Origin of the sequence: Nocardia sp. NPDC005825 (assembly GCF_040630175.1) — a bacterium.
GTDB lineage: Bacteria > Actinomycetota > Actinomycetes > Mycobacteriales > Mycobacteriaceae > Nocardia.
The window spans coordinates 397,772-455,442 of sequence record NZ_JBEXXC010000006.1; the positions used below are offsets into that span (position 1 = coordinate 397,772).

Below are 57,671 nucleotides of genomic sequence, written 5' to 3' on the forward strand. Positions count from 1 at the left end.
ATGCTCGCCGCCGGCGCGGCGGGTGCGGCGGGGGTGGCCGGACTGCCGGAGGGCATGGCGGAGGCGCTGGCGGAACCGGGCCGCTCGGGCAGCCTCGACCAGGTGCAGCACGTGGTGATCCTGATGCAGGAGAACCGGTCCTTCGACCACTACTTCGGAACCATGAGCGGCGTCCGGGGTTTCGGCGACAAACGCGCCGTGCGCCTGCCCGCGGGCGGCTACAACCCGGTGTTGCAGGCCGCCATGGACGCGGCGCTGGCCGGTGGGCTCGGCACCGACCTGGGCAGTGGGTCGGCCGGCACCGGCAGTGCGAGCGGCTCGGCCAGCGGGAGCGGCAGCGGATCCGGCACCGGGAGCAGCAGCGGGTCGGGCGGCGGCGCGGAACGCAACGCCTTCCAGCAGCCGGATGCGTTCAGCAGCACCGGATTCCTGCTGCCCTGGCATGTGGACACCACCCGCGTGGACGGCCAGGACATGGGCGATCTCGCGCACGACTGGAACACCACCCACGTGGCGTGGGCCGACGGCGCGTACCACTCGTGGATCGCGGCCAAGTCCAAGATGACGATGGGCTACTTCACCGAGGCCGACATCCCGTTCCATCGCGCGCTGGCGTCCGCGTTCACCATCTGCGACCACTACTTCTGTTCGATCCAGGGTCCGACCACCCCGAACCGGCTCTACCACTGGACCGGCACCATCGACCCGGCCGGGCGCGCGGGCGGGCCCGCGGTGTCCAATCCGCCGGACTACCGGCCCGTCTTCAACTGGACCACCTACCCGGAACGCCTTCAGCAGGCGGGGATTTCGTGGCAGGTGTACGCCGACTCGCACAGCGGCGGCCCGTTCCTCGCGGACTATGGCGACAACCCGCTGTGGCTGTTCCAGAACTACCACAATGCCGCGAAATCCTCCGATCCCGCCGTCCGGCAGCTGGCCGACCGCGCCATGGTGACCGCGGGCGGCATGACGCCCCCGCCGTCCGGCGTCGACGGCAGCAATATCGATTACGTTCTGCAGCAGTTCATCTCGGACTGCGCCAGCGGAAATCTGCCCCAGGTGTCCTGGGTCGTCGCGCCCGCCGGCTACTCCGAGCACCCCGCGTACCGTCCGGCGGACGGCGCGGCCTACATCCAGCGCGTCCTGAAAGCGTTGTGGGACAACCCGAAACTGTGGGAGTCCACCGTCCTGCTCGTCAACTACGACGAGAACGATGGCTTCTTCGACCACATGGTCCCCCCGACCGCGCCGCCCGGCACCCCCGACGAGATCCTGCCCGCGGCGGGCGATATCGGCGGCGACCTGAGTTCCGGGTCGGCGACGCTGGGGTCGAGCTCGGGCTCGGCGAGCATCGGCAATCTGATCACCAAGGCGGCCTCGGGGCTGAGCGGCAACGCCCCCATCGGCCTCGGCCCGCGCGTCCCCATGCTGGTCATCTCCCCGTGGAGCCGGGGCGGCTACGTGAATTCCCAAGTGTTCGACCACACGTCGGTGCTGCGTTTCCTCGAAGCCTGGACCGGTGTCGCCGAACCCAATATCTCCGCCTGGCGGCGCGCCGTCTGCGGCGACCTCACCAGCTGTTTCGATTTCAGCCGCCGCGACACCAGCATCCCCACGCTGCCCGACGCCAATGCCGAGCGCGCCCGCGCCGCCGGGCAGAAGAACCTGCCCAAGCCGGTGCCGCCGTCGCCGGGCGGTCAGCAGATGCCCGCCCAGGAGCCCGGCCGCGCCAAGGCCCGGCCCCTCCCCTATCAGCCGCTGGCCTGGATCGAGGTCTCCGGCTCCTCCGCGACCGTCCGATTCGGCAATCAGGGCTCGGTTCCCATGCCCTTCCAAACCTATGCCTACCAAGGCAATTCGATCCGGCAGACGGTCGTCGCCCCCGACGCGACCGCCGAGGAGCGTTTCCCGGTGAGCGGCGCCTACGATTTCGCCGTGCACGCGCCCAACGGCTTCCTCGCCGAGGCCTCGGGCGACGGCGACGCCGCGCTGACCGCCACTGCGGCCATCGGCGGCACGGCAGCGAGCCCCACTTTCGTTGTCACCGTGCGTAATTCAGGTTCCAGTGCGGCGACGATCGACGCCGGCGGCTCACGCACCACTGTCGACGCGGGAGCCACCCGCGACATCACCGCCCCGCTCGATCAAGGCTGGTACGACCTGACCCTGACCGCCTCCGGAAACGGCAACTGGCGCAGGCACTTCGCCGGTCACCTGGAGAACGGCAGCGCGGGCGCCACCGCCTGACCCGGCCCCGCCGACCCGGATCAGCACCGGAAATTCGCTTGATCCGGGTTCGGGGTTGTGGCGTCATGGACCCGATGAAGCAGCAGCGCACGGGTACCGCCCGATCCGTCACCGACGGCCTCAAACTGCACCGGCACCTGGTGCGGTCGCCCGGTCGTGCCCACACGGTGATCACCTTGCGGCCCGGGACGCAGGCGCGGTTCAGCACCAACCGTTTCCACGAGACCTGGCACGTGCTGTCGGACGATCACGGTTCCCGGCTGCTGGGGCGGTTGCTGTGGGGGCTGTCGTATCAGGCGCGTCCGGGGACCGTCGTGCTCATCGATCGGGCCTTCCTCACCCCGAACCCGTTCGACGCCGAACCGCCCGATCCGATCCTGCTGGTGCCCGGCTGGTGCACGCCGTTCGATGACCGGATCGCGGGACTGCTGAAGCGGCGGTTGCCATTGTCGAAACCGGAGGGCACCGTGCGCTGGCAGACCTTCGGGCTGGACCGGGCCGTGGAACCGACCGCCCTGGAGGACTGGTGGAGCCGGTATCGCCACCGGGAGCATCGCGGCCGGGTGACCCGCAGCCACGGACTGGTCGTGCTCACCCCGTCCAGCCCCGACGAAGCCCGGGCCTGGGCATTGAGCGCCACGGGCCTGGACGCGTCCGGCCCCTACGGCACCGACTACACCTACCTCGACCCGTACGACCGGGGTTACGACGGCGAGATCCAGATCTTCCGCCGCTTCGGGCCGATGGTGAGCGTGGCCGGTCGGGCTCGCGCGCAGGTGCTTTCGCGCCCGGACGCCCCGGCCGACCCCGACCTCCTGCGCCCGGCGATCTGGCGGGAGGCCGAAATCGTCCGCGACCGCCGCGGCGTCACAACGGCGGCACGTACGAGCCGACCACGTCGCGGACCCACCAGGCCCGGGTTTCGAGCAGTTCCCGTGGGCCGGTGAAGCGGTACTCGTAGAGCAGCGCCCGGACGTGCCGGGGCGGGTCGTCCGGGAACGGGTTGCGGCGCACCAGGCGCAGGGTGTCGCGGTCGTTGCGCAGCAGGCGGCGCAGGAAGCCCTCGAACCAGGGTCGCGCGTAGGCGGAGGAATGGGCGGCGAACCACAGCAGCCAGTCCAGCCGCAGGTGGTACGGGGCGAACTGGCGGGGCATGCGGCGCGGATCGCCGGGCTGGCCCTTGAATTCGTATTCGCGCCATCGGGTATGGCGGGTGAGGACCGCCTCGTCGGTGCCCTCGATGACCACCTCGTAGCGGATGCGGTCGATGACGCCGAACGCGCCGAAGGTGTTGATCAGGTGGAAGGGGTTGTAGGACTCGTTCATTCGCTGCCGATGCGACAGCATATTGCGGACCGGCAGGTAGCTGAGCGTCAGCGTGAAAGCCGTGAACGCGAACACCAGCACCGTGAACCAGATCGGAGCCTCGGGTAGTTCGTGCCGCTCCGATACCGGAAACACCAGTGCGGCAGCAGAATTCGAGATCGCCGACCATGCCAGGAAGATGGTCAGCCAGTTGAGCCACGCGAAGTTCCCGGACAGCACCAGCCACGACTGGGTGACGATGATGATCGTCGCGGCGATGCTCGCCACCGGTTGCGGCGCGAAGAGCCCGAACGGCACCACCAATTGCGCCACATGATTTGCCGCCACCTCGACCCGGTGCAGCGGCCGGGGCAGATTGTGGAAGAACCAGCTCAGCGGACCGGGCATGGGCTGGGTCTCGTGGTGGTAGTACAGGCACGTCAGATCACGCCAGCACCGATCGCCGCGCATCTTGATCAGCCCGGCCCCGAATTCCACCCGGAACACCAGCCAGCGCGCCAGCCACAGCACGAGCAGCGGCGGCGCGACCTTGTCGTTGCCGAGGAAGACGGCCAGGAATCCGGCCTCCAGCAGCAGGGACTCCCAGCCGAACGAGTACCAGACCTGCCCCACGTTCACGATCGACAGGTAGAGAACCCACAGCAGCAGCCACACCGCCATGGCCGCCCACAGCGGCAGCAGATCCGCGGCCCCGCACACCAGCGCCGCGGCCACCACCGCGCCACCCCAGGCCACGGCCGCGTAGAACCGGTCCGAGTAATAGAAATGGAAGATGCTCGGCGTCGCCCGGAACGACCGCCGCGCGACCCAGCGCGGGATCGGCAGCATGCCGTGTTCCCCGAGCAGCGCCCGGAACTGCCGGGCCGCCGACACGAAGGCGATCACATAGACGAAGGCCACCCCGCGCGTCAGCACCTGTCGCGCGAGCCAGTATTCCGGTGCGCTGAACCACTCCATCCCGCGCCTCCTGCGCCGGTGTGTCGCCTCAGCTCGGCTAGTCCGCTCCTACTGTGAAGCGTAGTCATCCCGCGCGCGCACCCGCCGGGGTGACCCGGCGGCCGTTGACTCCCCGCCCGCCAACGGCCGCGGCCGCGGCAGTGGTACGGACCCTCGCACCCCTTGCCGCGCCCTCCACGATTCCGTAGTCGGACGGGTCTGTCTGTCGGGTGTTCGACGGACACCCGTGCCCCCGGAAGGGATGGGATGCTGGGCCGAATCCGGTTCGGTACCGTGACCGGGTGCTGCGCGAAGCCGACCCGACCCACGCCGCGGTCGCGCAGGAGGCGACGTGGCTGGCCATCCGGTTCCGGCACGCCGCGTGCCTGCTGCTGACGGTGGTGCATCTGGCGAGTGGGGCGGTCGAGCCGGGGCTGGGGCAGGCGGTCACGCTGGGGCTGGCGGTGTGGTCCGCGAGCCGGCTGTGGGGTCGCCGGCTCGGGCCCGGGTGGACCGCGGCCGATGTCGCGGTGGTGGCCATCTACCTTCTGGGGACGACCAGTGTGGCCGCGTCCGGAATCGGGACCGGAGACCTCATCGACGTGAAGGTCGTGGCGGCAACGGTGATCTCGGTCGGAATCGCGGAGCGCGTGCGGGTGTCGGCGGCGGTGACCGGTCTGGTCCTGCTGCTGCTCTACTACGCCAATCGCGCCACGCCGGGGCTCACCCCGTGGAACTTCCTGTCCGATCTGACCGTCGCCTACCTGCTGGTGGAGTGGCTGCTGGCGGTGGGTGTGCGCCGGGTGGTGCTGGGCGCGGCCACCGTGCACGACCAGACCGTGACCGCCGCCGCCGACGCCCGGATCGCGAGTGAGGTGGCGGCCGCGCGCCGTCGCTACGAACGCGAGCAATGGGCCGTCATGCACGACACCGCCGCGGCCACCCTGCTGATGGTCGGGCAGGGCGCGGCCGGGGATCGGGACCGCATCGCCCGGCAGGCCGGTCGCGATCTGGCCGTACTGGATTCGGGGATTCCGCTGCCCGGCGACGAAACCCGGGCCGACCTCTCGGTGCTGCTGCGGGAGGTGAGCAACGGCTGTGCGACGCCGCTCACCCTGCGCACCCCGGGCCCGCTGCCCGTGCGCGGCACCCTCGCGTGGACGGTGACGGCCGCCGTACGGGAGGCGCTGACCAATGTCGATCGCCACGCCCGCGCCTCGACCGTCGACATCAGCGCCGGACCGGGCGCGCTGGTGATCACCGATGACGGCGTCGGCTTCGACGGCGTCCCCGGCGAGGACCGATACGGCATCCGCCATTCGATCGTCGAGCGCATGCGGGCAGTCGGCGGCGACGCCGAGGTCACCAGCCGGCCCGGCCACGGGACGCGGGTGCGGCTGAGCTGGCCGACCACCGAACCCGGTGCCGCCGAGGAAAACTCGTTCGACGCCCCGGCCGCGGGCATCGGCCGGCTGGGCCGCAGTTTCGGGTACGGCATCGTCGGCGTCGCGGTCGCCGACACCCTGTTGCAGTCCGCCCTCACCGATGCGGCGGCGACACCCCCGGCGGCGGTCAACGCTGCCCTGGTGGCGGTGAACGTGGGATGCGCGCTGGCCGCGCTGATCCCGCGCCGCCGGGAATCGGTGACGCTCGCGCTCATGGCGCTCGCGATCGCCGCCTCGCTGTCCCTGATCGCGCTGCTGCCCGCGGATGCCGTGCTGGCGGGAGCGAACTGGTCGATCGGCGCGTCCGGCTGGGCGGTGGTGGCGCTCGGCTTCCGGCTGTCGCCGCGACTGTCCCTGACCGCGCTGACCGCCTGGTGGGTGCTGGTGTGCGCGCTCGTCCTGGTCCGGGCGCCGGGCCTGGACAGCCTGCGGGTGCTGGGCTATCACACCGCGGCCATCTTCTTCCTGCAGTTCCTCACCTCCCGCTTCGCCGCGACCCTCGACCGCGTGGCCCGCGACGCCGCCGCCCTGCACCGGGAACGGCTGCGCCACCGCACCGCCGACGCGGTCGGCCACATGACCGAACAGGAATGCCTGCGCCGCTATCGCGAGCTGCTGAGCGAATTCACGCCGCTGCTGCGGGGTTTGGCCGACGGCACCCTCGATCCCGCCGAGCCCGCGGTGCAGGTCGCCGCGCGCACCGAGTACGCGCGCCTGCGCCGCCTGTTCACCCAGCAGGACGGTCTGGGCCATCCGCTGCTGGCCGATCTGCGCGGCGGCATCGACGCGGCGGAACGGCGCGGGGTCGCGGTCACCGTCGAAGCCGAGGCCGATGCCCGTCCCGAACCGGGCCGCGAACTCCCGGACCGGGTGCGCGGGCACCTGGTGGCCGCGGCCCGGATCATGCTGGACGCCAGTCGTTCCCGGGCCCGGGTGGTGGTGACCACCGACGCGACCGGCTGCACGGTCAGCGCGCTCGGCGACTGCCCCGCCGACACCGTCGACCGCCTGTCCGCCCTGTCCACCACGGCCGCCGACCCCACCGGCGCCGTGCACACGGAGGTCGTCACCGCGGGCGAATTACTGTGGGCGCGACTGCATCACCGCTTCGAGCTGGAGAACGCCCGATGATCCGCATCGCCATCGTCGACGACCACCCGCTGATCCGCGACGGCGTGCGCGGCTGGTGCGCCGCCGCCGAACCCCGGCTCGAGGTGACCGCGGACCACGCCGACCCGGCGGCCTTCCTGGCCGCCACCGGCCCCGATCGCGGCGACCTGGACGCCATCGTCCTGGATCTCCAATTCGACCAGCGCGCACCGGATCTGAACGCGCTGGCCACCATCTGCGCGCGCGGCCACCGCGTGGTCGTCTACTCCCAGCACACCGAACCCCATCTGGTCCGCGACTGCCTGGACCTGGGCGCGGTCACCTACCTGTCGAAGACCGAAGGCCGCGAACACCTGATCGCGGCCCTGCACGCCGCCGCCGAGGTGCGCCCCTATCTCAGCCCGACCATGGCCCGGGCCATGAGCACCGACGGCGACGACCGCCCGAAACTGTCCCAGCGCGAACGCGAGGTCCTGCTCGCCTGGTTCCAGACCGAATCCAAAGCCCTGGTGGCGCAACAGCTCTACATCACGCCGGGCACGGTCAACACCCACCTGGAACGCATCCGCGCCAAATACGCCGCGGTGGGCCGCTCCGCCCCGACCAAGGCCGCCCTGGTCGCCCGCGCCATCCGCGACGGGCTGATCAGCACCGACGAGCTCTAGTCGCCGGCGTCCTCGTCGAGGTCGACGTCGATCTTGTCGCGGTCGGCCCACTCCAGCAGGGGCGCGAGGTCGAAGACCGCCTCGTCGATGCCGGCGTGCAGGTCGCCGAGGTCGGCGTAGCGGGCGGGGACGGTCTTCATGGTGAAGTCGCCGGGGTGGATGTCGGGAATCTCGTTCCAGCGCACCGGGGTCGAGACCGTCGCCTCGGGGACGCCGCGCACCGAGTAGGCGGCGGCGATGGTGTGGTCGCGGGCGTTCTGGTTGTAGTCGACGAACAGGTGCGCGGGATCGCGGTCCTTGCGCCACCACGCGGTGGTGACGTCGGCGGGCGCGCGGCGCTCCACCTCGCGGGCGAAGGCCAGTGCGGCGCGGCGCACGTCCTGGAAGCCGTACTCCGGCGCGATCCGGACGTAGACGTGTAATCCCTTGCCGCCGGAGGTCTTCGGCCAGCCGACCGCGCCCAGCTCGTCGAGCACCTCGTGCACCACCCCGGCCACCCGCCGCACCCGCGACCACGGGCAGTCGGGCATGGGGTCCAGGTCGATGCGCCATTCGTCGGGGAGTTCGGTGTCGAAGCGCCGGGAGTTCCAGGGGTGGAACTCGACGGTCGACATCTGCACCGCCCAGATCACGTCGGCGAGTTTCTCCACGCAGAGTTCGCCGGCGGTGCGTCCGTAGCGCGGAAAATAGAGTTGAACGGTGGGGATCCAGTCGGGCGCGCCGCCGGGCAGCCGCTTCTGGTGGACCTTGCCGCCGGGCAGGCCCTTGGGGAAGCGGTGCAGCATGCAGGGCCGGTCGCGCAGCGCGTTGACGATGCCGTCGCCGACGCTGAGGTAGTACCGGACCAGATCGAGTTTGGTGGCTCCGGTCTCGGGGAAGTAGACCCGATCCGGATTGGACACGCGCACCGTGTGTTCGCCGACCGGCAGCTCGATCGCCGGGGCGGCTGACTTGCCGGCCATCTGTCCGACGGTAACCGGCATTTCGGTCAGCCGCGACCGGCTCGCCGCGAACCACCCGCCCAACTAGAACAAGTTATAGTTCTCGGAGCTGGGTATTTCTTCGCTCGGGAAGGTGGTCGCAACGGTGCGGACCTGGGACTCTTCGGCCGATGTGGTGGTCGTCGGATACGGCGGCGCGGGTGTCGCGGCGGCACTGGCCGCGCGCGAGTCCGGGGCGGAGGTGCTCGCGCTGGACCGCTACCTCGGCGGCGGCGCGACCGCGCTGTCGGGCGGCATCGTGTACGCGGGCGGCGGGACCTGGGTGCAGAAAGCCGCGGGCGTCGAGGACGATGTCGAGAACATGCTCGCCTACCTGCGGGCCGAGGTCGGCGACACGGTGAGCGAGCAGACGCTGCGGCGGTTCTGCGAGGAATCGCCCGCGCTCATCGATTGGCTGACCGGACACGGGGTTCCGTTCGAGGCGTCGCTGTGCCCGTTCAAGACCTCCTACCCCACCGACGACTACTACCTGTACTACTCGGGTAGCGAGAACTCGGGCGGCTTCCGGGAATTGGCGAAGCCGCGGCAGCGCGGGCATCGCGCGCACGGGCGCGGGGTGTCGGGCAAGAAGCTGTTCGGGCCGCTCGCCGAATCGGCCGCCCAGCACGGGGTCCGGGTCCAGACCGGCACCAGGGCAACGAGTCTCGTGATCGAGGACGGCCGGGTGGTCGGCATCGAGGCCACCACGATCGCCGGCGCCCCGCCGGCCGTGCGACGCCGGTTCGCGGCGCTGGCCAAGATCTCGGCGAAACCCGGTGTGTACCACCAGGGTCTGCGCAAGGCGGTGCAGGCGCTGCTGGCCCGGATCGAGCGGCGTTACGGTGCGCCCGTGCGCATTCAGGCGCGCTCGGGTGTCATTCTGACCACCGGCGGCTTCATCGCCAATGGCGAGATGGTCGAGCAGCACGCCCCCGACTACCCCTGGGCCGAGGGCCTGCCGCTGGGCACCGCGGGTGACGACGGCAGCGGTATCGCCATGGCCCAGGCCGCGGGCGCGGCCACCGACCGCATGGACGTGCTGTCGACCTGGCGCTTCATCGCCCCGCCGAGCGCCTTCTTCGGCGCCATCGCCGTGGATGCCAACGGACAGCGCATGATCGACGAATCCCGCTACGGCGCGGCACTGGGCGCGGCCATCGCGACCAGCCCCGGCAATCGAGCCTGGCTGCTGGCCGATGCCCGGCTGCTCACCGAGGCGCGCCGCCAGCTGCCCGAGCAGTCGGTGTGGTTCCAGCGCATGCAGGCCGAGCGGCTGCTGCGGGTCGGCAGCGTGAACGGCCGGACCGTGGAGGAGGTCGCCGCCCGGGCCGGGATCGAACCGGCGGCACTGCGCAAGACCGTGGACGCGCACAATCGCGCCATCGAGCAGTCGCTGCCCGATCCGATGGGCAAGCCCGACGATCTGCGCCGCCCGCTGCACTCGGGACCCTTCACGCTGCTGGACATCTCGTTCAAGGCGCGACTCACCTATCCGATGCCGATGCTGACCCTCGGCGGCCTGGTGGTGGACGAGGAGACGGGTGCGGTCCGCACCGAATCCGGCGCGGCGATCCCGGGTCTGTTCGCGGCGGGTCGGGCGGCCGTGGGCGTGTGCTCGAACTCGTACGTGAGCGGTCTGTCGCTGGCCGACTGTGTCTTCTCCGGCCGTCGCGCGGGCACCCACAGCGTGGAGCTCGCCGCCACTCACTGACGGGTGCGGGCGACCGCCGGTGATCGTCTCCGGGGTCAGTCGGCCGTGTCGGATTCGAAGGCGCGCAACAGATCCGCTGCCACGCTGACGGCGATGACGGCGGGCTCCTTGCCGGTGATGTCGGCGAGCCCGATCGGGGTCTTGATGCGCGCCAGCGCTTCCGGCGGGTGAGCGCCCTCGGTGGTGAGCCGCTTGGTGAAGCGCGCCCATTTGGCCGGGGAACCGATCAGCCCGATGGTGCCCAGCCCGTCGGTGCGCAGGGCGGCGTCGCAGAGTGCGACGTCCTCGGCGTGATCGTGGGTCATGATCAGGACGTGGGTGCCGGGCGGCAGGTGGCCCAGCACCTCCTCGGGCAGTAGCGCGACGCGGTGGGTGTGGATCACGGCGATGGCGTCGTCCAGAGCCGCGAGCCGCCCGGCGGCGAGCATGTCCGGCCGGGTGTCGATCAGGTGCAGGTCCAGTTCGTGGCGGGCCAGGATGCGGGCCAGTTCCAGCCCCACGTGGCCGACCCCGAAGATCGCGACGGCCGGGGGTACCGGCAGTGGTTCCAGCAGGACGGTGACCGTGCCGCCGCAGCACTGCACGCCGTGCTGGTTGACGACCTTGTCGTTGAGGGCGAAATCCATCAGCTCGGGTTCCGCGGGCAGGTGGGCGATCAGTTCACGAGCGCGTTCGACGGCGACGGCCTCGACATTGCCGCCGCCGATCGAACCCCAGGTATCGCTCTGTCCCACCACCATTTTCGCGCCCGCGCGGCGGGGCGCGTGGCCGCGCACCGTCGCCACGGTGACCAGCACACCGGGCTCCCGGCGTTCGCGCAGTCGCGCGACGGCCGTCACCCAGGTCAGGTCAGGCACCGGCGGGCACGCTTTCCCCGGCGGCGAATTCGCCTGTCTCCATCTCGGATTCGCCGGTGCGTCGGGCGGCGTCGAGCGCCCAGTACACGGCCTCGGGGGTGGCGGGCGCGGCGAGTTCCACGCTCACGCCCTCCGGTCCGAAGGCGGCGGCCGCCTGCCGCAGCGCCTCGCGCACCGAGAACGCCAGCATGAGCGGCGGCTCCCCCACCGCCTTGGACCCGTACACCACGCCCTCCTCGTGCGCGTGCGCCAGCAGGCTGACATTGAACTCCTCGGGCATCTCCGAGAAGCTCGGCAGCTTGTAGGTGCTGGCGGCCTGGGTGAGCAGCCGGCCGCGCCCGGGTCCATCGCCGGTGTCCCAGCGGATGTCCTCGAGGGTCAGCCAGCCCGCGCCCTGCACGAAACCGCCCTCGATCTGGCCGATGTCGACGAGCGGGGACAGGCTGTCGCCGACGTCGTGGACGATGTCGACCCGGCGGATCCGGTACGCGCCGGTGAACCCGTCCACCTCCACCTCGGTGGCCGCGGCCCCGTAGGCGAAGTACTTGAACGGCGACCCGTGCATGGTCTCGGCGTCCCAGTGCAGGCCCTCGGTGCGGTAGAAACCGGCCGCCGACAACTGGACCCGCTGCAGGTAGGCGGCGCGCACCAGGTCGTCCCACGCGACCCCGTCGGTACCGGATCCGAGGGCGCGGGCGACGCCGTCGGCGATGCGGATATCGGAAGCGTTGACGCCCAGCCGCGTCGCCGCCACCCGGGTCAGCCGGTCCAGCAGCTGCTCGCAGGCGTTCTTCACCGCCGCGCCGTTGAGGTCGGCCCCGGAACTCGCGGCCGTCGCGGAGGTGTTGGGCACCTTGTCCGTTCGCGTCGGCGCCAGCCGCACCTTGTGCAGCGGGATGCCCAGCGTGGTGGCGGCCACCTGCAGCATCTTGGTGTGCAGGCCCTGCCCCATCTCGGTGCCGCCGTGGTTGATCAGCACCGACCCGTCCTTGTAGATCAGCACCAGCGCCCCGGCCTGGTTGAAGGCCGTCATATTGAACGAGATGCCGAATTTGACGCCGGTGACCGCGAGCCCGCGCTTCACGTGCCGATGCGACGCGTTGAAGGCGGCGATCTCCCTTGTGCGGGAGTCGATCTCGCCGTTGGCCAGCACCTGATCCCAGGTCTCGGCGATGCGCTCGGCGTGGCGCACTTCCTGCCCGTAGGGCGTGAACTGCCCGGGGCGATAGAAGTTGCGGCGGCGCAGTTCTCGCGGATCCAGGCCGAGCAGCGGCGCGCACCGCCCGAGCAGATCCTCCATCACGAGCATGCCCTGCGGCCCACCGAATCCGCGGAAGGCCGTATTGGACGGCTTGTTGGTCTTGGCGATGCGACCGCGGAAGCGCGCGTTGGGAATCGAATACAGATTGTCGACGTGGCACAGCGCGCGGGCCAGGACCGGCTGTGACAGGTCCAGACTCCAGCCGCCGTCCGAGGTCAGCGTGACGTCGAGGGCCAGCACGTGCCCGTCGGCGTCGAACCCGGCCCGCCACCGCGCGTGGAAACCGTGCCGCTTGCCGGACATGGTCAGATCCTGGGTTCGGTTGAGCCGCAGCCGGACCGGGCGTCCGGTGAGGGTCGCGCCGAGCGCGGCGATGGCCGCGAAGCCGTGCGGCTGCATCTCCTTGCCGCCGAATCCGCCGCCCATGCGCAGGCATTGGACGGTGACCTCGTGATTGTGCAGCCCGAGCACGTGGGCCACGATCTCCTGGGTCTCGGAGGGATGCTGGGTGCTCGACTGCACGAACACCTGCCCGGCCTCGTCGACCTGCGCCAGGGCGGCGTGGGTTTCGAGATAGAAGTGTTCCTGGTCGGAGAACAGGAGTTCCCCGGAGAAGATGTGCGCCGAGGCGGCGAAACCGGATTCCAGGTCGCCACAGCGCACCTCGGGTTGCACCCCCTGGAAGCTCCCGGCGGCCTCCGCCTCCTCGATGGCGATGATCGACGGCAGCGGTTCGACCTCCACCTCCACCGCGGCCGCCCCCAGCCGCGCGGCTTCCAGGGACTCGCCCAGCACCCAGCACACGGCGTGGCCGTGGAAGCAGACCTCGTCGGGGAACAGCGGTTCGTCGTGTTTGACGCCCGCGTCGTTGACGCCGGGCACGTCGGCGGCGGTGAGTACCCGCACCACGCCGGGCACCCGCAGCGCGGGCTCGGTGCGCAGCGCGGTGATCCGGGCGTGCGCGTGCGGGACCTGCACCGGGTAGGCGTGCAGCACGTCCTTGGTGCGGTACACCAGGTCGTCGGTGTAGAGGGCGGTCCCGGTGACGTGCAGGGCGGCGCTCTCGTGCGGGAGCGCGATCCCCACGACCGGATCGTCGGGTCGTTGCGACAGGTGACTCATGACAGCACCCCCTCGGTCTCGGTGGTGTCGGAGAACAGTTTTCGCAGGCTCTCGCCCAGCATGGCGCTGCGATATCGCGCGCTGGCGCGGTGGTCGTCGAGCGGTGTGCCCTCGCCGCGCAGGATGTCCGCGGCCGCGGCGACGGCGGCTTCCGTCCAGGGCAGCCCTTCGAGGACCGCTTCGGTCGCGTAGGCGCGCACGGGTGTCGCGGCCACGCCGCCCAGCCCGATGCGGGCCCGGCGCACCACACCGTCATCGATATCCAGCGCGAAAGCCACTGCCACACTGGAGATATCGTCGAAGCGGCGCTTGGCGATCTTGTGGAAGGCGGACACAGGCGCGAGCGGCAGCGGGACGCGCACCGAACGGATCAGCTCCCCGGGCCGCCGCACCGAACTCCGATAGCCGGTGAAGTAGTCGGCGAGCGCGACCTCCCGCTCCCCCTCGGCATCCGCGAGCACCACCGAGGATTCCAGGGCCAGCAGTACCGGCGGCGCGTCGCCGATGGGCGATCCGGTGCCGAGGTTGCCGCCCAGCGTGGCGGTATTGCGGATGAGCCGAGACGCGAACTGCGGGAACAACTCCGACAGCAGCGGGATCCGTCCGGCGAGCCCACGTTCCAGCTCGGTGAGGGTCAGCGCCGCGCCGAGCTCGATCCGGTCCGCGCCGATCACCAGCTCCCGCAATTCGGGGAGCCGGTCGACGGCCAGCGTGTACTCCGCCCGCCGCCCGCGGATATTCGCCTCGACACCCAGGTCGGTATTGCCGGCGAGCACGGTGGCGTCCGGATGGTCGCGCAGCAGCCGCAGCGCCTCGGCCAGCGAGGCGGGCCGGACGAATCGCCGTCCATCGGAACTGAAGTCGGTCGCCGCCGGTTCCGGCGCGCCGACCTCGCGCCGCCGGGCCAGCGCGTCATCCTCGGCCGGTGCGCCGACCGCGTAGGCGGCGTCGCGGATCGGCCGGTAGCCCGTGCAGCGGCACAGGTTCCCGCTCAGCGCGTGCAGATCGAAGCCATTGGGCCCGGTCTCGCCGTGCGCGCACACCTCGTCCGTGGCCGTCCGATCCGGCCGGTAGTACTCGGCGGCCATGCTGCACACGAATCCCGGTGTGCAGTAACCGCATTGCGAGCCCCCGCGCACCGCCAGCTCCCGCTGCACCGGATGCGGCGCGGCCACGGTGCCCAGCCCCTCCGCGGTGACGACCTCCTGCCCCTCCAGCGCGACGGCCGAAGTCAGGCAGGCATTGACCGCCACCCATTCGGTCGGCTCGATCCGGCCCGGCCGGGCCACCAGGACCGAACACGCGCCGCATTCACCCTCCGCACAGCCTTCCTTACATCCGGTGAGCCCGTGCTCCCGGAGAAAGTCCAGCAGCGTGGTGTGCGTCGCCGCGGGAGAAATCGGTGTCGATTTTCCGTTCACCGTCATGAAAATTGCCATTGCCGGCCGCTTTCGTCGTGGAGTGCACTATCCAGTGTCGGCGGATCAATTCCGCTCGTCGAGAAAGCCGGCTCAGCAGCCGTGGGCGACGCGCCCGGGCACCCACACCGTGCGATGAGCCAGGCGACGCAGATCGGAGTTGGTGGACATCCGCTCGCCTCCTGTCTGTGACCACGGGTTATGTGGCCTGAACCTACGTCCGGCGGGATATTCGGTCAACACGGGACGCCGCTGACCGTGTGATTCTGTAGGAAAATACGAAGGCGGCCGGGAGCCACGCCGAACCGGCTGGACAATCGAACAATCCGCTGCGGACCCGGCATTTCCTGCGCCATCATTCGGTTCGTGGTCACGGCCTCCCCCGGCCGGTGATCCACGTGTTCCAGGAGGCTTGTCATGCAAATGCGCTTTCTCGCAAAAGTGCGCCCCTCCCGTAAATCCGAAATCGATGCCGCCACCGGACTCGTCAAGGCCCGTCACCCGGTCGACGAGATACCACCGCCACCGAAACTCTTCCTGCTGGGCCTGCAACATCTGGCGATCATGTACGCGGGCGCGGTCGCGGTGCCGCTGCTCGTCGGCGGGGCGCTGAAGCTTCCCGCCCACACCATCGCCCTGCTGGTCAATGCCGATCTGCTCGTCTCGGGCATCGTCACCATCATTCAGGCGGTCGGCATCGGCCGCATCATGGGCGTGCGGCTGCCGGTGGTCGCCGGCGCGACCTTCACCGTGGTCTCGCCCATGATCCTGATCGCGCAGGAGTTCGGCGGCGGCGCGGCCGGGCTGCCGACCGTGTACGGCGCGATCCTGGTGTCGGGCGTGTTCGGTTTGATCATCGCCCGCTTCTTCGCCATGGTGGTGCGCTTCTTCCCGCCGCTGGTGTCGGGCTGCGTGATCTGCGTGATCGGTTTGTCGCTGATCGGCGCGGACGCCGGGCTGATCGCCGGCGACGACCCGAAAGCCGCCGACTACGGCCAGATCTCGCACATCGCGCTGGCCGGTCTGGTGATCGCGCTGATCGTGGTGATCCACCGGTTCGGCCGCGGCCTGGTCAGCCAGCTGGCCGTCCTGCTCAGCGTCGCGATCGGCACGCTGGTCGCGGTGCCCATGCATCTGGTGGACATGTCCGGGGTGGGGTCGGCGGGCTGGTTCGCCGTGTCCCGGCCGTTCGTCTTCGGCGCGCCCGAGTTCCATCTGGGCGCGGTCATCTCCATGTGCGTGGTCATGCTGGTGACCTTCACCGAGTCCACCGCCGATATGGTCGCCGTCGCCGAAATGGTCGACAAGCAGCTCGAACCGCCCGATCTGGCGCGCGGCCTGGCCGCCGACGGCTTCTCCGCGGTGCTGGCCGGCTTCATGAACTCCTTTCCCGACACCGCCTTCGCCGAGAATGTCGGCCTGGTCGGCCTGACCGGGGTGCGCAGCCGCTGGGTGGTCGCGGCCTGCGGCGGCATGCTGGTCGCGCTGGGCCTGGTGCCGAAGGTGGGCAGCGTGGTCGCGGCGCTGCCGGGTCCGGTGGTGGGCGGCGCGGCCACCGTCATGTTCGCCATGGTCACCGCGGTCGGTCTGCGCATTCTGCACAAGGTCCAGTTCGAGGGGACCAGCAATATGCTCATCATCGCGGTCACCCTGTCGGTGGCGCTGCTGCCCGCGGTCGCCCCGAACATCTACAAGCAGTTCCCGACCGACTTCCAGATGATCGCGGGCAGCCCGATCACCTCGGCGGTGATCGTGGTCTTCGTGCTGAACCTGGTCTTCAACCACTGGGGTGCGGGGAAACGACAGGTTCCGCCGGGCGGGACCGCGGTGTGACGAAACCATCAAACCCTGCCGGTAGGGTTCAGCACATCCGGGAGGGGGTATCGCACATCTGAGGTGGGTTGGGTGTTGATCGGTGCAAAGACAATTGACGGTCCGGTCGGATCGAAAGACCAAGCGGTGGCGAGCGATTCCGGTGCGCCACCGCGACCGTGCAATCGGACGACGGCGTGGGTGCTGGCCTGCGGCGCGGCGCTGTCCCTGGCACTGATCTTCACTACCGTCGACCCCTGGCTGGACCAGGTGGGCTTCCTGGCGGGCGGTTTCGACGTGCACGTCTACCGCGACGGCGCCTGGAAGATCTACAACGGGCATCCCCTCTACACCGAGACCACCCATCGCGGGCTGTCCTTCACCTACACCCCGTTCTCCACCCTGAGTTTCCTGCCGATGCTGGCCATCCCGTGGGCGTGCGTCACGAATACCTGGCTGGCACTGAACATTTGTGTGCTCTACGCGTGCGTCCTGTTGTGCTGGCGGGTGCTCGGCTACCGCCTGACCTGGCAACTGGCCGGGCTGAGCGCGCTGCTCACGGCCACCTGCATGTTCCTGGAGCCGGTGCGCACCACCCTCTACTACGGCCAGATCAACCTGGTGCTGATGGCCTTGATCCTGTGGGACTTCTCGCGCCCGCCGAACAGCCGGGTACGCGGGGTCGGGGTCGGGCTGGCCGCCGGGATCAAGCTGGTGCCGCTGTATTTCGTGGCGCAGTTCGTGGTGTTGCGGCAGTGGGCGGCGGCGGTGATGGCCGCGGCCACCTTCGTGTTCACCATCGGGCTCGCCGGGGCGGTGCTGCCCTCGGATTCCCGGCAGTACTGGACCCGCACGTTCTTCCAGTCCGACCGGATCGCCCCGGATACCCAGCCCGCCAACCAGTCCCTGCGCGGCACGATCGCGCACCTCACCGGTGGCCAAGTGCCGCAATGGCTGTGGCTGCTGCTGGCCGCGCCGGTGGCGATCGGCGGGCTGCTGCTCGCGGCGGAACTCTATCGGCGCGGTGAGAAGCTGCTGACCGTCACGCTCGCGGGCCTGACCTCGTGTGTGGTGTCGCCGTTCTCCTGGAATCACCACTGGGTGTGGTTCCTGCCGCTGTTCGTCTACCTGGTGCAGCGCGCGGTGTCGGACCCGCGCTGGTGGGCGGCGGCCGGCGCCGTCTACGTGGCGACCGGCGCGTGGGCCTACCACTGGACCGACACCTGGGTGGTGGTCGGCTGGTTCCTGTTCCCGCCGTCGTGGCCGATCTCCCCCATCCTGTTGAACTGTTACGTCGTCGTGTACGCGGTGATCGCGGGATGTCTGATCGCGTCCGTGCGGCGCGCCCCTGACACCCATTAAGCAACCGACCGGTCGGCAAACGGACCGCATCCGTTACGCAAGAGTGCCCGGACCTATATCCGAAACAGGCCGTGAGTGGGAATCCTTCTCCCGCAGACCCTTCGCGGAAGCGATGACAGAGGAGGACGCCATGACCGAGCCGATGTGCATCGATTGCTGGCGGCGTGACAACCTCAGCTTCACCCAGCGGCTGGACCCCGCCTACATCAAGCCGGGCCCGAAATACCGCTGCGCGCTGCACCGCGCCCAGTACGAAGCCGACCTGCCGCGCCCGGACCACACCGAGCGCACCGACCGCGCGGCCTGACGACGCACCGGACGCCACGCGGACTCCGGGTATCCCCGGATGGCCCTGGCGGCCGAGTTTCGACACACTGGATGCCGTGAATCGTCTATCGCCCGAACGGGTCCGCGCCCACCGCGGAGGACACCGGTGACCGCCCTCGCGCGCGGCGAGAACCGGCCCGCGCCCGCCGACCGGATGACGGTCACCGTCACCTGCTCCGTCGCGGTCGATGTGTCCGCGCTGCTCCTGGGCGCGGACGGGCGGGTCAGGTCCGACGGTGACTTCATCTTCTTCAACCAGCCGGTGGGTCCCGGCGTGGTGTACCGGCACGGCCGCGGCGCGGGCGACATGGTCGACGTGATCACCGCCGCGCTGCCCGCCGACGTGGACAAGATCGCCATCACCGCCAGCCTCGACGGCAGCGGGCCCGCCACCTTCGCCGGTGCGGCCGGCTCGCTGACCGCCACCATCGGATCCGAGGCGGGGACACTGACATTCCCGATGAACGGTCTGACCAGCGAGGCCGCCGTCGTGTGCGTCGAGATCTACCGGCGCGGGGACGGCTGGAAGGTGCGCGCCGTCGGCCAGGGGTACGACGACGGGCTCGCGGGTCTCGCCGCGGCGTTCGGGGTCAATATCGACGACGAGCCCGAACCCGCGCCGGCTCCCCCGGCGGCCGGCTTCGTGGCGCCGCCCCAGCCCGCGGGTTACCTGCCGACGCAGCCCAACCCGTCGCCGCAGCAGATCCCGCCGCCCACCATGCCCGCGCAGCCTTACCAGCAGCCCGCGCCGTCCTATCAGCAGCCGCCGCAGCCCTACCAGCAGCCGATGCCGCCCCCGCAGCCGATGACCGCTGCCCCGCAGTCCTTCTCGCCGCCCGCGTATCCGCCCGCGGCCCCCGTTCCGAATCCCCCCGCATCACAAGGAGTTCCGCCCGTGCAGAGCGAGCTGTTCAATCCGCAACACGCCGAGGTCAGCGGTCTCGGCATCCAGAAGCAGGGCGGCAAGATGATTCGCGTCGCGGTGGACGGGGAGACGCTGGCGCGGGCCGGGTCGATGGTGGCCTATCAGGGTGATCTGCGGTTCAAGGCGCTCGGGTCCGGCGGGATCGGGCGGGCCATCCAGCAGCGGCTGACCGGTGAGGGCGTGCCGCTCATGCAGGTGCAGGGGCGCGGGGATCTGTTCCTGGCCAATGCCGCCGCCGATGTGCACGTGGTGGATCTGGACGGCACCGACGGACTGACCATCAACGGCGCGAACGTGCTGGCCTTCGATTCCTCGCTGTCCTACAACATCCAGCGGGTGCAGGGCGCGGCCGGTTATGCCAGCAACGCCGGGTTCTTCAACTGCGTGTTCACCGGTCGCGGCCGGATCGCCATCACCACGCACGGCCAGCCGGTGGTGCTGAACGTCGATCAGCCGACCTACGCGGACCCGCAGGCGGCGGTGGCCTGGTCGTCGAGCCTGCAGACCGGGATCAAGCGCAACGACTCCATGGGTTTCGCCCGCCTGATCGGCCGCAGCACCGGGGAGGGCCTGACACTCTCGTTCTCGGGTCGCGGTTTCGTGATCGTGCAGCCGTCGGAGCTGCCGCCGGGCGGATTCATCGGCGGGACCGGCGGCGGGCAGGAAGCCGGACAGCAGGGCGGCCTGCTCGGCGGGCTGCTGGGGTAGCGTCGGGGGCAGTCTCGTTCCGAGGGAGGGCTCGTGCGCACACTGACCCGGCTGCTGCTGATGCTGGTCACGCTGGTTTCGGCGTTGGCGCTGCCGCCGTCGCAGGCGCTGGCCGGGCCGGCCGAACCGGCGTTGGACGAGTCCACCTCCCGGCAGTTGGACGAGCTGCTCGCGCTGCGCAACTCGATCCCGGGCGCGCGGACCGAGGCGATCGCGCAGCTGTCCGGCCGCTTCCTGGGCACCCCGTACGGGGCGAACATGCTGATCGGTTCGGCGACCCGGGCCGAGCAGCTGGTGGTCGACTTCCGCCGGGTCGACTGCTTCACCTACCTCGATTACGTGGACGCGCTGAGCCGTTCGGCCGACCGCGCCCAGTTCGTGCAGAACCTGGTGGCCACCCGCTACGCGGATTCCCGGGTGGAATTCACCAGCCGCAAGCACTTCTTCACCGATTGGGCGGCGGTGAACCGCACGGCCGCCACCGATATCACGCGCGGCCTCACCCCCGCCGCGGTCACCGTTACCAAGCATCTGAACGCGAAAGCCGATGGCGGCAACTATCTCCCGGGCCTGCCGGTGGTGGATCGCGACATCACTTTCGTGCCGGCCGCGGCGGTCGACAATTCGGTGATCGGACAACTTCGCACCGGCGATTTCCTGGGCGCGTACACCGATGAGGCGGGCCTGGACGTCACCCACGTGGGCATTCTCATCGACACCCCGAACGGGCCGATGTTCCGCAATGCGTCCTCACTGGCCGCGAACGAGCAGGTCGTCGACACCCCGTTGACCCGGTATCTGACCACAGTCCCGGGCCTGGTGGTGCTGCGCCCCATCTGAATCGGGTGGCGCCCGATTCAGCGGGTGCGGGAGCAGGCGACGCCCCTCAATTCGCCGTCTGCTGAATCGAAAGTGTTGCCGAGAGCGGAATTTCCGGGCCGAACGATTGGTATCTCTCGAATCTAACGCGGCGACCGGCCGAATGTGATTCGTTTGAACAGGAAATCGACAGGACCGAACACCCGCGCACCGTCCCGCGATCGGTCATTCTGAGCTGATGGGTGTGGCGTGATGGCTGACGCGGCAACGGGTCTGGCGAGCGGGCGGCGGGGCCTGGAACTGCGCGGCCGCGTGGTGACCCGCGCGGGCGTGCTCGAGGACGGCGTCATCACCGTGCGGGGCGAGCGAGTGGCCGCGGTCCGGCCCGCCACCGAATGGGCCACCACGCACCGGGAATTGCCGCCGGTGTACGCGGGCACGGTGGTGCCGGGCCTGGTGGACATCCACACGCACGGCGGGTTCGGGTATCGCTTCGACACCGAGGACGCGACCGAGGCGAAGGAGGCCGCGGCCTTCCATCATCGGCGCGGCTCGACGAGCGTGCTCGCCAGCATCGTGACCGCGGCACCCGACACCATGGTGGCGCAGGCGGCCATGCTGCGCCGGCTCGCCGCGGACGGCGTGATCGCGGGTGTCCACATCGAGGGCCCCTTCCTGTCGCGGACCCGCTGCGGCGCACACGATCTCGGCTATCTGACCGATCCCGACCCGGAGCTCATCGACCGTCTCCTGCATGCCACCGACGGTCAACTGCGGGTCATGACCCTGGCCCCCGAGCGCCCCGGATTCGATACCGCCGCCAAACAATTGGCCGACAGCGGCGTGGTGGTGGCGGTCGGGCACAGTGATTCGAGTTTCGCCCGCTTCCGGGCGGCGCTGAGCCCGCAGGGCTGCGGCACCCTGGTCACCCATCTCGCCAACGGCATGCCACCACTGCACCACCGCGCACCCGGCCCGGTGGCGGCGGGCCTGGTGGCGGCGGCCCAGCGGCAGGCGTTCGTGGAGGTGATCGGCGACGGCGTGCACGTCGACTCCGGTTTCGGCGCACTCGTTTTCGCCACCGCCCCCGACCGGGTGGTGCTGGTCACCGACGCCACCCAGGCGGCGGGCATGCCGGATGGCCAGTACCGGCTGGGCCCACGCCCGGTCACCGTCACCGACGGGGTGGCGCGGGTGCCGGGCGGCTCGCTGGCGGGCGGCACCGCGACGCTGTTGCACTGCCTGCGCTGGGCGGTGCGCGACTGCGGCGTCCCGCTCTACGACGCGGTCGCCGCCGTCACCTCGACCCCCGCGGACGCGGCGGGCCTCGACGACGTCGGCGACCTGCGTCCCGGCATGTACGCCGACGCCGTGGTGCTCGACGACCAGCTGGGCCTGCGCCGGGTACTGCGGCGCGGACGCTGGCTGGCCTGACCGGCCTCAGCCCCCGGCAGTGAACTCCCGCAGGGTGATCGGCGGCCGCCCGGTGAAGCGCTCGATGGATTCGGTGACCCGGAACAGCTCGTGCCCGGAACCGATGGCCGCGAACATGGTCCACAGGTGGGTCAGGTGTTCCACGGCCACTTCGTCGCGGTACACCGTCAGCGCCCACGCGGACCATTCGGCCGGATCCACGTTCCGGTAAGGGACGCCGAGTATTTCGGCGGCCTCACCGACGGTCATGATCTCCCCGGCCAGCCACAGCACCGGATCGACCGGGCCCGCGGTGCGCAGCACCCCGGCCCCGACGCCCGCCACGTCCGCGCCCGCGATGAGCGGCAGCACGGTGTCGGGTGAGCCGAGCGGCAGCGCCAGCTCACCCCGATCCCCGATGGCCACCCGCAGGTTCTCGAAGAACACCGCGGCCCGCAGGTGCACCGCGCCGATCCCGGCATTGTCGAGGACCTGTTCGGCCACCCAGTGCCGGCGCATGTGCGGGGTGCCCGCCTGCGGATCGGAGCCGAGCTGGGAGGTGGCGACCACCCGCTCCAGCCCGGCCCGCTTGCCGACGGCCGCGAGAACCGCGGTGGCGTCCAGCATTCCGGCGGTCACCGGGTAGGTGAAGTAGGCCCGGCGCACGCCCTGGAGAGCGGGTGTCACGGAGCTGATCTCGCGCAGATCGCCCGTGACCACCTCCGCGCCCAGGTCCTTCAGCTCGGCCGCGCGGCCGTCGTCGCGGTGCACGAAGGCGCGCACCGGCAGGCCCGCACGCACCAGGGTCTCGGCGACGCGTCGGCCGGTGCCGCCCTGACTGCCCCCGGCCGCGCCGGTGACGAGAATCGGTTCCATGGTCGCGCTCCTCACGCGTGTTCCGGCAACCGGAGTTCGAAGGCCCCACGCGCGGCGAGATCCCGCAGGAATCCGACGGCCTCAAAAGCCTCGGCGGGACTGGCGACTCCGCTCTTGGCGGCGCCCTCGGTGAGCCGCACCGCCGCCTCCACCGAGGCCAGCGCGGCGGCCGACCACAGGTCTCGCCCGGTCAGCGTCCCGGACCCGGAGCCGCCGGAGGCGAGCACCTGGGCGGCGATCATGAAACGGCTGTCGGCGCGGGCGGCCGGTTCCACCTGCTCGCTGGTGAAAGCCTGGTCCTCGGCGAAGGTGTGCGCGGTCAGTTGCGCCTCCACCGCTTTCGTGCGGGTGTGCCGGGGCACGGTGACGGCTTCGGGGAACGGCACCGGCGCGATCATGGGCCGCGGCCCGACCGGCGGCGGGAACGCGAAGATCGCCTGCCGCGGTTCCACGAATCCGTATCGGGGCTGCCCGTCCTCGTAGCCGATGCGGTCGGTGTCGGCGAACAGCAGTCGCGCGGTCTCCACCGCGCCGTGGGTCATCATCCAGTTGGTGACGTGGTAGGCCACGGTGATCCGGTCGATGCCGGATACCCCGCGCGCGACGGCCCCGGCGAGCAGATCACCCAGTCCCCCATAGAAACTCACACTCGGCAGCATGGTGATCCCGGCCCGCTGGGCGGGTTCGGTGAAGTCGTCGAACAGCCGCTTCACGTGGTGCACCTCCACGGCGTGGTCGACATAGTGGCAGCCGCCCTCGACGGCGGCGGTGGCCACGGGCAGTCCGGTGGTGGCGAAGGGCCCCGCGCAGTGGATGATCACGTCGGCGGCCTCGGCCAGCGCCCGCAAGGCCGCCGGATCATCGAGCGCGGCGGGCATGACCCGCGCGGGGCCCAGGGCGGCGAGAGCATCCGGATCGCGCCCGGACACGACCACTTCCTTCCCTCGTGCGATGAGGTCGGCGGCAACGAGGCGGCCGGTGTGACCGGTGGCCCCGTAGATGGCGAATACGGTCATGAAAGATCAACTCTTCTGACTCGACGGTGAACTCGAACGTCTGTTCACAGGTATAGACCTCACCGCCGCCCGAAATTCATCGCTCACGGGCCGGAAATTCTTGCCCCGGATCTACTTCCGCAGCCGCACCGGCAGTCGCTTCAGGCCGCGGATCACCGGGTTCGGGTGCCAGCGCAGCTCGGAATCGTCCACGGCCAGTTCGATGTCCGGGAACCGGTCCAGCAGTTGGGTGAACGCGACCCGGGCCTCGAGCCGGGCCAGCGGCGCGCCGACGCAGTAGTGCACGCCGTGGCCGAAGCCCAGGTGCGCGACATGGTCGGCGAGCGGATCCAGGCGGTGCGGGTCGGTGAAGTGACGCGGGTCCCGATTGCCCGCGGCCAGTGCCACCAGGACCAGTTCGCCCGCGGGGATGACGGTGTCGCCCACCGTGATCGGCTCGGCGGTGAACCGCAGCGTGGCCAGGTCCACGGGTCCGTCGAAGCGCAGGAATTCCTCGACGGCGGCGGGGATCAGTTCCGGGGCCGCGCACAGCCGGTCCAGCCAGGGCCGGTCGCGCAGCAGCGCCAGCATGCCGTTGCCGATCAGGTTCACCGTGGTCTCGTGTCCGGCGACCAGGAGCAGCAGGGCCATCCCGATCAGTTCGCCCTCGTCGAGGCGGGCGTCGGCGTCGGTGACCAGCGCGGAGAGCAGGTCCTCGCCCGGCTCGGCCCGTTTGCGCCGCAGCAGGTCCCGCAGGAAGGCCACCATCTCGTTGTGCGCCCGGGCCGGGTCAACCCCGGGTTCCAGGGTGCCGACCAGCGCCTTGGTCCATTCCCGGAAGGTGCCCTGGTCCTCGATGTCCACATCCAGCAGGTGGCAGATGATCGCGACGGGCAGCGGTACCGCGAAGGCCCGCAGCAGATCCACCTCGTCGTGATCGGCCATGGCGTCCAGCAGTTCTCGCGCCGTCTGCTCGATGACCGGTTGCAGCGCCGCGACCCGCCGCGCGGTGAACGCCTGCGAGACCGCCCGCCGCAACCGGGTGTGGTCGGGCGGGTCGGCGTTGAGCATGTGCCGCAGCCCGTCGTGGGTGCGCGGCCCCTCCCAGGGCCCGGCGTGCTTGCGGGCGATCACCGACTCGAGCAGGTCGATGTCCTTGCGCAGCCGCGGATCCGCGAGCGCGGCGCGCGCCTCCTCGTAGCCGATGACGAGCCAGCGTTCCACGCCGTCCCCGAACCGCACCCGCAGCACCGGCCCGTCCTCACGCCAAAGCCGGTAGTACGCATACGGATTGGCGAAGAAGTGATCGCCGAGCAGCTCGGTCACCCTTCCGACGGTACGGGAAATCAGCGTTTGGCGGCGGCCCGATCCCGCATGCGGTTGAGGGTCAGCCGCCACACGGCGGTGGCCACCTCCAGCGGCACCCGCGGCTTGGCCGATCGTTTGGTGGCGAGCAGGCGTGTCTTGCGCAGCAGCTCGGGGCTCACCTTGTCGGGGTGGCCGGTGTCGTACGGCGGGTGCGGGTCGTACTCGATGTAGAGCTGGGTCATCTGCGCCCGCTCCTCCCCCGCGATCCGGCCGACCAGCCACAGCCCGAGGTCGATGCCCGCGGAAACGCCTGCGGCCGTGACGATCTTGCCGCTGTGCACGATGCGGTCGTGCGGACGCGACTCGGCGCCGAAGGGCGCGAGCGCGGGCTGGCCGAGCCAGTGGGTGGTGGCGGGCTGACCACGCAGGATGTCGGCGGCGGCCAGGATCAGCGATCCGGTGCAGACCGAGGTGGTCCACTGCGTCTTCGGGTGCACCGCCCGCAGCCAGTCGATGAGCTCCCGGTCGGCCATCGCGCCGGTGGTGCCCTGTTCCCCGCCGCCGACGAGCACCAGATCGGGTGCGGGCGTCTCGGCGAAGGTGTGGGTCGCGCCCAGCGCCAGCACCCCGCTGTCGGCCACCACCGGGCCGACTTCCCCGGCGACGAAACGGATCTCGCTGTCGGGGATGCCGCGCAGCACCTCGTAGGGTCCGACCACGTCCAGCACGGTCATGCCGGGATAGAGCACGATGGCGATCTGGAATGTCATGAGACACGCTCTCCTTCGGAGTTCTTGAATCGGGCGCGGTACTCGCCCGGGGGGATGCCCAGGTGGCGGTGGAAGATGCGGTACAGGGTCTCGGGGCTGCCCAGTCCGACCGCGGCGGCGACCCGGTCCATGGGCTGGTCGGTGGTCTCGAGCAGACGCCGGGCGGCGGCGATCCGCACCCGCTCCACGTAGCGGGCGGGCGTGGTGCCGGTCTCGCCCGTGAAGACGCGGGAGAAGTGCCGCGTGCTCATACCGACCCGCAGGGCCAGCGCGGGCAGCGACAGGTCCGCGGCCGGATGCTCCTCCATCCACACCTGGAGTTCGCGCAGCGGATCGCGCCGGGGCGAATTGCCCGTGAGCGGTGCGCTGAACTGGCTCTGGCCGCCGGGCCGATGCAGGTACACCACCATCCAGCGCGCTACTTCGCGGGCCAGCTCGGGTCCGTGGTCGGCGGCCACGATGGCCAGGGCCAGGTCGATGCCCGCGGTCACCCCGGCCGAGGTCCAGATCGGGCCGTCGCGCACGTAGATGCGGTCGGGTTCGGTGGTGATGGCCGGGAACTGCTGGGCCAGCAGCTCGCCGCCCGCCCAGTGGGTGGTGGCGCGGCGGCCGTCCAGGAGTCCGGCGCGGGCCAGCAGGAAGGTGCCCGAGCAGACCGAGCCCACCCGGTCGGCCGCCGCGGCCACCCGGCGGATCCCGGCCACCAGTTCGGCGTCGCCGGACGCCGCCCAGAAGGCCAGCCCGCCCACCACCAGCAGCAGGTCCAGCGGTCCGGTCCAGGTGTCGAGCCCGTGCCGCGCGGTCACCTCGATGCCGCACGAGGACCGCACCGGACCGGACCGCGCCGCGGCCAGTTCGACCCGGTAGCCGCCGCCGTCGCCGAGCAGGGCAGCGGCCCCGGAGAAGACGTCCGCGGGCCCGGCCAGATCGGTCAGCTGGAACCCGTCGAACACCACGATCAGCACCACCCGCATGCCCTCAGCCTGCGGCCCGCGGGCGACGGCGTCAACGACACGACTCTTGCAGATTCGGCCATCGCCGCGATGGCCGCGAGGTTGCCGTCGCCGCCCGCTTGATATGAATGCGGGGTGGCCCGACACCTTTTCCGGTGCCCGCTGCGGTGGTCCGATATGGACGCCGACGGGCACGTGCACAATGCCGCGCATTTGCGCTACCTCGAGGAATCCCGGATCGATCTGTTCTGGAAGAAGGGGTTCGGCGGGGCGAACGTGGTCGCGCAGATGGATATCGACTATCTGACGCCGCTGCGATACCGGCCCGATCCGGTGCGGATCGAGACCTGGGTGAGCCGGGTCGGCACCTCCTCGTTCGTGTTGGAGCAGGAGATCCGCGACGACGACGTGGTGTATTCGACGGCGGTGTGCACGATGGTCGCCTTCGACCAGGAGACCCAGCGGTCCCGCGCGCTGCCCGAGGACCAGCGCGTGCTCCTGAAGGACCTGGAGGCCTGATGCACACCTACGACATCCAGTTGCGCCGCACCGATATGGACGCGCAGCAGCATCTCAACAATGTGGTCTTCGCCCAGTACCTCGACGAGGCCCGCGCGGATCTGCTGGACCGCTACGACTCCGACGGCGGTCCGTGGCGGGTGGTGGTGGCGGGTCAGCGGCTGAGCTACCGTATGCCGCTGGTCTTCCGGGCCGCGCCGGTGACCGTGACCTCCATGGTGGAGAAGGTCGGCACCACCTCGTTCACCCTGCGGCACGAGGTGCGCGACGGCGAATTCCTTTATCTCTTCGCGACTTCCACCCTGGTCGCCATCGCCGACGGCGCGCCACGCCCGCTGACACGCGGGGAGCGCGAATATCTGATGACCTTGGCGGTCCCCGGCGCTTAGAATTACTTGTATCGCCTGGTCAGCGTTGCAAGGGGTTACATCATGGCCAAGATGACCGTCGTCGAATTGCTCGACGTGTTCAAAGGTATGACGCTGCTGGAACTTTCGGAGTTCCTGAAGGCGTTCGAGGAGGAGTTCGGCGTCAGCGCCGCGCCCCCGGTGGCCGTCCAAGTCGCCGCGGATTCGACGCCGGCGGAGGCGGCCGACGAACAGGACGAATTCGATCTCGTCCTGGAATCCTTCGGGGACAAGAAGATTCAGGTCATCAAGGCCATGCGGGAGATCATCCCGGGGCTGGGTCTCAAGGAGGCCAAGGACCTGGTCGAGGCAGCGCCGAAGGCGGTGCTGGAGAAGGTCGACAAGGACGCCGCCGAGGCCGCGCGGATCAAGCTCGAGGCGGCCGGCGCCCGCGCCGCCCTGCGCTGATCACTCCTTCGCGTGGCGGCGCGCCGCCGCCTCCAGGTACTCGCCGAGCTCGGCTCGCAGCACCTTGTCGAGGGCTCGATCGAGGCTGTCGTGCACCGAGCGGATTCCGAGTTCGCGGAAATGCTCGAGCATGCCGGCGGTTTCGGCGATCTCGGCATCGGTCTCGGGCATCCAGCCGGGCCCGTGCGCGGCCACGATGTGGTCCTTGGCCGCCACCACCATGAGCCGGGCGATCGATTCGAGTCGCTCGGCCATGGCGGCGTGCAGGTCGATGAGCGCGGGCAACCCGAACCCGTAGGAGCTGAGATCGGCGAAGATGCCGAGCAGTTCGGGCCGGGTGAGCTCGACGGTGTCGTCGCGCAGGCGCACCATGCCGAGCTGTTCGAGCCGGTCCAGCTGGTCGGTGTCGACCTGGTGCTCCTCGGTGTCGCCGAAGAAGGTGTCCACCAGTTCGCGCGGGATCGCCACCGGCTCTTCGGCTTTGCCCCAGGTGTCGGTGACCGCGCTCTGCAGCCCGAGGATCTCGGTGAGATCCTTGCCGGTCTCCCAGCTGGTGATGAAGTCGGCGATGTGGGCGATGGTGAACCCGCGTTGCAGCAGCGCGTCGATGATGCGCAGCCGGGCCAGGTGGGTGTCGTCGTAGATGAGCGCGCGCCCGCTGCGGCGGGTGGGCGTGGGCAGCAGCCCCTTCTCCTGATACGCGCGCACATTGCGCGACGTGGTGCCGGCGGCCTGGGCGAGATCGTCGATGCGGTACTCCGCCATTCGTCCTGTTCCCGTCCCTTCCGCCGGCGACCCCCTGGCTCCGCCGGAACATCGGCGCAGCCGTTCTGAACCCTAGCGCAGGTGGAAATCCGCCAGATCCACCCTGGCCAGCTGCCGGGCGTACTGGCTGCCGAATCCCGGGTACATGGTGGCGTTGAACCCGTCCTCGGTGAGATACCAGCTGCTGCACCCGGAGTTCCAGGTGGTGGCGGTCAGCCGGCGCTGCAGGCCGCGGTTGTAGCGGTCCTGCCGATCCTGCCGGGCCTCGAGCGTGCGCAGCCCGCGGTCGAGCACGATCTTGATGGCGTCGGTGAGGTATTCGATCTGCGCCTCCATGTAGACCAGCGCCGAATTGTGGCCCGGGCCCGAGTTCGGCCCGAAGGTGAGGAACAGGTTGGGGTATCCGGCCACCGTGACGCTCTTGAACGCGTACGCGCCGCCGCGCCATTCGTCGGCCAGCACCCGGCCACCGCGCCCGGTCACCGGAATCGGCGAACCCTGCTTGGACACCTCGAACCCGGTGGCGAACACGATGCAGTCGAAGCGGTGCTCGATGCCCTCGGCGGTGCGGATGCCGTGCGCGGACAGTTCCGCGATCGGCCAGGTGATGAGCTTGCAGTTGTCGGCTTGCAGGGCCGGGTAGTACTCGCTGCTCATCAACAGCCGCTTGCAGCCCGCCCGGAAATCGGGGGTGAGCTGCCGCCGCAGCCACGGATCACGCACCTGGGAACGCAGGTGCATCAAGGCGACCGATTCGACGACCCGGGTCAGCGGCGTATTCCACACCACGCCTAGCGCCACCGACTCGTGGCCCCAGAACCAGGCTTCGCGGGCCAGCGACTGGGTGAGGGGCAGCTGCCGGTAGACCTGTTTGGTGAGGCCGTTGGTGCGCCGGTTCACCCGCGGCAGCACCCAGCCGGGCGTGCGCTGGAAGACCTTCACCGAGGCGGCCTGCTTCACCAACTCCGGAATGATTTGCACGGCACTCGCGCCGGTGCCGACCACGGCCACCTTCTTGCCGGTGAAGTCGTAGTCGTGATCCCAGCGGGCGCTGTGGATCTTGTGGCCCTCGTACTCGTCGATGCCCGCGATATCCGGGAACCCGGCATTGGACAACGGGCCGGAGGCGAGGATCACGGTGCGCGCCCGCACTTTCCGCCGCCCCGCGCCGAACGACAGCGTCCACAGCCCGGTCTCGTCGTCGAACACGATGCCGGTCACGGTGTGCCCGAAGCGGATGTGCGGGGCGATGCCCGAATCCGCGACCATGGTGTCGATGTAGCCGAGGATCTCCGCGCTGCCGGAGTAGGTCCGCGACCAGTCCGGGTTGGGCGCGAAGCTGTAGGAGTACAGCCGCGACGGAATGTCGCAGGCCGCGCCCGGATAGGTGTTGTCGCGCCAGGTGCCGCCCACCCGGTCGCCGCGCTCGAAGACCGCGAAGTCGGCGATCCCCTTCTGCCGCAGGCGGATGGCCGCGCCGATGCCCGCGAATCCGGCCCCGATGATCGCCACGTCCAGCGGCTTGCTCACGGCGCTCATGCGACGGGCTCGTAGGTGAGTTCCTTGGACCAGGTCGGCTGCGTGGGCAGCAGGCGGTCCGGGATGGCCCCGGTGACCTTGACCATGGCGTCCGCGAACAGGTGATACGGGTGCTCGCGGTTGACCACCCAGTCGGAGTGCATCTTCACGAACCGGTACATGGGCAGCCGGTTCACGATCGGCGCGCGCTCGCCGACCTGTTTGAAGCGGGCCATGGCGGCGTAGAGCTTCTCCTCGCTCACGCCCATGTCGACGATATTGTCGCGCATCTTGTTCAGCAGCGGGATGTAGCTGAGCAGCCCGATGAACAGCGACGGCTTGATCCAGCCGCCCACCAGGTCGATGGCCAGCTTGCGGGCGCTGGCGTGGCCGAGCAGCTCCATGACCGCGTAATCGGTGGCCAGGTGCCGGGATTCGTCATTGTTGATCTTCTTGAAGACCTCCTGGGCGACCGGGTCGGCGATCTCGTCGGTGACGAACTTGATCAGCGCGCCGTCGAGGGCCACCTCGAGCATGGGGATGACGGTGCCCAGGAAGGACAGCGACATGCCGTCGGAGTACTTGTCCAGGAAGTCGATGACCAGCTTGACATTGATATTGGGCTCGGGGATCTCGTCGCCCTCGAGCATGCCCCAGCGGCGCATGAGCGCCAGCTCGGCATTGGCGTGCCGCTGTTCCTCGGCGTGGAAGTAGCGGTAGATCTCGGCCAGCGTGGGCGTCGGGGCCTTCTTGGCCATGGCCGCGAAGCCGCGCGCGCCGACGTTCTCGATCCACATGAGATCGGCCATGAACGGCTTCAGTTTGGCGTGCAGGGCCGGGTCGATGAGCTCGGCGCCCGGTGCGTCCCAGTCGATGTCGGCCAGCGCCCACTGCTTGGACTTGATCTTGGCCAGCATCATGTCGAAGTCGAAGGAGATGGTTTTCGCGGACATGTCAGACTCCTGTCTTCTGGAGATTCGTGCCGGTCGCTGCCGCATCCTGCTGCGGCAGGACGCGATTCAGGACGCCGAGGGCCTGGGTGTAGAGGGCCGGGAAGTGCCGCTTGAGGTGCCAGACCACGCGGGCGTCCAGCTGCGGCAGCACATACAGCGCGCCCCGGTCGTGGGCGTCGAGGGTGGTGCGGGCCACCGACTCGGGCGAGAACCCGGTCCAGCGCATGAGCCCGTCCGCCAATCGGGAAGAGCCCGAGGTGATCCGGCCGTCGGTCACCACATTGGTGCGCACGAAGGTCGGGCACAGCGCGGTGACCGTGACCCCGCTGCCCGCCAGCTCGGCGGCCATGGTCTCCGACAGCGACACCACCGCCGCCTTGGACACGTTGTAGGCGGCCATGCCGGGCGCGGCCGCGAAACCCGCGGCCGAGGCCACATTGATGATGCCGCCGCGTCCAGCCGCACGCAGCTGGGGTGCGAAGATCTCGCAACCGTGCACGACACCCCACAGGTTGATGCCGAGCGCCCATTCCCAGTCGCCGAACCCGATGTCGCCCACCGGTTTTCCGCCGATGCCGACGCCCGCGTTATTGATCACCAATGTCGGCGCGCCGCCGAACAGCAGTTCCGCGTGCAGCGCCAGGCTCTCCACGTCCTCGCGCCGGGACACGTCGCAGAACACCGCGTGGGCGGGCCGCCCGTGGGTGCGCTCGATGAGTCGCACGGTCTCGTCCGCGCGGTCCTTGTCGATGTCCGCGCACACGACCTCACCGCCGCGCGCGGCGAGCTCGAGCGCGAACGCGCGCCCGATCCCGCTGCCCGCGCCGGTCACCACGGCCTTCGCGCGCTGGGAGCGGCGCGTGCCGCCCAATGCGAACATCACCTCGTCGATCGGCCACATGTCAGCCCACCCGCTTTCCGATGGTCGAATCCGATTGCGCCAGTGCCGAGGTCACGAACCCGGCGGCGCGCCGCAGGGCGGGCTCGGCCTCGGGCACCAGCAGCGGCAGGGCCTGGAAGACGTGGATGCGCCCGGGCCACAGTTCCAGTTCGCACGGCACGCCCGCCGCGGCGGCCATGTCACGCAGGTGGCGGGCGTCGTCGGCGAGCATCTCCCCCGCGCTGGCCTGTACGAACAGCGGCGGCAGCACGGTCCCGGCCGGAATGGTCAGCCGCAGTCGCGGCGAATCGGCGGGCTCGGCGGCGGTGTACAGCTCGATGAGCCGCCGCCCGGTGCGCGCGGGGGCCATGGGATCGGGCAGCACCCGGTCGCGGCGTTCGGCGAGGGCCAGGGTGGGATCCATGAGCGGGGAGAACATGAACGCGCCCGCGGGCTGCGCGGTACCGTCGATCGCGTTCTGCAGCAGCAGGTCCAGGGTCAGATGGCAGCCCGCCGAGTCGCCGCCGATCACCAGATCGCTTGCGCGATACCCGTGTTCGAGCAGCCACCGGTAACCCGCCGCGGCATCGTCGGCGGCCGCGGGGAACGGGTGCTCGGGCGCGAGCCGGTAATCCACCACGAACACCGGCAGCCCGGTGGCCTTGGACAGCCGGGCCGCGAGTCCGCGATGGGTCTTGGCCGAGCACACCACGTAGCCGCTGCCGTGCAGGTAGTAGACGGCCCGATCACCGTGCCGTACACCGGCGGCCCGGACCCATTCGCCGCGGACGCCGCCGGAGCGCACCGGGGTGACCGAGGTCCCCGCCGGGGTGGGCCCGCCGGCCGCCATGATCGCGGCGATGAGCGCGCGCCCGGCCTCGATCCCGATTCGATTGTTCGGCAACCACCCATTGACCCGGCGTACCCCCACCACCGACGCCGCGGCCGCGAGTCGCGTCCGCGTCGCCGCCCGGGTGGGGACCGCCGCCGGCGGGAAGGTCGCCATTGACCTCGTCCTCATGGGCACAGCATCGCGATTCAATGCGCCAGTTGTCAATGGCACATTAGTAACGACCTAGTCATCTGTATAGTGAGCCCTGTCACAGCGAGACCCTGCGACCTGGTACTTTTCGGCTATGACGGTCGATCGGTTGTCGACGGGCGGTGAGCCGGGAGGCGCGCGGACCAGACCGCTCGCCTGGTTGACGGCTCCGGTCGAACCCGCCGCGGACCATGGCTTCTTCGGCCCCGGCTCGATGACCTGGAAGGTGTGGGGCTACCCGACCTCACTGTCGGTCGGATTCCAGCGCGCCGTGGTCATCGAGGAACTGGACCCGTTCCTGGTCGCCTCGGTCCAGCACACCGGAAAGGTGTACAGCCAGGCCAGAACCCGCTACGACCACACGCTGGCCTACTTCACCACCGTGCTGTTCGGTGACACCCGGACCGCGGTGAAGGCGTCATCGGTGCTGATGCGGATCCACGCCAAGACCGGCGTCGGCATCGAACCGGTCTCCGGATTGCCCTACGACGCCAATGATCCCGAGTCACAGCTGTGGATCCATCTCACCGCGTGGCACTCGATCCTGTACGTCTACGAGCAGTTCGGGCCCGGCCCGCTCTCCGACGCCGAGGAACGCCGGTTCTGGACCGAGTGCGCGATCGCCGCCGAACTGCAGACCTGCGATCCCGACCGGGTGCCGCGCACCCGCGAGGACGTCCGCGTCTACTTCGAACGCGTCCGGCCGCGGCTGGCCGCCAGCGAAGTCACCCAGCAGATGATGGACCACCTGCTCAATGCCCGGGTCATGTATCCACCGCTGCTGGGACGGCTGGGCCCGTTCGCCTGGGTGGCCAACAAGTTCCTGCGCACCGCCACCATCGCGACCCTGCCGCACTGGCAGCGCGGGCTGGCCGACATCCATCAGTCACGCGCGGCCGACCTGCTGGTGCGGCTGCTCGCCAAGCCGGTCTTCTGGACCCTCGCCAAGAGCGGGCGGCTGCAACTGGCGCTGCTGGCATGGCTTTCGCCGTCGACCGCCCCGATCGCCGCGCCGTTCCTGCGCCGGATCCCCGCGCGCGACCCGCGGACGCTGACCCCGGCGGAGGCGTTCACCCGCTGGCAGGTGAGCACCCCCGGCGCGCTCTACACCAAGCTGCACCTGCCCGCCGACTAGCGGATGGTCACGGCGGGGGCAGGAACCCGGTCTTCACGTAGTAGTCGAGGTAGCGGGCCAGGATGGGGCGATCGACTCCGGCACAGGCCGCACGGGGATCGCGCGCGGCCATGCCGGTGACCTCGGCCGAATAGTTGACGCTGAGGGCGGCGGCGCGCACCAAACGGGCGTCGGCGTCCGGCCGTTCGGCCGCCGCGAGCAGGGCGGCGGCGAAGTCCGCCGGAGCCACCGGGGCGAGACGGTAACCGTGATACAGGATTTCGTCTCGCACGGTGGCGAGGGACACCGTCCGAGCGGGCAGCAGGGTGACGGTCTCGACCTCACCGGGCGCGACCGGTTTCCGGGCCGCGGAGACGATCGCGGCGGCGACCTGATCGACGGGCACCATGGCGACCTCGGCATCGGGCAGCTCGGGGACGAGGCCGAGGACCAGCATGGCGCGCAGCATCGTCCACCAGGCGTCGTCGGCCCCGGCCGCGCCGCACCGGGAATCACCGGTGATGAGGCCGGGGCGGTAGACGCGGGCCGGCACACCGCGCTCGGCGGCGGCTCGAACCAGCTGTTCCCCCACCCATTTCGTGGCGATATAGCCGGGCACACCGTCCGGGAGCGGACCGTTCGAGATCGAGGCCGTGGAGACGTAATGAACCGGTGTGAGGTGGTGGCTGGCGGCCAGCCGCAGGATCTCGGCGGTGCCGGTGACATTGGCGGCGCGCATGCGGGCATACGGTTCGAGGTGGTTGACGAGCGCGCCATTGTGGTAGATCGCGTCGATCCGCTCGGCCAGGTCGGTGAACTCGTTCCCGCTCAGGCCGAGACCGGGCTGCGCGAGATCGCCTGGGACAGGAACTATTCGACCGATATGCGGGACGAGGTCGACGCCGAAGCGGTCCGCATCGGCGACGATGCGGCGGCGGGCCTCGGAGACGCCGGGTGCGCGGGTGAGGCAGTGGATGGTGGCGGAGGTTCGTTCGAGCAGCTCCCGGAGCAGGAAGCTGCCGAGGAAACCCGTTGCGCCGGTGAGCAGTACCGCCGACCGCGACCCCGGACGCCGGGGTGGGAGACCGGCCGCGGTGATCTCCGGATCCAGCACGGCGTCCGCCACCGGGTCCGGTCCGGCGCCGACCATGGTTGTCTCCGCCCGCAGCGCGGCGGCCAGATCGCGGACGCGCGGGTGGGCGAACAGGTACGCGAGGGGCACCGGAAGGCCGAGCCGGTCGGCCAGTGCGGCACGGACCCGGATGGCGGACAGGGAGTTTCCCCCCAGGGCGAAGAAGTCGTCGTCACGTCCGACCTTCTCGGCGCACAGTTCGGCGCCGAAGACGTCCGCGACCGCGTGTTCGTCGGCTGTTTCCGGCGCGGTGTAGGCCCGCGACGACGGTTCCGGGTCTGGGAGAGCGGCGCGGTCCAGCTTGCCCGTCGAGCCGAGCGGGAAGGCATCCAGAACGACGAGTTCCGAGGGAATCATGTAGCCGGGCAGCCGCTTTCGGGCCGCTACCAGCACCTCGTCCGGGCACGGTGTGGCACCGGAGACGGCGCGCAGGTATCCGACGAGCCGGTCCCGGCGGATAGCGACCACGGCTTCGGCCACGTCCGGGTGGGCGCGCAGCGCGGCCTCCACCTCCCCCGGCTCCAGCCGCTGGCCCCGCAGTTTGAGCTGGAAGTCGGTGCGGCCCAGGTATTCCAGCCCACCATCGTGGGTACGCCGGACCAGGTCGCCGGTGCGGTACATGCGCTCCCCCACCCCGCCGACGGGGTCGGCGACGAAGCGGTCGGCGGTGCCCGCGGCGCGGCCGAGGTAGCCGCGGGCGAGCTGCGTGCCCGCGACGTACAGTTCCCCGGGCGTGCCGGGCGGCACCGGGTGCAGGCGGGCGTCGAGCACGTAGGCGCGCGAATTCCAGTGCGGCGCACCGATGGAGATCGGTCCGCCGTCGTGGTCGGTCACCTCGGTTCCGGTGATGGAGATGGTCGCCTCGGTGGGCCCGTAGAGATTGTGCAGCCGGGCCGGGCTCGCGGCCCGGAACCGCGCGATCAGCTCGGCGGGCAGGGGCTCGCCGCCGACCCACACCACCCGCAGGCCGGACAGCGTGCCGTCGAGCGCGAACTCCAGCAGCGCTCGCAGCAGGGACGGGACCGTGAGGAAAGACGTCACTCGATGCCGGATCAGGAGGTCCGCCAGGTGGTCCGGATCGGTGCGGCGAGCGGTCGACGGGACCACCAGGTGACCGCCCACGGCGAGCGGGGCGGTGTAGCCGATGAGGGAGGCGTCGAACGTGCTCGGCACCAGCTGGATGTAGGTATCGCTTTCGGACAGCCCGTATTCGGTGGCGAGGAAGGCGATGTGGTTGGCCATGGCGGCGTGGGAGATGCCGACGCCTTTCGGGCGGCCCGTGGAACCGGAGGTGAAGAGCAGGTACGCGAGGTCCTGTTCGCGCAGTGGACGCGACCGGTCGGCGTCCGTGATCGGTGCGGGTGAGAAGCTCTCCAGCTCAGTGGCCTTCACGAGATCGGCGGTCACGACGCAGACAGGCTCCGCCGTGGCGAGCAGATCGGCGGTGCGTTGGCCGGGCTGGTCGGGGTCGATCGGCAGGTACGCGCCGCCGGCCTGCACGATGGCGTAGAGGCAGATCACGAGATCGGGTCCGGGACGCACGGCCGCACCGACCACCGTGCCGGGTCCGACGCCCGAGGCGATCAGCTTGCGCGCCAACCTGTTCGACCGCTCGAAGAGTTCGCCGTACGTCAGCGCGATGCCGTCACCGGTCACCGCCACCAGTTCGGGAGTGCGCACTGCCCGATCGGTGAATCCACTGAACAGGAACCTCTGCGATACCTCTCGCCGCGGACCCGTCGTCGGCAGGGCCGCGAGTTCGGCAGGATCGGTGAAGGGCAGGTCGCCGACGGTCGTGTGCTGATCGGCGGCGACGGCGGCGAGCACGGCGACCACCCGCGCGCCGAGCCGGACGATCGTGCTCTCGTCGAACAGGTCGGTGGCGTACCGCCACGAACAGCGCAGTCCCGCAATACCTTCGGCATCCTGCTGCGGCACCACGGTGAGCTGGAGGTCCAGCGGTGACACCGTCTCGCCGAGATCGACTCCGGTGACGGTGAGCCCCGGCAGTCGCAGCACCTGGTCGCCGAAATTCTGGAATGACAACGCCACCTGGAACAGCGGGTGATGGGCCTGGGCGCGGGGTGGATCCAGTGCGGCCACCAGCCGTTCGAAGGGCAGCTCGGCATGCGCGAAAGCGGCCAGGTCGGTGTCACGCACCCGGTCCAGCAGGTCGGTGAAGTGCTCGGCCGGGTCGATGCGGGTGCGCAGCACCAGGGTATTGACGAACATGCCCACGACGTCGTCGAGTTCGGGTTCCCCGCGGCCCGCCACCGGTGCGCCCACGGCCACATCGTCCACTCCGGCCAGCCGCGCCAGGACGACAGCGAGCGCGGCGTGCACCACCATGAACAGCGAGACGCCCCGGGAGCGGGCCAACTCCTCCAGAGCCCGATGCAGGGACGAGTCCACCCGGAAGTGCTGTGCCGCACCGCGGTGCGAGGCGACCGCCGGGCGGGGACGGTCGACGGGCAGGTCCAGCAGGGGCGGCAATCCCGTGAGCACGGCCTGCCAGTGATCGAGCTGTTCGGCGTGGAGCGAGCCGGGATCGTCTGCCGCGCCCAGTAATTCGCGCTGCCACACCGCGTAATCGGCGTATTGCACCCGCAGCGGCGCCCAGTCCGGGGCGACGCCGCGGGTACGAGCGGCGTAGGCGGTGATGAGGTCGCGGGTCAAGGGGACCATGGAGAAGCCGTCGGCGGCCAGATGGTGGATGACCACCCCCAGCACATGATCCTGCTCCGCGATCCGGAACAGCCGCAGCCGCAGCGGAACCTCGGCGGTGACATCGAATCCCTTGCCCGCCAAGGCGATCAGTTCGCCCCGCAGTCCGGACTCGGTCACGTCGGCCGCGATCGGGTCGATCGGCACGGCGTCCGCCGGGCGGATGTCCTGGTATCCGTCGCCACCGTCCTCGGGGTAGACGGTCCGCAGGGCCTCGTGCCGTTCGACCAGGTCCCGCAGGGCCCACGCGAGCGCGGCCACGTCGAGTTCCCCGGTCAGCCGCAGCGCGAACGGAATGTTGTAGGCCGCCGACTCCGGATCCAAGCGCGCCAGGAACCACATGCGCTGCTGCGCGAGCGACAGCGGGACCCGCCCCGGCCGCCGGGCCGAGGTCAGCACGGGCCGATCACCGGTGCCGAGCCCATCGACGGCCGCCGCCAGCGCCGCGACGGTCGAATGCTCGAACACCAGCGGCACGGGCACCCGCACGGCCCGGCCCACTCCCAGCCGGCCCGCCAATCTCGTAGCGAGCAAGGAGTTTCCGCCGAGATCGAAGAAGTCGTCGACCGCTCCCACTCGCGCGACACCGAGCAGCTCCGTGAATGCCGCGGCCACCTCCCGCTCGGTCGCGGTCAGGGCCCGCCGGTTCGGCCGGGCGGCGAAGACCGGCTCGGGCAGCGCGTCGCGATCCAGCTTCCCGGACGGGGTCAGCGGAAGGCTGTCGAGCACCGTGATGGCGGCCGGCACCGCGTGACGCGGAAGCTGGCGCCGCGCACGGTCGGTCAGCGCGGCGGCATCGATAGCGGCTCCGGGCACGGGCACCACGTACGACACGGGCCCATCGACGCCACTGGGCAGCCGTCGCACCAGCGTGGTCGCGAAAGCGACGGATTCGTGGGCGAACAGCACCGCGTCGACTTCGTCGAGTTCCACCCGGATGCCGCGGATCTGCACCTGGGAGTCGGTGCGCCCCAGGTATTGCAGTCCCGGCGCCCCGTCCCGGTCGAGCACCCATCGCACCAGGTCTCCGGTGCGATAGACGCGCTCCCCCTTGCCGTTCGGGTGCGGCACGAAGCGCGCGGCGGTCAGCCCGGCCCGCCGGTGATAGCCGCGCGCGAGCCCCGGCCCGGCCAGGTAGAGCTCACCGGCCACGGCGGTCGGCACCGGCCGCAGCCGGGCGTCGAGCACCAGGGCGGTCACGCCGGGCATGGGTCCGCCGATGGTGACGGTGTCGGCGCCGGTGAGCGGGTCGCTGATGGTCGCGGCGACGGTGGTCTCGGTGGGTCCGTACAGATTGAAGAACCCGCGCCCCGGTGACCAGCGGGCCACCAGATCGGGCGGGCACTCCTCCCCGCCCGCGACCACGACCGCGAGGTCCGGCAAATTCGAGGCATCGATCCCGGCCAGCGCGGCCGGGGTGAGGAAAGCGTGGGTCACCCGCTCGGCTCGCAGCAGCTCCGCGAGTTCGCCGCCGCCGTAGCAGTCGGCGGGCGCGACGACCATCGTGGCCGCCGAGCCGACGGCCAGCAGGAGTTCCAGCACGGCCGCGTCGAAGCTGGGCGACGCGAAGTGCAGGGTGCGGGAATCCGGGGCGACCCGGAAGCGGCGGGTGAGTTCGCCGCAGAGCCCGGCCAATCCGGTGTGGGTGACCGCGACGCCCTTCGGGAGGCCCGTCGACCCGGAGGTGTAGATGACATAGGCGATGTCGTCGCCGTGCACCCGGCGGGTGCGGTCGGTGTAATGCAGCGGTTCGGCCGAGATGTCGGCCAGTGCGGCGCGGCAGTCCGGGGCATCGAGTTCGAGCCAGTCGAGCCCGTCACCGAGCCGCTCGCGGGTGGCGGTGAGGGTGAGTCCGCAGGCCGCGCCCGCGTCGGCGAGCATGTGCGCGACCCGGTCCGGCGGGTAGGCGGGGTCGACGGGCACGAACGCCGCCCCGGATTTGGCGACCGCCCAGACCGCGACGACGGCCTCGGCCGAGCGGGGCAGCGCCAGCACCACGCGGTCGCCGGGACCGAGTCCGCGGGCGATGAGCAGCCGGGCCACCCGGGTGGAGTAGGCGTCGAGCCGGGCATAGGTGAGCGAGCGTCCGCCCGCGCGCAGGGCGATGCCGTCCGGTCTGCTCTCGACCGCTGCGGCCAGCAGCCGCGGCAGCGTCTGGACCCGTCTTCGGCCGCCGGGACCCGGCGCCCGGCGTGCCGCGGGAAGATCGACGGTCACCGGTTCCTACCTTCAAAGCCTCGACTCGCGTACCCACCCGAGCGAACTGATTACCGGTCCGGAGCCGATCGGGCAATACATCGGTCGAGCACCCCCGCGCCGGGGCTACCAGCGCAAATGCCGGGCAAACGGGTGAGTGCGGCGGCTCACGCCCCGGCGGCGGCGTGCAGCAGCGGCGCGGGCCGGCGGCGGACGGGCAGGCCCGCGAGCGGCTCGCCGAGGTAGTCGGTGAACAGCTCCGCCAGCGGCCGCGCCTCGACGGTGTCGAAGCCGCAGGACCGCAGCAGCGCCTCGATGTCCTCGTGCTCGAAGTAGCTGAGCCAGGGCTCGTTGATGGCGGCGATCCGGGCGGCTCGCTCGCGGACGGACGCGCGTTCCGCGTCGGTGGTGCCGCTGCTCAGGTAGTCCAGGACCAGGTGCACCGGCCGCCCTTGTCCGGCGATGAAACGCAGGGTGTCCTCGATGGCGGGCCGGGTCAGGTACATGACCACGCCGAGCCAGACGAACACCGCGGACCGCTCGCGGTCGAATCCGGCGGCGGCCAAACCCGCTGCCAGCGTGTCGGTTTCGAAATCCACCGGCACGAACGTGAGCGACTCGGGGATGTCGATCCCGGCCCGCGCGAGCATGTCGCGCTTCCAGTTCTGGGTGTCCGGGTGATCGACCTCGAATACGCGCAGCCCCTCATAGGGATTGCGGTATCCGAAGGTGTCGAGCCCCGCGCCGAGGATCACCACCTGCCCGGTTCCCGCCGCGACCGCGGTCGCCACCACGTCCTCGGCGAATCGCGCCCGGGCGGCGAGGAAATAGCGCCGGATCCGCTGCCGGGTGTCCGCGCCGCCGGGCCGGTCCAGGGTCGCGGTGTCCAGATCGGCGATCCGCTCGGCGGTGACGCCCACGATCTTCGCCGCCAGTGGATCGGTGAAGACCCGTGGTTCGCCCGAGAGCTGGTGGTAGGCGCGCGCGTACGCGGTCGCCAAGGCGGTTCTGCTGGCCCGACCGATCTCCATGCCCGCCAGCCTAGAACCGATCTCGTAGGCTTTCGCCGTGAACGCGATGAGGCCTAGAGCACTGCTGTTCGATGTCCAGGGAACCGCCACCGACTTCCACTCGACCATCGTGCGGGCCGCCGTCGCGGCCGCCGGGGAGCTGAGCCCGGACCAGGACTGGGGGACGTTCGTGAACGACTGGCGCGCGGCCTATTTCGCGGAGACCTCCCGGCAGCCAGCGGACAGCGGGTGGGTGAGCGTCGCGTCGATCTACCGGAAGACCCTCGACCCGCTGCTCGAGTCCGAGGGCATCGATCTGAAGCTCGCCGCCCGCGACGAGCTGGCCCGCGCCTGGGCGCGCCTGGATCCCTGGCCCGATACGGTTCCCGGGCTGCGCCGCCTGCGCGCGAAATTCACCCTCGCGACCCTGTCCAATGCCGATGTCAGTGCGGTGGTGGAGATTACGCGCCACGGCGACCTCCCCTGGCACGCCGTCTTCGCCGCCGAGATGGTGGGCGCGTTCAAACCGGATCCGCGCACCTACGGCCTGGCCGCCCGCTACCTGGGCCTGGAGCCGTCGGAGATCATGATGGTGGCCAGCCACAAGTACGACATCCGAGCCGCGCGCGAGCTCGGTTTCCGGACCGCGTTCGTGGCCCGGCCACTCGAATACGGCGACCCCGCGCTCGCCGATGCCGAGTTCTCCGCCGAGTTCGATATCAATGCCGTGGATTTCCTGGATCTGGCCGACCAGCTCGCCTGCTGAGCGCCGACCCGTCTCCTAGAGTGGCAGGTGGGCGTTTTCGATACGGGAGGATCGGCCTTGTCCACAACATTGGTGAAGGGTCAGAACGGCGCACTGGCCGCGGCGGAGGTGGTGGTCTCCGTCCGGGTCGCGGCCACCGCCGAATTGTCGGCGCTGCTGGTGACCGAGCAGGGGAAAGTGCGCTCGGACAACGACTTCGTGTTCTACAACCAACCAACCGGTCCGGGGGTGCGGCTGCGCAACGGCGTGGCCGGGCAGCCCGCCGACCTGGCGGTCTCACTGGCGCAGGTGCCCGCCGAGATCACCCAGATCCGGGCGGTCATCACCCTCGACGGGACCGGGGCCACCTTCGGGCGGATCGCCCCGCCGATCGCGGTGGTCTCCGACCCGGGCGGAAACGCGCTGTACGAGTACAAGATCGAGGACCTGCAGAGCGAGTCCATCGTCATCGCGGTCGAGCTGTACCGGCGCTACGGCGCCTGGAAGGTGCGGGCGGTCGGACAGGGCTACGCGGGCGGATTCGCCGCCCTGGTCCGCGATCACGGCGTGACCGTCGAGGACGCGCCGCGGCCCGCGCCGACACCCGTCGCTCCCCCACCGCCCCCGTCGGCCTACCCGCCGCCGATCGCTTCGCCCCCGGTCCCGCCGACTCCGGCCGACCGCACCCAGCCGCCGCCTCCGCCCTATCCGCCGCAGCCGACCGAGGGCGGGCTCTCGGGTGCCAAACCGGTGAATCTGTCCAAGGGCCAACGCGTCACGCTGCGCAAGGAGGGCGGGGTCGCGCTCACCCGCATCCGCATGGGCCTGGGCTGGGACCCGGCCAAACAGGGCGGACTGTTCGGCCGCCGCGCCGCGAACATCGACCTGGACGCCTGGGTGGCCATGTTCGCCGACCGGCACCTGGTGGACGTCGCCTACTACGGTCAGCTGATCTCGAAGGACGGGTCCATCCGGCACTCCGGGGACAATCTCACCGGCGAGGGCGCGGCCGGGGACGACGAGGTGATCCTGGTCGACCTGAGTCGCATTCCGCGCCATGTGAATACGCTGCTCTTCATCGTCACCTCCTACCAGGGCCACACCTTCGAGCAGGTGAGCAATGCCTACTGCCGGCTGGTGGACGACACCACGCAGGCCGAGCTGGCCCGCTACGCGCTGGCGGGCGGCATGCCGTTCACGGCCATCGCCATGGCGAAGGTGTTCCGCTCGGGCGGCGAATGGAAACTGCAGGCCATCGGCGAGGGCTTCCAGGCCAAGCACCCCGGCGAGGCGGTGCCGCAGCTGGGCCGGTTCATCACCGTGGACTGAACCGGTTCAGAGGAATCCGACCACCTGGGAGGCCGCTTCGACCGGGTGTCCGGCCTCGATCGGGTGGCCCAGCGCCGACACCTTCCAGATGCCGTCCTCGCGATGCACCTTGGCCACCACCATGCCGGTGTGCGCGCCGCCCGAGCTCAGGTTGGACCGGGTGAGCTCGGTGCTGGTGGTGCCGTCGGTCAAGCGCCAGAACGCGTTTCGGACCCGTTCGAAGGTGTGGCCCGCGTAGGAGGTGATCACGAAGACGATGGCGGTGACCTGCGGACCGATCCGGGTCAGGTCCACGGTGATCGTCTCGTCGTCACCCTTGCCCTCACCGGTGAGGTTGTCGCCGGAGTGCCGGATGGCGCCGTCCTTGGTGACGAGCTGGCCGTAGTACGCGGCGTCGATCAGATCGTGCCCGGCGTAGACCAGGGCCGAGGCGTCCAGGTCGATCTCGACCGGCCGCGACCCCCATTTGTGCTGGACGTGCACCGGATCCCAGCCCAGGCCCATCTTGACGAAACTCAGGTCCTGCCCCTGCCGGCGCAGGGCCACGGTGTCGCCGGACTTCATGACCGGCGCGATCACGGCGGCGGGCCGCGCCGCGTTCGGCGAATTGCTGATGGACACACCGTGATCGGCGACCAGCGCCGCGAAGCCGCGGGGGTGGCCGAAGCCGACCGCGCGGGCGTACCAGCCGTCCTCGCCGCGGTCCAGGTCCACCGCCGCCACCGTGGTCTCGTTGCCGAGGCCGTCGATCACGTACTCGTACAGCGGGTTTCCGCGATCGTCGGCGATGCCGATGTGCGGGGCGGGATGGTCGCCGAAGCGGCCGTCGCGGTCGTCGAGGCTGGCCACGATGCGAATATGGGCCACCCCCGGCGGCACGGCGCGCAGATCCACGGCGACGGCGTGCTGCCCGGGCACCAGCTGGATGCCGGGGCCGGTGGGCTGGTTGTAGAAGATCAGGTCGGTATCGTCGCGTACCGCACCGCGATCGGTCAGGAGCAGCGCGGCGAGATCGACTCCCGCGCTGAAGTACACCGTCACGGTGATGTCCGAGACGCCCAGTTCACCGGTCTGCCCTTGGGTGAGAAGTGCGGCCACGCTCACCACTCTATGGGTTCGGCCGGTCACCTGGATGAAACGAACCCATATCCGTTTCGTCCGGGGGCACTGTGTGCGCGAACCCTGCGGCATGGGTGAACGTTCGGCCATCTCCCGGCGAATCGTTATATGCCACACAGTGAATCGGTCGCATGTTCAGTGGGCGCGCCGAGGGCGGAGGGCGAACACCGCCCACAGCGCCAGACCGACCACGGTCGCGGCGACACCGATCTCGCACACCCGCGTCCAGCCGCCCGCCTCGAACGCGACCCCGGCCGTCACCGATCCGCTGACGCCACCGAGGAAGTAGGTGACCATGTAGGCCGTGGTCAGGCGGCTGCGCGCGGCCGGATCCAGGGTGTAGATGGCCGACTGGTTGGTCAGATGCGCGCCCTGGATACCGAAATCGAAGACGACCAGCGCGGCGATCAACGCCACCACGTTGTGCCCGCCCCACACCACCAGCACCCAACTGGCCAGCAGCACCAGCCAGGTCAGCGTGGTGACGCGGCGCAGGTGCCCGCGGTCGGCCAGCCGGCCCACCACCGGCGCGCCCAGCGCACCGACCACACCCGCCAGGCCGAACAGTCCGATCACGAATTCGCCGTAGTGGTAAGAACTTCCGCCCGAGCCGGACAACTGGAACGCCAGCGCGGTCCACACCAGCGAGAAGCTCCCCATCAGGATGAAGCCGAGCAGCATGCGCTGCCGCAACACCGCGTGGCGGCGGATCAGACCCAGGATCGACACCAGCACCCGCGGATAGGTCTCGCCGGCCGCCGCGCGCGGGGTGGCGGGCGCGAGCAGGTACACGCTGATCGCCATCACCACCTGCAATCCGGCCGCCACCAGCAGCACCGCGCGCCAGCCGCCCAGCTGCGCCACCGCGCCGGCCAGCACCCGCGACAACAGGATTCCCAGCAGCAGGCCGCTCATCACGGTGCCGACCACCTGCCCGCGCCGCGCCGGATCGGCCAACGCCGAGGCCCACGGCACGACCACCTGCGCCGCCGAGGCCGCGACCCCGGTCGCCACCACTCCGCCGAACAACACCGCGTAGTTCGGCGCGAACGCCGACACCAGCAGGGCCGCGACCGAGGCCAGCAGCAGCACCGGCACCATGCGGTGGCGGCGCAGGAAGTCGCCGAGCGGGACCAGGAACGCCAGGCCGCACAGGTAGCCGATCTGGGCCGCGCTCACCAGCAGCGCCGCGCTCGCGGTGGACACCCGCAGGTCACCCGCGACCTGGTGCAGCAGGGGTTGCAGGTAGTAGTTGCCCGCGGCCGAGGAGCCCGCGGTCACCGCGAACACCAGCACCGTCGTCCGGGTCAGCGTCGGGGACGTCTCGGGCGCGATCGGTGCGGGCGTCTGGGCGCGGAGCGTGGAAACCATCACCGATTCATCGTGAGCGGGGATGCTGATCTACAAAAGCGATGGTTTTCGATACTGCTATCTATCGAATAGATGGCAGGGCTAGGCTCTACCCATGGAGCTGCGTCAGATCGAATGCTTCCTGGCCTGCTGCGACCACCGGTCCTTCACCGCCGCGGCCCGCCACCTCAACCTCGTGCAATCGGCGGTCTCCACCAGCGTCGCCAAACTCGAACACGAACTCGGGGTGCGCCTGTTCGACCGCACCCCGCGCACCCTCGAGCTGACCGTCGCGGGCCGGGCAATGGTCGCGCCCGCCCGCACCCTGCTGCGCGCCCGCGGCGACATCGTGGACGCCATCGACGCCGCGCGCGGGGAGATCCGCGGCGAGGTGGTCGTCGGCAATCTGATGAACATCCACAACATCGACCTGGCGGGCATCATCGCCGAACTGCACCGGCAGTATCCGGAGGTGACCCTGCGGATGCGCCAGAGCATCTCCGGCATGGCCGGCAATGTGGCCGGGCTGCTGGACAATTCGCTCGAACTGGCGCTGCTCGCGGGCATGAGCGACGAATTCCCCGGCCTCACCACCCATCTCATCGCCGAGGAGACGCTGGTGCTGTGCACCGCGCCCGGGCATCCGCTGGCGGGCCGCCCCTTCCACGCCGCCGACCTGCACGGGGTGCGGTTCATCGACTTCCCGCCGGGCTGGGGCATCCGCACCATCGCCGACGAGCTGTTCCCGGGCCGCTACCCGGTCATCGAAGTCGCCGATCAGGCGTTCGCACTGGAGTTGGCGGCCAAGGACTTCGGGGTCGCGCTGATCCCGCTGTCGGTCGCGCGGCTCTCCCCGGGCGTCCCGTTCGCCGACTACCGGCCGTATCCGCTGCCCTGGCGGTTGTGCGTCGGGCACGCGGCCGCGCGCACGCCGTCCAATGCGGCGCGCACCGTCATCGGCGCGCTGACCGGCACCGGCGACGCGCTCAGGGCCGGGCGATCGAGGGCGGGCCGGTGACCGTCAGCGGCGGCAGCGGCTCCGAGTAACGCTCGATCTCCACCAACGACAACTGGCCGGTGCACCCCTGGCTCAGGCGCGAGGTGCCGCGATCCCGGGTGACGGCGTTGGGGTTGCCGTGGCGGCAGAAGGTGGCGTCGTCGGGGTCGGGGTCGTACCAGGCTCCGGTGGACAACTGGGCGACGCCGGGACGCACCGAATCAGTGATCTCCAGCCCGGCCAGGCAGCTGCCGCGATCGTTGAAGATCCGGACGATGTCACCCGCGGCGAGACCGCGGGCGGCCGCGTCGTCCGGGTGCAGCCGGACCGGCTCACGGCCCTGGATCTTCGAGGACTGGCTGTGCGCGCCGATATCTAGCTGACTGTGCAGTTTGGTCCGAGGCTGGTTGGCCACCAACTGGATCGGGAACCGGGCCGCCAGCGGGCCGCCCAGCCATTCGTCCGGTTCGAGCCACACCGGGTGGCCGGGGCAGTCCTCGTAGCCGAAACCCGCGATGGTCTCGGAGAAGATCTCGATCCGCCCGCTCGGGGTGTGCAGCGGGTGGGCGTCCGGGTCGGCGCGGAAGTCGGCGAAGGCGACGTGCTCCTCGGCTTCGATCGGCAGGTCCAGGGATTCCCCGGTCCAGAAGGTGTCATAGTCGGGTACCTGGTGACCGCGGGCGCTCAATCGGTCGCGCCACTCGTCGTAGAGGTGGCGCAGCCATTCCCCGGCCGTCCGGCCCTCGGTGAATTCCTTACCGACACCGAGCCTTTCGGCCAGTTCGCCGAACATCCAGTAGTCGTCGCGGGCCTGCGCGTGCGGCCGGGTCAGGGCGGGCATCGGGAACAGGTAGCGGTCGCCCTCGCCCGAGCCGTAGTCGTCGCGTTCGATGGTCATAGTCGAGGGCAGCACGATGTCGGCGTGCCGGGCCGTGGCCGACCAGAACGGATCGTGCACCACCACGGTGTCCGGGCGGCCGAAGGCGGTGCGCAGCCGGGCCAGGTCCTGATGGTGATGGAAGGGGTTGCCGCCGGCCCAATAGACCAGGCGGATGGCGGGATACGTGCGATGCTCGCCGTTGTACTCGTACGGCTCACCCGGGTTCAGCAGCATGTCCGCGATGCGCGCGACAGGAATGAAGTCGTGGATCGCATTGCGCCCCTGCGGCAGTTTCGGTGGCGAGGTGACCCGCACGGCCAGGCCGACATTCCCGGCCGACCCGTAGCCGTGGCCGAATCCGCCTCCGGACAGACCGATCTGGCCGAGCATGGCGGCCAGCACCACGCCCAGCCACAGCGGCTGCTCCCCGTAGCGGGCGCGCTGGAGCGACCAGCTCACCGTGACGAGGGTGCGGGCGGCCGCCATCTCGCGGGCCAGGGTGCGAATCCGGTCCGCGGGAACACCGGTGATGGGCTCGGCCCACTCCGGGTCCTTGACGACGCCGTCCTCCGCGCCGCGCACATAGTCGCGAAAGCGGTCGTAGCCGACGGTGTAGCGGTCCAGGAAGGCGTTGTCCGCCAACCCTTCCGCGTCCAGCACCTGGGCCAGCGCGAGCATCAGCGCGGCATCGCTGCCGGGCCGGGACGCGATCCACTCGGCGTGGGCCTCGGCCGGGCTGTCGTCGCGCAGCGGGCCGATGGTGACGAAGCGGCAGCCGTTGGCGTGCGCGGTCGCGATCCAGCCGCGGCCATTGTGCTTGGAGACCCCGCCCGGCGAGACCACCACGTTCTTCGGCGACAGGCCGCCGAAGGAGACGATCAGCTCGGCCTCCCGGGCCAGCACCGACTTGGTGGTGGCGCGGGACATGATGGTGCCCATATCGGCCAGGATGTGCGGCAGCAACACCGTCGACGCGCCCAGGCTGTAGCTGTTGCGGTGCGACACGTAGCCGCCGAGGCAGTTCAGGAATCGGTGAACCTGGCTCTGCGCGTGATGGAATCGGCCCGCACTGGCCCAGCCGTAGGAGCCGCCGTAGACCGCGCCCGCGCCGAATTCCCGGTACACCCTGGACAATTCACCGGCCAGCAGATCCAGCGCGGTCTCCCACGAGACCGGCACGAACTCCTCCGCGCCGCGCGGCCCGGGCCCGGGGCCGTGTTCCAGCCAGCCGCGCCGCACATAGGGCTGGTCGATGCGAGCCGGATGATGCTGCGCCGAGGCGACATTCTCGATGAGCGCGGTGGGTTCGGGGTCCGCGCGCCACGGGCGGACCGCGGTCAGCCGTTCGCCGTCACTGTCCGCTTCGAGGACGCCCCAGTGGGTGAGGTGCGTGGCCATGCCCTCAACATACGCCCGGCCGGTCGGGGCGGAGTTGCGGATTCGGTAGCTAGGAGTACGCTCATTTTTGAGTCCACTCAGTTACGCAGGCAGGGTTGGAGGTGTCCGATGGCCTCGACGGCCACATCGGCCCACGTCGGACGACGGCAACGCAAGATGCACGACAAACAGTCCAGGATCTTCGAGGCCGCCGCGACGCTGTTTGCCGAACAGGGCTTCGATCGGGTCACCACCCAGCAGATCTCCGATCGCGCCGATATCGCGGCGGGCACGCTGTTCCGCTACGCGGCCACCAAAGGCGAACTGCTGCTGATGGTTTACAACGAGGAGTTGCGCACCGCGCTGGAGGTCGGCGCGGATCAGGCTCGCGCGCAGGCCGATACCGTCGCCGCGGTGTGCGAGATGCTGGGCCCGCTGCTGCGGACCGCGGCGCAACGACCCGAGAACACCATCGTCTATCAGCGTGAACTGCTGTTCGGCTCACCCACCGACAAGTACCGCTCCGAGGGCCTGGCCCTGGTGGCCCGGCTGGAATCCATGATCGCCGAACGGCTCGTCGCCGACTCCGGCGCGACAGGATCACCGCAGGTCGAGGAGCAGGCGCGAGTAGCCGGCCGCAGCATCTTCGCGGTGCTGCATCTGGCCCTGGCCCGGCCGTCCACCGGCGCTCACCCCGGGCACGACGCCCTGGCGGATCTGCGGGCGCAGATCGCACAGATAATCACCGGATTCTTCACATCCACAGGGAGGCAATGACAATGGGCATCGAGATCCGCAAGGTCACCGTGCTCGGCACCGGCGTGCTGGGTTCCCAGATCGCGTTCCAGACCGCGTTCCGCGGCTTCGACGTCACCGGATACGACATCGACGACGCGGCGCTGACCGCGGCCCGCGGACGCTTCGACAAGCTGGCCGCCACCTACCGCGAACAGGTGCCGGGCGCGGGCGACGGCAAGGCCGAGGCGACCGCGGCGGGCATCGCGCTCAGTTCCGATCTGGGCGCGGCGGTTTCGGAGGCCGACCTGGTGATCGAGGCGGTGCCGGAGGTGCTCTCGCTCAAGCAGGCGATCTACGAGAAGCTGGGCAAGCTCGCCCCCGAGCGCACCATCTTCGCCACCAACTCCTCCACCCTGCTGCCCAGCGCCATCAAGGATTTCACCGGCCGGCCCGACCGGTTCCTGGCGCTGCACTTCGCGAACATGGTGTGGCACTTCAACACCGCCGAGATCATGGGCACCGACGACACCGATCCGGCCGTCTATCAGGCGGTGGTGGACTTCGCGTCCGCCATCGGCATGGTGCCCATCGAATTGCACAAGGAGAAGGCGGGTTACGTCCTCAACTCGCTGCTGGTACCGCTGCTCAACGCGGCCATGAACCTCGCCGAGGGCGGCTACGCCGAGCCCGAGGCGGTGGACAAGACCTGGCGTATCGGCACCGGCGCTCCGGCCGGGCCGTTCCAGATCCTCGACATCATCGGGCTCACCACGCCCTACAACATCCTCGCCAACGGCGACGACTCCGCGAAGCGAATCGCGCGGTGGCTCAAGGACAACTACATCGACAAGGGCAAGCTCGGGCTCGCCACCGGAGAGGGGTTCTACAAGTACACGGCCTAGGCGCACACCGTTTTTCCAGACCGATCCCCGAGGGACAGGAGTTCTGATGGAGTACACCAGCGGCAATTACGAAGCCTTCGCGCGGCCCCGCAAGCCCGCGGGCGTGGACGGCAAGACGGCCTGGTTCGTCGGGTCGGGTCTGGCCTCGCTGTCGGGCGCGGCCTTCCTCATCCGCGACGGCCGGATGCCCGGTGACAAGATCACCATTCTGGAAGAGCTGAAGGTCCCCGGCGGCGCGCTCGACGGCATCAAGGAGCCGAAGAAGGGCTTTGTCATTCGCGGCGGCCGCGAGATGGAGAACCACTTCGAATGCCTGTGGGACCTGTTCCGGTCCATCCCGTCCATCGAGGTCGAGGACGCCAGCGTGCTCGACGAGTTCTACTGGCTCAACAAGGACGACCCGAACTTCTCGCTGGAGCGCGCCACCGTCAATCGCGGGCAGAGCGCGCAGACCAAGAACCTCTTCACGCTGAACGACAAGGCGCAGAAGGACGTCACCAAGATCTTCCTCGCCACCCGGGAGGAGATGGAGGGCAAGCGCATCAACGAGGTGTTCTCGAAGGACTTCTTCGAGAGCAACTTCTGGATGTACTGGCGCACCATGTTCGCCTTCGAGGACTGGCACAGCGCGCTGGAGATGAAGCTGTACCTGCACCGGTTCGTGCACCACATCGGCGGGCTGCCGGACTTCTCGGCGCTGAAGTTCACCAAGTACAACCAGTACGAGTCGCTGGTGCTGCCGCTGTACCGGTGGCTGCTGGACCAGGGCGTGACGTTCCGGTTCGACACCACCGTCACCGACGTCGACTTCGAGATCAGCGGGGATCGCAAGCAGGCCACCAGGATTCACTGGACCTCCGAAGGCGTCGACGGCGGGGTGGACCTGGGCCCGGACGATCTGCTGCTGATGACCATCGGGTCGCTGACCGAGAACTCCGACGAGGGCGACCAGCACACGCCCGCCAAGCTCAATGAGGGCCCGGCGCCGGCGTGGGATCTGTGGCGGCGCATCGCGGCCAAGGACGAGGCCTTCGGGCGGCCGGACGTGTTCGGCTCGCACATTCCCGAGACCAAGTGGGAGTCGGCCACCGTCACCACGCTGGATCAGCGCATCCCCGAATACATTCAGAAGATCTGTAAGCGGGATCCCTTCAGCGGCAAGGTCGTCACCGGCGGCATCGTCACCGTGAAGGACTCCAGCTGGCTGATGAGCTGGACGGTGAACCGGCAGCCGCACTTCAAGCAGCAGCCCGAGGATCAGATCGTGGTCTGGGTGTACGCGCTGTTCGCCGACCAGCCCGGCGACTACGTGAAGAAGACCATGCAGGAGTGCACCGGCGAGGAGATCACCCAGGAATGGCTGTACCACCTGGGCGTGCCCGAGTCCGACATCCCGGAGCTGGCCGCGGAGGCGGCGCGCTGCGTGCCGGTGATGATGCCGTACGTGACCGCCTTCTTCATGCCCCGCAAGGCCGGTGACCGGCCCGACGTGGTGCCCGCGGGTTCGGTGAACTTCGCGTTCATCGGCCAGTTCGCGGAGACCAGCCGCGACTGCATCTTCACCACCGAGTACTCGGTGCGCACCGGGATGGAAGCGGTGTATCAGCTGCTCGACATCGAGCGGGGCGTGCCGGAGGTGTTCAACTCCACCTACGACATCCGCACGCTGTTGACCGCCATGACCCGGCTGCGCGACGGTGATCCGATCGACCTGCCCGGGCCGGAGCTGCTGTGGCGCGGGGTGGCGAAGCGGCTCGGCGACAACGAGATCGGCGAGCTGCTGACCCGGTACGGCGTCATCGGCAAGTAGCGCCCACCACGACGGCCCGGTTCCACAGGGAATCGGGCCGTCGTCGTCTTCGCGCCCGGCCGCGAGCTCGATAGTGAACTAATTGCCTATATGGACCCTGGACAGGTCATGCGGCCACGCGCTACCGTTCGAACCAAATAGACAATGATTTGACTACCTGGATGTGAGGGATCATGCACCCGTTCCGTCAGGCCGTCGAGGCCCGCGATGCCGCGGCCATCGAAGCGCTGCTCGCCGACAATGTCGTGTTCACCAGCCCGGTCGCCTTCAAGCCGTACCCGGGTAAGGCCATCACCGCGGCCATCCTGCGCGGGGTGCTGCGGGTGTTCGAGGACTTCCGGTACGTGAAGGAGATCGGCGCGCCCGACGCCGCCGATCACGCGCTGGTGTTCGAGACGACGGTCTCGGGCAAGCGCATCACCGGGTGCGACTTCCTGCACTTCGACGCCGACGGGAAGATCGACGAGTTCACCGTCATGGTCCGCCCACTCTCGGGTGCGCAGGCGCTGGCCGAGGCCATGGCCGCCCAGTTCGCGCAGATCCAGGCCGAGGCCGTCGCGCAAATCGAACGGGAGGCAGCGGCGGCCGAACACCAGGCGGCGGGTGCGTGAACGTGTTCGTGGCGGCCGCCGTAGCCGCCGGTTTCCTGGGATGATCCACGGACAGTCACCGAAAGGCCGATCCGCCATGACCGATGGCACCTACACCCGTTACGTCGCGCTCGGCGACAGCCAGACCGAGGGCGTCGGCGACGGCGACGACCGGACCGGCCTGCGGGGCTGGGCGGACCGGCTGGCCGAGCGAGTGGCCGCCTCCAATCCGGGCCTGTCGTACGCGAATCTGGCGGTGCGCGGGAAGCTGGCCGGGCAGATCCGGGCCGACCAACTGGACGCGGCGCTGTCGCTGCGGCCCGATCTGGCGACCGTGCTCGCGGGCATGAACGACCTGCTGCGCCCCAACTTCGATCCGGACGCCATCGTCGCGGACGTCGAGGCCATGTTCGCCGCGCTCACCGCGACCGGCGCGGTCGTGGCCACCCTGACCTTTCCCGATGTCGCCGAGACGATTCCGCTGGCCCGGCCGCTGCGCGGGCGGGTGTCGATGCTCAACGAGCGATTGCGGGCGGCGGCCCGGCGGCACGGGGTCCTGATCGCCGAGACCGGGCATCACGCCGTCGTCACCGATCCGCGGCTGTGGAGTCCCGACCGGCTGCACGCCAGTCCGCTCGGGCATCAGCGCATCGCCGAGGCCATGGCCGAGGCGCTGCGACTGCCCGGCTCCGACGACACCTGGACCCGTCCGCTCATTCCCGCACTGCCCGAGCAGGGGCTGTTGCGGTCGATGGCGGCCGAACTCGAGTGGGCGGCGACCGCGCTGGGGCCGTGGGCCATGCGCCGGCTGCGCGGAATCTCCTCCGGTGACCAGCGGGTCGCCAAGCGGCCGAAGCCGCTGCCGGTGATCGGCGCGCCACTCGCGCACTGAACCTGAAACGCGCACCGAATCCTCGTCGCGGGCCGAACCTGCGCCGATCCGGCCCGCGGGCCTGCTCCGCTGCCGGACAATCGAACCTGAGCCAGTCGGGGGGCCCGGGAAAGGTCGGCGCGGATCATGTTCATCGGCGACAACGTCTTGGCGGCGATCGGCAATACCCCGCTGGTGCGGTTGCACCGGGTGACGCCCGAGGGGTGCGCGGAGATCCTGGTGAAGCTCGAGGGACAGAATCCGTCCGGCAGCATGAAGGATCGGGCCGCCCAGGCCATGATCGCCGTCGCCGAGCGGGACGGGCGGCTGCGACCCGGTGACACGGTGGTCGAATACGCGCGCGGCAGTAGTGGTTCCGCGCTCGGGCTGGTGTGTGCGGCCAAGGGGTATCGGCTGCGGCTGGTCGACTCCACCGCCGCTGCCGAGCGGGTGAGCCGGGAGCCTGGCACCTTCTGGCCCGATCACCTGAACAACACCGATGCCATCACCGGCTATCACGGTCTGGGGCAGGAGATCTGGGCGCAGACCGAGTGCCGGGTGGACGCGTTCGTTCAGGCGGTCGGCAGTGCCGCCGCGCTCCGCGGCAGCGCCGCGCTGCTTCGCTATCACAAGCAGCGGCGGATCCACGTCGTGGCGGTGGAGCCCGCCGAGTCGCCGGTGCTGTCCGGCGGCCCGCCCGGCGAGCACCGGATCGAGGGCATCGGCCTGGGTTATCCACCGCCCCTGTGGGATCCGACCCTGGTCGACGAGGTGGTGCCGGTCTCCAGCCCCGAGGCCGAGGCCATGGCGCATCGGCTGGCCCGCGAGGAGGGTCTGCGCGCCGGAAACTCCTCCGGCGCGAATGTGGTCGCGGCCATCCGCGTGGGGCTTCGCCTGGGTCCGCGAGCCCGCGTGGTCACGCTGCTACCGGACTCCGGTCTGAAGCAGGGTCAGACATTGACGCCGTAATCCCGTGCGATTCCGCCCAATCCGGACGCATACCCCTGCCCGATGGCCCGGAACTTCCATTCCGCGCCGTGCCGGTACAACTCCCCGAACACCATGGCCGTCTCGGTGGAGGCGTCCTCGGTCAGATCGAACCGGGCCAATTCGGTGCCCGTGACCGCGTCCACCACCCTGATGTAGGCGTTCCGGACCTGCCCGAACGCCTGCCGGCGCGCCTCGGCCTCGTAAATCGATACGGGGAAGAAGATATTCGTGATCGTCGGCGGCATGGCCGCCAAGTCCACATTGATCACCTCGTCGTCGCCCTCCCCCGCGCCGGTCAGGTTGTCGCCCGTGTGCTCGATCGTCCCCTCCGGCGAGCGCAGGTTGTTGTAGAACACGAAGTGCTTGTCCGACACCACCCGCTGATTCGGCCCGCACGCCATGGCGCTGGCATCCAGGTCGAAATCGGCCCCGGTGGTGCTCCGCACATCCCACCCCAGGCCCACCGACACCTTCGTCAGATTCGGCGCCTGCTTCGACAGCGAGACATTCCCACCCTTGGCCAGACTGACACTCATCGAACTACCTTCCCTCCGAAGTCGATCCCATCCCCAATCGTCCTCGCGTCGCACCCGCAGAGCCACCGATTCGGCGTCCAACTGCTCGGCGATCACCGCCACCCGCCGCTGCAACGCCAGTAACTCGATCAGATCCCGGGGCACCGCGGGCTCCCCGGGCGCAGCCGCCGCCACCGCCAGCATCGCCTCGGCATGCGCTTCCCGGATCGCGGCCCGCAATCGCGCGCCCGCCAACGGCTCCCCCATACCGAGCGTCACCACTCGAATGTACTCGCCCGGCAGTTCCTTCGAAACGCTCGCGAACGGCAACCCCATTGAATTGAAACCTGTTACAGTCCGAGCGCCGAAGGGGAGGTGGCCGATGTCGTCGAGCCGTAAATATCGTTACCGGACAACATTTTTCACGCGACTCGTGCGAGTGGCGATTCCGATCGCAGCGCTGCTGGGGGCTCCGAGCGTGGCGGCGGCACCAGCGTCAGCGATACCCAATACCGCCGACTCCTTCTACACGCCGCCCGCGGATTATGCGGCGCAACAGCCGGGAACGATCCTGCGCGTGCGACCGATCCCGGCCAGCTATTCACAGTTGGTCCCGTGGCCGGTCCAAGCGTGGCAGTTGCTGTATCGGACCACCGCGGCGAACGGGCAGCCCTATGCCGCCGTGACAACGGTGCTGAAGACCGCGAACACGACTCGGCCGACGGCACTGCTGTCGTTCCAGAACATGACCGATTCGATCGCGCCGCAATGTCAGCCGTCCCAGGCGCTGTTCCAGGGGCAGGTCCCTTGGGTCGATCCGTCGAAACCCGGTCCGCTGCAATTGACCACGATGTCCGGCGAAACCCCGATGATCGCCGCCGGGCTCGCTCGCGGCTGGGCGGTCTCGGTGCCGGACTTCGGTGGCATCGACAACCACTACTCGACGCCGAAGGAGCCCGGTTACACCGTCCTGGACGGCATTCGGGCCGTCGAGGCGTTCGAACCGGCCGCACTCTCGGGGCCCGGCACCCCCGCGCTCCTGTGGGGCTACTCCGGTGGCGGCATCGCGAGCGCCTGGGCCGCACAGGAACAGCCGCGGTACGCGCCCGAACTGAATCTGGTCGGATCAGCGGTGGGCGCACCGGTCGGTGACCCTCGTGCCGCGATGCAGGCGATGAACGGCACCTCCGTCCTCAGCGGACTCCTCCCGATCGCCTTGATGGGCGTCATGCAGGATTCCCCCGCGTTCACCGACGCCATCAACCGCTACCTCACCCCGGCCGGCAAACAGAAGATCGCCGAAGCCGCCGACAACTGCACCACCCAGAACATGCTGTCCAGCCTCGGTTTCGACGCCAACCAGTACCTCACCGAACCCCTGGACCAGATCGTCACCGACCCCGCCATCAGCGCCGCCTTCGCCGAACGCACCCTGGGCGCCACA

Annotated in this window: 46 protein-coding genes (2 of these 46 running past the window's edge); 25 read left to right on the plus strand and 21 right to left on the minus strand. The window is 70.0% G+C overall.

Going from position 1 to position 57,671, the window contains the following annotated elements; genetic code table 11:
- Both ABZ382_RS19550 and ABZ382_RS19555 read left to right on the plus strand, forming a co-directional pair.
- On the plus strand, window positions 1-2,247 hold the 3' portion of the coding sequence (locus ABZ382_RS19550; RefSeq protein ID WP_357090628.1) for a phosphocholine-specific phospholipase C. Its footprint begins 48 nt before the window's first position; only the last 2,247 of its 2,295 coding nucleotides appear in the window; the start codon falls outside the window, past its left edge; the stop codon is at window positions 2,245-2,247.
- 65 nt (window positions 2,248-2,312) lie between these two features.
- The gene (locus tag ABZ382_RS19555; RefSeq protein WP_357090630.1) at window positions 2,313-3,194 is read left to right on the plus strand and encodes a hypothetical protein; all 882 of its coding nucleotides are present in this window, start codon (window positions 2,313-2,315) and stop codon (window positions 3,192-3,194) included.
- Here ABZ382_RS19555 and ABZ382_RS19560 read toward each other — a convergent pair.
- The gene (locus tag ABZ382_RS19560; RefSeq protein ID WP_357090632.1) at window positions 3,115-4,530 is read right to left on the minus strand and encodes a lipase maturation factor family protein; all 1,416 of its coding nucleotides are present in this window, start codon (window positions 4,528-4,530) and stop codon (window positions 3,115-3,117) included. The genes ABZ382_RS19555 and ABZ382_RS19560 overlap by 80 nt on opposite strands.
- Before the next feature lie 281 nt (window positions 4,531-4,811).
- Between ABZ382_RS19560 and ABZ382_RS19565 the strand changes: the two genes are divergently transcribed.
- Together ABZ382_RS19565 and ABZ382_RS19570 are read left to right on the plus strand one after the other, a co-directional pair.
- On the plus strand, window positions 4,812-7,085 hold the full coding sequence (locus ABZ382_RS19565; protein WP_357090634.1) for an ATP-binding protein: 2,274 nt from the start codon (window positions 4,812-4,814) through the stop codon (window positions 7,083-7,085).
- A complete protein-coding gene (locus tag ABZ382_RS19570; protein WP_357090636.1) occupies window positions 7,082-7,729 on the plus strand; it encodes a response regulator transcription factor in 648 nt (215 codons plus the stop codon). Before ABZ382_RS19565 ends, ABZ382_RS19570 begins: the two co-directional genes overlap by 4 nt.
- Here the strand turns inward: ABZ382_RS19570 and ligD are convergent.
- Window positions 7,726-8,691, minus strand: coding sequence for a non-homologous end-joining DNA ligase (gene ligD, locus ABZ382_RS19575; protein WP_357090637.1), 966 nt, complete (start codon window positions 8,689-8,691; stop codon window positions 7,726-7,728). The genes ABZ382_RS19570 and ligD overlap by 4 nt on opposite strands.
- A 112-nt stretch (window positions 8,692-8,803) precedes the next feature.
- Here ligD and ABZ382_RS19580 point away from each other — a divergent pair, with 112 nt between their 5' ends.
- Complete coding sequence (locus ABZ382_RS19580) at window positions 8,804-10,420, plus strand: FAD-binding protein (protein ID WP_357090639.1); 1,617 nt, start codon at window positions 8,804-8,806, stop codon at window positions 10,418-10,420.
- 35 nt (window positions 10,421-10,455) lie between these two features.
- Here the strand turns inward: ABZ382_RS19580 and xdhC are convergent, their stop codons facing one another.
- The 3 genes from xdhC to ABZ382_RS19595 are packed head-to-tail and all read right to left on the minus strand — an operon-like array spanning window position 10,456 to window position 15,099.
- Window positions 10,456-11,277 (minus strand): xanthine dehydrogenase accessory protein XdhC, encoded by an 822-nt coding sequence (gene xdhC, locus ABZ382_RS19585; RefSeq protein ID WP_357090641.1) that lies wholly within the window; start codon window positions 11,275-11,277, stop codon window positions 10,456-10,458.
- The gene (gene xdhB / locus ABZ382_RS19590) at window positions 11,270-13,660 is read right to left on the minus strand and encodes a xanthine dehydrogenase molybdopterin binding subunit (protein WP_357090643.1); all 2,391 of its coding nucleotides are present in this window, start codon (window positions 13,658-13,660) and stop codon (window positions 11,270-11,272) included. Before xdhB ends, xdhC begins: the two co-directional genes overlap by 8 nt.
- Window positions 13,657-15,099, minus strand: coding sequence for an FAD binding domain-containing protein (locus tag ABZ382_RS19595; protein WP_357090645.1), 1,443 nt, complete (start codon window positions 15,097-15,099; stop codon window positions 13,657-13,659). The genes xdhB and ABZ382_RS19595 overlap by 4 nt, the downstream gene beginning before the upstream one ends.
- 396 nt (window positions 15,100-15,495) lie before the next feature.
- Between ABZ382_RS19595 and ABZ382_RS19600 the strand changes: the two genes are divergently transcribed.
- The 6 genes from ABZ382_RS19600 to ABZ382_RS19625 all read left to right on the plus strand — a co-directional run bounded on the left by ABZ382_RS19600 (window position 15,496) and on the right by ABZ382_RS19625 (window position 22,465).
- Window positions 15,496-16,911: a nucleobase:cation symporter-2 family protein gene (locus ABZ382_RS19600; RefSeq protein WP_357090647.1), complete on the plus strand. Its 1,416-nt coding sequence runs from the start codon at window positions 15,496-15,498 to the stop codon at window positions 16,909-16,911.
- Window positions 16,912-17,037: 126 nt separating this feature from the next.
- Window positions 17,038-18,252, plus strand: coding sequence for a glycosyltransferase 87 family protein (locus ABZ382_RS19605; RefSeq protein ID WP_357090649.1), 1,215 nt, complete (start codon window positions 17,038-17,040; stop codon window positions 18,250-18,252).
- Between the two features lie 130 nt (window positions 18,253-18,382).
- Entirely contained in the window at window positions 18,383-18,559 is a 177-nt protein-coding gene (locus tag ABZ382_RS19610) for a hypothetical protein (RefSeq protein WP_357090651.1), read from the plus strand.
- A 174-nt stretch (window positions 18,560-18,733) separates the two neighbouring features.
- Window positions 18,734-20,212: an AIM24 family protein gene (locus ABZ382_RS19615; protein ID WP_357090749.1), complete on the plus strand. Its 1,479-nt coding sequence runs from the start codon at window positions 18,734-18,736 to the stop codon at window positions 20,210-20,212.
- 33 nt (window positions 20,213-20,245) lie between these two features.
- A complete protein-coding gene (locus ABZ382_RS19620; protein ID WP_357090652.1) occupies window positions 20,246-21,052 on the plus strand; it encodes a DUF1460 domain-containing protein in 807 nt (268 codons plus the stop codon).
- 231 nt (window positions 21,053-21,283) lie between these two features.
- Window positions 21,284-22,465, plus strand: coding sequence for an amidohydrolase family protein (locus ABZ382_RS19625; protein ID WP_357090654.1), 1,182 nt, complete (start codon window positions 21,284-21,286; stop codon window positions 22,463-22,465).
- Window positions 22,466-22,471: 6 nt separating this feature from the next.
- Here the strand turns inward: ABZ382_RS19625 and ABZ382_RS19630 are convergent, their stop codons facing one another.
- The 5 genes from ABZ382_RS19630 to ABZ382_RS19650 all read right to left on the minus strand — a co-directional run bounded on the left by ABZ382_RS19630 (window position 22,472) and on the right by ABZ382_RS19650 (window position 27,367).
- The gene (locus tag ABZ382_RS19630) at window positions 22,472-23,320 is read right to left on the minus strand and encodes an NAD(P)H-binding protein (protein WP_357090656.1); all 849 of its coding nucleotides are present in this window, start codon (window positions 23,318-23,320) and stop codon (window positions 22,472-22,474) included.
- A gap of 11 nt (window positions 23,321-23,331) precedes the next feature.
- A complete protein-coding gene (locus ABZ382_RS19635) occupies window positions 23,332-24,336 on the minus strand; it encodes a saccharopine dehydrogenase NADP-binding domain-containing protein (protein WP_357090658.1) in 1,005 nt (334 codons plus the stop codon).
- Window positions 24,337-24,447: 111 nt separating this feature from the next.
- Complete coding sequence (locus tag ABZ382_RS19640; RefSeq protein WP_357090660.1) at window positions 24,448-25,641, minus strand: cytochrome P450; 1,194 nt, start codon at window positions 25,639-25,641, stop codon at window positions 24,448-24,450.
- Between the two features lie 20 nt (window positions 25,642-25,661).
- Entirely contained in the window at window positions 25,662-26,393 is a 732-nt protein-coding gene (locus ABZ382_RS19645) for a DJ-1/PfpI family protein (protein WP_357090662.1), read from the minus strand.
- The gene (locus ABZ382_RS19650; RefSeq protein ID WP_357090664.1) at window positions 26,390-27,367 is read right to left on the minus strand and encodes a GlxA family transcriptional regulator; all 978 of its coding nucleotides are present in this window, start codon (window positions 27,365-27,367) and stop codon (window positions 26,390-26,392) included. The genes ABZ382_RS19645 and ABZ382_RS19650 overlap by 4 nt, the downstream gene beginning before the upstream one ends.
- 114 nt (window positions 27,368-27,481) lie before the next feature.
- Here ABZ382_RS19650 and ABZ382_RS19655 point away from each other — a divergent pair, with 114 nt between their 5' ends.
- The 3 genes from ABZ382_RS19655 to rplL are packed head-to-tail and all read left to right on the plus strand — an operon-like array spanning window position 27,482 to window position 28,680.
- Window positions 27,482-27,865, plus strand: coding sequence for a thioesterase family protein (locus ABZ382_RS19655; RefSeq protein WP_357090666.1), 384 nt, complete (start codon window positions 27,482-27,484; stop codon window positions 27,863-27,865).
- A complete protein-coding gene (locus ABZ382_RS19660; protein ID WP_357090668.1) occupies window positions 27,865-28,254 on the plus strand; it encodes a hotdog domain-containing protein in 390 nt (129 codons plus the stop codon). The genes ABZ382_RS19655 and ABZ382_RS19660 overlap by 1 nt, the downstream gene beginning before the upstream one ends.
- A gap of 42 nt (window positions 28,255-28,296) precedes the next feature.
- A complete protein-coding gene (rplL, locus tag ABZ382_RS19665; protein ID WP_357090670.1) occupies window positions 28,297-28,680 on the plus strand; it encodes a 50S ribosomal protein L7/L12 in 384 nt (127 codons plus the stop codon).
- Here rplL and ABZ382_RS19670 read toward each other — a convergent pair whose 3' ends face one another.
- From ABZ382_RS19670 to ABZ382_RS19690, 5 genes are all read right to left on the minus strand, one after another.
- The gene (locus ABZ382_RS19670) at window positions 28,681-29,445 is read right to left on the minus strand and encodes a MerR family transcriptional regulator (RefSeq protein ID WP_357090671.1); all 765 of its coding nucleotides are present in this window, start codon (window positions 29,443-29,445) and stop codon (window positions 28,681-28,683) included. It lies immediately after the preceding gene.
- 72 nt (window positions 29,446-29,517) lie between these two features.
- Window positions 29,518-30,984, minus strand: a complete 1,467-nt coding sequence (locus ABZ382_RS19675; RefSeq protein WP_357090673.1) for an NAD(P)/FAD-dependent oxidoreductase — start codon at window positions 30,982-30,984, stop codon at window positions 29,518-29,520.
- Entirely contained in the window at window positions 30,981-31,901 is a 921-nt protein-coding gene (locus ABZ382_RS19680; RefSeq protein ID WP_357090750.1) for a ferritin-like domain-containing protein, read from the minus strand. Before ABZ382_RS19680 ends, ABZ382_RS19675 begins: the two co-directional genes overlap by 4 nt.
- A gap of 16 nt (window positions 31,902-31,917) precedes the next feature.
- Window positions 31,918-32,817 (minus strand): SDR family NAD(P)-dependent oxidoreductase, encoded by a 900-nt coding sequence (locus tag ABZ382_RS19685; protein WP_357090675.1) that lies wholly within the window; start codon window positions 32,815-32,817, stop codon window positions 31,918-31,920.
- 1 nt (window position 32,818) lies between these two features.
- On the minus strand, window positions 32,819-33,802 hold the full coding sequence (locus ABZ382_RS19690; protein WP_357090677.1) for an alpha/beta hydrolase: 984 nt from the start codon (window positions 33,800-33,802) through the stop codon (window positions 32,819-32,821).
- A gap of 130 nt (window positions 33,803-33,932) precedes the next feature.
- On the opposite strand from ABZ382_RS19690, the gene ABZ382_RS19695 reads away from it, so the two are divergent.
- On the plus strand, window positions 33,933-34,973 hold the full coding sequence (locus ABZ382_RS19695; RefSeq protein ID WP_357090679.1) for an oxygenase MpaB family protein: 1,041 nt from the start codon (window positions 33,933-33,935) through the stop codon (window positions 34,971-34,973).
- A 7-nt stretch (window positions 34,974-34,980) separates the two neighbouring features.
- On the opposite strand, the gene ABZ382_RS19700 is transcribed toward ABZ382_RS19695, so the two are convergent.
- A complete protein-coding gene (locus ABZ382_RS19700) occupies window positions 34,981-41,025 on the minus strand; it encodes an amino acid adenylation domain-containing protein (protein WP_357090681.1) in 6,045 nt (2,014 codons plus the stop codon).
- A gap of 146 nt (window positions 41,026-41,171) precedes the next feature.
- Window positions 41,172-42,035, minus strand: a complete 864-nt coding sequence (locus ABZ382_RS19705; protein WP_357090683.1) for a class I SAM-dependent methyltransferase — start codon at window positions 42,033-42,035, stop codon at window positions 41,172-41,174.
- Window positions 42,036-42,081: 46 nt separating this feature from the next.
- Here ABZ382_RS19705 and ABZ382_RS19710 point away from each other — a divergent pair, with 46 nt between their 5' ends.
- Window positions 42,082-42,780: a haloacid dehalogenase type II gene (locus ABZ382_RS19710; RefSeq protein ID WP_357090752.1), complete on the plus strand. Its 699-nt coding sequence runs from the start codon at window positions 42,082-42,084 to the stop codon at window positions 42,778-42,780.
- 57 nt (window positions 42,781-42,837) lie between these two features.
- On the plus strand, window positions 42,838-44,088 hold the full coding sequence (locus ABZ382_RS19715) for a TerD family protein (RefSeq protein WP_357090684.1): 1,251 nt from the start codon (window positions 42,838-42,840) through the stop codon (window positions 44,086-44,088).
- Window positions 44,089-44,094: 6 nt separating this feature from the next.
- Here the strand turns inward: ABZ382_RS19715 and ABZ382_RS19720 are convergent, their stop codons facing one another.
- Window positions 44,095-45,186: a TerD family protein gene (locus tag ABZ382_RS19720; RefSeq protein WP_357090686.1), complete on the minus strand. Its 1,092-nt coding sequence runs from the start codon at window positions 45,184-45,186 to the stop codon at window positions 44,095-44,097.
- A gap of 156 nt (window positions 45,187-45,342) precedes the next feature.
- On the minus strand, window positions 45,343-46,578 hold the full coding sequence (locus ABZ382_RS19725; RefSeq protein WP_357090688.1) for an MFS transporter: 1,236 nt from the start codon (window positions 46,576-46,578) through the stop codon (window positions 45,343-45,345).
- Between the two features lie 94 nt (window positions 46,579-46,672).
- On the opposite strand from ABZ382_RS19725, the gene ABZ382_RS19730 reads away from it, so the two are divergent.
- Window positions 46,673-47,575 carry a LysR family transcriptional regulator gene (locus ABZ382_RS19730; RefSeq protein ID WP_357090690.1) on the plus strand — a complete coding sequence of 301 codons (903 nt, stop codon included), beginning with the start codon at window positions 46,673-46,675 and terminating at the stop codon, window positions 47,573-47,575.
- Here the strand turns inward: ABZ382_RS19730 and ABZ382_RS19735 are convergent.
- Window positions 47,544-49,832, minus strand: coding sequence for a molybdopterin-dependent oxidoreductase (locus ABZ382_RS19735; protein WP_357090692.1), 2,289 nt, complete (start codon window positions 49,830-49,832; stop codon window positions 47,544-47,546). The genes ABZ382_RS19730 and ABZ382_RS19735 overlap by 32 nt on opposite strands.
- Before the next feature lie 108 nt (window positions 49,833-49,940).
- On the opposite strand from ABZ382_RS19735, the gene ABZ382_RS19740 reads away from it, so the two are divergent.
- The 6 genes from ABZ382_RS19740 (at window position 49,941) to ABZ382_RS19765 (ending at window position 55,691) form a co-directional block, all read left to right on the plus strand.
- On the plus strand, window positions 49,941-50,588 hold the full coding sequence (locus tag ABZ382_RS19740; RefSeq protein WP_357090694.1) for a helix-turn-helix domain-containing protein: 648 nt from the start codon (window positions 49,941-49,943) through the stop codon (window positions 50,586-50,588).
- Between the two features lie 2 nt (window positions 50,589-50,590).
- Window positions 50,591-51,451, plus strand: coding sequence for a 3-hydroxyacyl-CoA dehydrogenase (locus ABZ382_RS19745; protein WP_357090754.1), 861 nt, complete (start codon window positions 50,591-50,593; stop codon window positions 51,449-51,451).
- 46 nt (window positions 51,452-51,497) lie between these two features.
- Complete coding sequence (locus ABZ382_RS19750; RefSeq protein ID WP_357090696.1) at window positions 51,498-53,261, plus strand: oleate hydratase; 1,764 nt, start codon at window positions 51,498-51,500, stop codon at window positions 53,259-53,261.
- Between the two features lie 173 nt (window positions 53,262-53,434).
- Entirely contained in the window at window positions 53,435-53,872 is a 438-nt protein-coding gene (locus ABZ382_RS19755) for a nuclear transport factor 2 family protein (RefSeq protein WP_357090697.1), read from the plus strand.
- Window positions 53,873-53,948: 76 nt separating this feature from the next.
- A complete protein-coding gene (locus tag ABZ382_RS19760) occupies window positions 53,949-54,743 on the plus strand; it encodes an SGNH/GDSL hydrolase family protein (RefSeq protein ID WP_357090699.1) in 795 nt (264 codons plus the stop codon).
- 126 nt (window positions 54,744-54,869) lie between these two features.
- The gene (locus ABZ382_RS19765) at window positions 54,870-55,691 is read left to right on the plus strand and encodes a cysteine synthase family protein (RefSeq protein ID WP_357090701.1); all 822 of its coding nucleotides are present in this window, start codon (window positions 54,870-54,872) and stop codon (window positions 55,689-55,691) included.
- On the opposite strand, the gene ABZ382_RS19770 is transcribed toward ABZ382_RS19765, so the two are convergent.
- Window positions 55,673-56,248: a TerD family protein gene (locus tag ABZ382_RS19770; RefSeq protein WP_357090755.1), complete on the minus strand. Its 576-nt coding sequence runs from the start codon at window positions 56,246-56,248 to the stop codon at window positions 55,673-55,675. The two genes, ABZ382_RS19765 and ABZ382_RS19770, sit on opposite strands and share 19 nt — an antisense overlap.
- A gap of 418 nt (window positions 56,249-56,666) precedes the next feature.
- Between ABZ382_RS19770 and ABZ382_RS19775 the strand changes: the two genes are divergently transcribed.
- On the plus strand, window positions 56,667-57,671 hold the 5' portion of the coding sequence (locus ABZ382_RS19775; RefSeq protein WP_357090703.1) for a lipase family protein. 336 nt of this gene lie beyond the right edge of the window; 1,005 of the gene's 1,341 nt are visible here — the first part of the coding sequence; it begins with the start codon at window positions 56,667-56,669; the stop codon falls past the right edge of the window.

What these genes read in the sequence shown, in the direction of transcription:
- ABZ382_RS19555 (WP_357090630.1), top strand. Translation starts at nt 2,313, where the DNA reads ATGGACCCGATGAAGCAGCAGCGCACGGGTACCGCCCGATCCGTCACC.
- ABZ382_RS19560 (WP_357090632.1), bottom strand. Translation starts at nt 4,530, where the DNA reads ATGGAGTGGTTCAGCGCACCGGAATACTGGCTCGCGCGACAGGTGCTG.
- ABZ382_RS19570 (WP_357090636.1), top strand. Translation starts at nt 7,082, where the DNA reads ATGATCCGCATCGCCATCGTCGACGACCACCCGCTGATCCGCGACGGC.
- ligD (WP_357090637.1), bottom strand. Translation starts at nt 8,691, where the DNA reads ATGGCCGGCAAGTCAGCCGCCCCGGCGATCGAGCTGCCGGTCGGCGAA.
- xdhB (WP_357090643.1), bottom strand. Translation starts at nt 13,660, where the DNA reads ATGAGTCACCTGTCGCAACGACCCGACGATCCGGTCGTGGGGATCGCG.
- ABZ382_RS19595 (WP_357090645.1), bottom strand. Translation starts at nt 15,099, where the DNA reads ATGGCAATTTTCATGACGGTGAACGGAAAATCGACACCGATTTCTCCC.
- ABZ382_RS19600 (WP_357090647.1), top strand. Translation starts at nt 15,496, where the DNA reads ATGCAAATGCGCTTTCTCGCAAAAGTGCGCCCCTCCCGTAAATCCGAA.
- ABZ382_RS19610 (WP_357090651.1), top strand. Translation starts at nt 18,383, where the DNA reads ATGACCGAGCCGATGTGCATCGATTGCTGGCGGCGTGACAACCTCAGC.
- ABZ382_RS19615 (WP_357090749.1), top strand. Translation starts at nt 18,734, where the DNA reads ATGACGGTCACCGTCACCTGCTCCGTCGCGGTCGATGTGTCCGCGCTG.
- ABZ382_RS19625 (WP_357090654.1), top strand. Translation starts at nt 21,284, where the DNA reads ATGGCTGACGCGGCAACGGGTCTGGCGAGCGGGCGGCGGGGCCTGGAA.
- ABZ382_RS19630 (WP_357090656.1), bottom strand. Translation starts at nt 23,320, where the DNA reads ATGGAACCGATTCTCGTCACCGGCGCGGCCGGGGGCAGTCAGGGCGGC.
- ABZ382_RS19635 (WP_357090658.1), bottom strand. Translation starts at nt 24,336, where the DNA reads ATGACCGTATTCGCCATCTACGGGGCCACCGGTCACACCGGCCGCCTC.
- ABZ382_RS19645 (WP_357090662.1), bottom strand. Translation starts at nt 26,393, where the DNA reads ATGACATTCCAGATCGCCATCGTGCTCTATCCCGGCATGACCGTGCTG.
- ABZ382_RS19650 (WP_357090664.1), bottom strand. Translation starts at nt 27,367, where the DNA reads ATGCGGGTGGTGCTGATCGTGGTGTTCGACGGGTTCCAGCTGACCGAT.
- ABZ382_RS19660 (WP_357090668.1), top strand. Translation starts at nt 27,865, where the DNA reads ATGCACACCTACGACATCCAGTTGCGCCGCACCGATATGGACGCGCAG.
- rplL (WP_357090670.1), top strand. Translation starts at nt 28,297, where the DNA reads ATGGCCAAGATGACCGTCGTCGAATTGCTCGACGTGTTCAAAGGTATG.
- ABZ382_RS19670 (WP_357090671.1), bottom strand. Translation starts at nt 29,445, where the DNA reads ATGGCGGAGTACCGCATCGACGATCTCGCCCAGGCCGCCGGCACCACG.
- ABZ382_RS19675 (WP_357090673.1), bottom strand. Translation starts at nt 30,984, where the DNA reads ATGAGCGCCGTGAGCAAGCCGCTGGACGTGGCGATCATCGGGGCCGGA.
- ABZ382_RS19685 (WP_357090675.1), bottom strand. Translation starts at nt 32,817, where the DNA reads ATGTGGCCGATCGACGAGGTGATGTTCGCATTGGGCGGCACGCGCCGC.
- ABZ382_RS19690 (WP_357090677.1), bottom strand. Translation starts at nt 33,802, where the DNA reads ATGGCGACCTTCCCGCCGGCGGCGGTCCCCACCCGGGCGGCGACGCGG.
- ABZ382_RS19695 (WP_357090679.1), top strand. Translation starts at nt 33,933, where the DNA reads ATGACGGTCGATCGGTTGTCGACGGGCGGTGAGCCGGGAGGCGCGCGG.
- ABZ382_RS19705 (WP_357090683.1), bottom strand. Translation starts at nt 42,035, where the DNA reads ATGGAGATCGGTCGGGCCAGCAGAACCGCCTTGGCGACCGCGTACGCG.
- ABZ382_RS19710 (WP_357090752.1), top strand. Translation starts at nt 42,082, where the DNA reads ATGAGGCCTAGAGCACTGCTGTTCGATGTCCAGGGAACCGCCACCGAC.
- ABZ382_RS19725 (WP_357090688.1), bottom strand. Translation starts at nt 46,578, where the DNA reads ATGGTTTCCACGCTCCGCGCCCAGACGCCCGCACCGATCGCGCCCGAG.
- ABZ382_RS19730 (WP_357090690.1), top strand. Translation starts at nt 46,673, where the DNA reads ATGGAGCTGCGTCAGATCGAATGCTTCCTGGCCTGCTGCGACCACCGG.
- ABZ382_RS19735 (WP_357090692.1), bottom strand. Translation starts at nt 49,832, where the DNA reads ATGGCCACGCACCTCACCCACTGGGGCGTCCTCGAAGCGGACAGTGAC.
- ABZ382_RS19740 (WP_357090694.1), top strand. Translation starts at nt 49,941, where the DNA reads ATGGCCTCGACGGCCACATCGGCCCACGTCGGACGACGGCAACGCAAG.
- ABZ382_RS19745 (WP_357090754.1), top strand. Translation starts at nt 50,591, where the DNA reads ATGGGCATCGAGATCCGCAAGGTCACCGTGCTCGGCACCGGCGTGCTG.
- ABZ382_RS19750 (WP_357090696.1), top strand. Translation starts at nt 51,498, where the DNA reads ATGGAGTACACCAGCGGCAATTACGAAGCCTTCGCGCGGCCCCGCAAG.
- ABZ382_RS19755 (WP_357090697.1), top strand. Translation starts at nt 53,435, where the DNA reads ATGCACCCGTTCCGTCAGGCCGTCGAGGCCCGCGATGCCGCGGCCATC.
- ABZ382_RS19760 (WP_357090699.1), top strand. Translation starts at nt 53,949, where the DNA reads ATGACCGATGGCACCTACACCCGTTACGTCGCGCTCGGCGACAGCCAG.
- ABZ382_RS19765 (WP_357090701.1), top strand. Translation starts at nt 54,870, where the DNA reads ATGTTCATCGGCGACAACGTCTTGGCGGCGATCGGCAATACCCCGCTG.
- ABZ382_RS19770 (WP_357090755.1), bottom strand. Translation starts at nt 56,248, where the DNA reads ATGAGTGTCAGTCTGGCCAAGGGTGGGAATGTCTCGCTGTCGAAGCAG.